The sequence below is a fragment of the Calothrix sp. NIES-2100 genome, assembly GCF_963875285.1.
Classification (GTDB): domain Bacteria; phylum Cyanobacteriota; class Cyanobacteriia; order Cyanobacteriales; family Nostocaceae; genus Aulosira.
In genome coordinates this window covers 5,684,532-5,742,202 of sequence record NZ_CAWNLA010000001.1, presented here as the reverse complement: position 1 = coordinate 5,742,202, position 57,671 = coordinate 5,684,532, and the positions used below count along the sequence as shown (strand labels likewise).

Below are 57,671 nucleotides of genomic sequence, written 5' to 3'. Positions count from 1 at the left end.
TCTTGCTGGTAGGATTACAAGGGCGTTGGATTTGGCAAACAACTATAGTAAGTTTGGCGATTTGCGCTGCAAGCTGGTTATTATTTGCTCATCCAGAAAATGATATAGACAATTTGCTCAAGCAATTTTATCAATGGGGAGTTTACTGGTTGTTACTAGGTTTGTTTGTTGAGCCTTTCCAGGGAGGAATTCATAAAGATCCTTCTACTTATAGCTATTATTTTATAACTAGTGCGATCGCAATTTTTTTATTGATTATTTTTACCATAGTAATTGATATATTTGAGCAAAAAAAATGGCTGCAATTATTAATCGATAATGGGCAGAATCCGATGATTCCTTATGTAGCGTTTGCCAATCTGCTCTGGCCAGTCTTACAACTAACTGGATTGGAAGATTGGATTATTGCCAATACGACAACGCCTGTTATGGGCGTAATTAAAGGAATTGGCACTACTTTACTAATCGCGCTGTTTACGAGTTTCTGCACTCGTCTCAAGCTCTTTTGGAAAACGTAAAATTAACTAATTACTAATTCGTAATTCGTAATACTTCTCTTCTCCCAAGGGGAGACGCTGCGCGAACGAGACGCTCCGCGAACGACTGCGCTCAGTACAAGTTCGTAATTTTTGGTGAAACACCGTTCGTCTATACGTGGAGCAAGTTTGAGTCAGGTGTAGCACCTGTCTGTAGGGGCGGGTTTATTTGGATAGTCGATACCCAACAAGGATATCTGTAAACCCGCCCCTACATTACGAATTAATTTAATTTTCTCTTGTAGAGCATGACATCGCCCACACACCCACAGAAGAAGGTTTGCAAGCGTAAACGCTGATGGTGCTGATTTACCAAGGATATTATACCGCCTCGTGTTGCTAGGTTGGCGATCGCTCAAATAATTAACACAACAAACCTGGATATGCTTGTGCATCTTGCTTTTAGCCCAAAGCAAACTACTTCAGGAGATAGAGTCGTTTCATCCATGTAACTCCCCCAAGTTAGATGAAAATATCAAGGGCAATTTTTAACCTAAAGGATGGGTTATTCAAACACATAGTTAATTACGACCAGCAGTCCCTTAGCGCTGTTTTGTCACTATCGGAAAAACAATAATTATGACTGAGCAAAATCACGTTAACGAAAACACCAAAAATGAAGCTCTAGAACCATATCGTCAAGATGCAGGCGATAAACTCACCACTAATCAAGGTGTAAAAGTTAACGATACTGACAATTCCCTCAAAGCAGGAACACGGGGGCCTTCGATCAGAGATGATTTCCACTTTCAAGAAAAGCTGACACATTTCGATCGCGAACGGATTCCGGAGCGAGTGGTTCATGCGCGGGGGTCAGGCGCTCACGGCTATTTTCAGCCCTACCAATCGATGGCAGAATTTACTAAAGCTAAATTCTTGAAAGATCCATCGATTAAAACCCCTGTGTTTGTTCGCTTCTCAACGGTGGGCGGATCGCGGGGTTCAGCTGATACAGTGCGGGATGTACGGGGATTTTCAGTTAAATTCTATACTGAAGACGGCAACTATGATATAGTTGGGAACAACATTCCCGTGTTCTTTATTCAGGATGCGATTAAGTTCCCTGACATTGTTCACGCGATCAAGCCTGAACCGGATCATGAGATGCCCCAAGCTTCCACCGCCCATCCAAGTTTTTGGGACTTCATCTCGCTGATACCCGAATCCACCCATATGATCATGTGGCTGTTGAGCGATCGCACTCTTCCGAGAACTTTGCGCATGATGCAAGGATTTGGCGTGCATACCTTCCGCTGGGTGAATGCAGAAGGTAAATCCCGCTTTGTGAAATACCATTGGAAGCCGCTTTTAGGCGTACATTCCAACGTATTTGATGAAGCACAGAAACTCGCAGGTAAAGACCCCGATTTTCATCGCCGGGATTTGTGGGACTCAATCGACATGGGCGATTATCCAGAATACGAACTCGGTGTGCAAATCATTGAAGAAGAGGACGAGCATAAATTCGATTTTGATATTTTGGATGCAACCAAACTGATTCCTGAAGAATTAGTTCCCGTCCGTCCCATTGGTAAAATGGTGTTGAACCGCAACCCGGATAATTTCTTCGCTGAAACCGAGCAAGTAGCGTTTCAACCTTCCAACGTCGTACCGGGAATTGACTTCAGCGACGATCCACTGTTGCAAGGTCGGTTATTCTCTTACCACGATACCCAACTGCATCGCTTAGGAAGCCCGAACTTTGTCCATCTGCCAATTAACCGTCCGGTTTGTCCGTTCCACAACAACCAACAAGATGGGCGGATGCAAATGGAAGTCAAAACTACCCGTGTGAACTACTCGCCCAATTCACTGGGAGAGAATCTGCCTGCGGTGAGTTCGGCAGAGGAAGGTGGGTATGTGCATTATCCAGAGCGTGTAGAAGGGCATAAAGTCCGGGAACGTAGCCCCAGCTTTAAGGAACATTTTAGTCAAGCAACCTTGTTCTGGAACAGCCTTTCGCCCATCGAGAAGGATCACTTGGTAGCGGCGGCTCATTTTGAGTTGGGTAAAGTAGGGGATCAAGGAGTGCGCGATCGCATGGTTGATCGCTTCAACCATGTGGATCATGAATTAGCCAAACGCATCGCCCAAGGTATTGGAGTTGCTGCACCGAGCGCAATTACGGTACAAAATCACGGACAAAGCTCCGAGGCTCTGAGCCAAAAGAATACAACGAAAACTGCCAAAGGTCGCAAAGTAGCAATTTTGGCAGCAAACGGAGTAGAGGCAGCTCAGATTATGTCAATCAAGCAAGCCTTGAAAGCCGCTGGTGTAGTAGCAGAAGTTGTCTCCCAGTTTAAGGGTACGATCAAGAGTGCGGATGGTAAAGAAATTGAGGTTGATAAGACCTTCTTGACCGGCGCTTCTGTGATGTTTGATGCTGTTTATGTACCCGGTGGTGCAAAAAGTATTCAAGCTTTGCAGATGAATGGCGAAGCTGTCGATTTCATCCATGAAGCCTTTAAGCACTACAAAGCGATCGCCGCCAGTGGGGAAGGCGTGGAGTTACTTAAAGCCGCTAATCTTCAAGGAGTTAGTCGGTTAGACTCCTATGTGCAAGACGATCAAGGCATTGTAACTACTCGCAGTGCTGATGCGAGTGAGATTGCTAAGTCATTTATTAATGCGATCGCTCAACATCGCCACTGGAATCGTCTTGTCCACAAAGATAAAGTCCTTGCCTAATCAATCAGCAAAATTTCGGGTGATCTGAGGAATTAAATATTCCTCAGTTACCCCAGCTTAACAAGCGTACAATTCAGGCTTCCACCATTCTCTAACAAAGTTGAGAGCGGTGGAAGCAATACTTTTTGGTTAAGGGAAAAAAGGGGAATGGGAAAGGGGAAAGAAAAAACCTTTAACCCTGACCCTTTAACCTTTTTCCCAAAACCAATTTTGAGTTCAAAACGCTTAACCTTATCTTCTTAAGTTGACACCAATGGGCACTGCCCATACGTGTCAACTTAACATGAAACCCTTGCCAAAGCTTGATTTTGAATTAAATCGCTTAACATCAAGATCCGCGTTACCCCACCCCAGTTTTGTCTAAAGCCAAAACGTCCCCGCAGAGTTTACGGGGAGGGGATTAAGGGGTGGGGTGAAAGACTTGTGGGATAAGCGTTTTAACTTAAGTTGACACCAATGGGCACTGCCATGCCCCTACCATCTGTCGCATTCTTTTTTCAAATTGGTATAACTATTTCAAAGGAGTTGATGATGCCGGGAAGATGAGGCGATCGCTTTTTGTTTTGACTCACTTTACTCAACCCATTGCCGAGGATTTACTTGATAGTAGCGTTGCAGCAACTCATATAGTGCTGGATGCTGCTGTAATAGTTCCAGTGGTTTCTCAAAAAAAGTTTCTGTGGCTACAGCAAAGAATTCTGCGGGATGAGTTGCACCATAACTATCGATAACTGCGTGAAAACCATTTTCCACATCATGACAAAGCCGCTGATATTCAGCTGTCATCACCTGCGCCCAAATTGCATAATCTGATTTCTGTGGTAAAATCGGCACACCTTCGGCTTTACCATCTTCTTGGTCTAATTGATGGGCAAATTCATGCAAAACCACATTATGTCCATCATTCCAGTGTTGAGTGTCTTCTTGCACCTGTGCCCAAGATAATATTAGTTGGTCACGACTCCATGATTCACCAAGCTTTGCTACCCGCTTTTCTGCCAGAAAATAATCTCCAGTTGCTACTGTTTCATTCACCACATAAGTACTGGGATAAATCAAAATAGAACGCAATTTGGGAAAATATTCTTCTCGCTCATTTAATAATAGTAAACAGGCGAAAGCAGCAATTGTTAATTTCATTTCTGCCGTTACCTGCAATCCTTGACAGCCGATGAATTGTTTTTCTACTAAGAATACTTGAATATGACCTTGTAGCCGTCTACGTTCATCAGTCGTCAGCCGATGATAAATAGGTAAGTTATTTGCAATAATTTCTTGCCAAAAAGGCGGAAAAGCGCGACGTTTAATTTGATTTCTGCGCTGTTTAGTAAGTAAGGGACTGATGAGAATAGCAGTAACAATCAGCCCCAGAATCAGAAAAATAATAATTGTTGCACCCATTGATTGTTGATAATCTTTAGGGATATTGGTATTTGTCATTTGTTGACGGTTCACAGTTAACAGTCAACAGCCAACAGTCAACAGTCAACGCCTTTAAACGGAATAATTTATTTTTTGATTTCCCTAATTTCATCCTTCATCCTTCAGACAATATATGCGTTAAATCGCACGAGATTATCCTGACCAAACTGCAATAAATCACCATTGAGCAAACGATATTGCACGCCAGGATTCAAAGGAGTGTTATTTAAATAAATACCATTTGTACTCATATCAATGATCATATAAGCGTTTTGCGACCAGTCCCAAAAGATGCGCGCATGACGACGCGAAATAATCCCTTCGTTAGGAAGACCAGTTAAGTCAATTTCTGGCGGAATCGTCATACTTTGACTGCGACGACCAATAAAACCGGCTTCTCCACACCAGGTAAATTCTCTACCTGTAGTGTGAATCAGTTTGAGAACTGGTATTCTTGGCGGTGGTGGGGTATAAGCAGGCTGTACGGGTGCAACGTAGGGGGGAACTCGTTGCTGATATTCTGTGGAATAATCAACAGGGGGTTGATAGTTGGGTGGATTGACTGGTGGTGGTGGCGTTGGTTGGGGTGGAATCGGTGGTGGTGGCGTTTGTTGCTGTGGAGTTGGTTGGGGTGGAATCGGTGGGGGCGAAGCCGGTCTGGTTGGTGTAGGTGTAATTACATTACCCAAGGGAGTTGAACACCAAGGACAAACCTTAGCATTGTTGGGCAAAGCCCGATTAAAATATTCACAATTGGGATTAGGGCATCTATTTGCAGGCATAGGAATTTAGATCATCAGGTATAGGTTGTAAAGCAACAAGACCTACTTTACTAAGTAAACACTGGCCCTGACGAGTAGTTAATATCTCAGCAAATGTAGACCCCGGTGGCTGGCGACTTTTGTCTTTAGGGTACACCACAAATATAGGGTATCTTAAAGGATAGCTTTGAAAAGCATTTACATCAAAAAAATAGTTGTCGTGCTGGCACAAATCATCTAATGTATTGATTTGACGATGGTCACGCCGTTGAAATAGGGGTTGACTAGCTGGCTGGTTACCATCAACTATAGCCAGAGGATAGCCTGTACACTGGTTCCAAGTTTTAGCAATAATCCCAAAACCAATAATGCCAGTATTTCTGCCTTCTTTGATTTCTCGGCGGATCTGGTTTTGGGTTTTTGTGGTATCCAATTTGTCAACCTTAGCGGCAAATAAAGCTTTGTCTTGAGGGTCATTCTGGAAAACTATTTCTTGAAATTTTTCGATGGCTTCTGGTTCGGTTGGGGCAAAAGGTTTAATATCTAAATTAGGCAGTTTAGGACTAATTTGTTGCCAATTGGTAAGTTTACCTGTATAAATTTGCCGTAATTGCTCAAGGGTAATCTGTCCTCCGAGAGCATAAGCTAGATTGTCATCTTTTTTATTAAATGCTACATACACAAGTAACCCATCTTCAGCAAATGGTCTTTTCTCTAGTTTATCTGTAATGTCACTTACTAAACTAGTAATTGCAAAGTCTTTTTTCCCGCTTTTTACTTCTTCTAGAGTTTGCTGAACATTGTTGATATCTGCGGAAGAAACTGCTTCGTAGTTGAATTCTGCTTTTACTTGTGGCTTGGGCTTGGTGAATATCTCTTCTAAACGGCTATTTCCCACTTGTTGCTGCAAAATTAAACTCCAGGTTCCATCCTGTTCTCCTGTGTAGGTAAATTTTCCTGAAGGTACGTTGTTGACTTGAGAAAATTTGTCTACAAGTCCAGACCAAGTTATATATTTGCTATTTTCTGCTGGCTGAGGACGGAAAAAATAATATAAAATTCCACCTCCTAGTAGTAAGAGCAGAGGTAAAATTGCTAGCCAAATTAATTTAGTTCCTAAAAACTTTTGTTTGGCTGGTGATTCTGGCGATGACGCTATATTACTAACTTGATTTTCTTGAGGAAGTTGCATTAAGGCAAACCGAGCCGCTTCCGCACTGGGAAAAGGATTTTCTAGCCGCAGTAAGCGCTCAATAAATCTCTTTAAATTATGATCGGTGTTCGGCCAATGTTCGTTTTCTCTAGGGTCAAGAGGTTGATGGGAATAATTTGTTGTTTTTCCTAGCCATAAATAAAAAGCAACTAATCCTAATGCTTCTAAATCTTGCTCGCGCCTGCAAGGTGCAGGTTGGGCAATATTAGGAGGAATAAAGACATTTTCCCAAATAGCTAAATCGTCAAAAAATATATATTGTTGTTGATTTTCGACTTGAATTAAGATACTATCTAAACTTAGGTTGCCGTGGGCTAATCCTTGCTGTATTTGATTTGAGGGAAACCGCAGCTTTTGGCTATGGAGAAATTCTAGGGTTTGGAGAGCCTGATGCAGGATTTCTCGCACTTGTTCTGCTGTCATTGCCCCATGTTGAGTGAGATATTGTCGTAAAGTCTGGGATGCTTCGGTTGCTTGAGTAATGAGATAACAGCGATCGCCTTTTTCATCAGCGATCGCTTCCCAAGTATGGACAAGACGAAAATTTTGGGTTTTAGTATCCGCTAAACTTACCCCTCCCACCCGCTTAAAACTTTCTTTACGTTCTAAAATCTCTTTTTCATTAAAACAACGACTGGGAAGGAGGTATTCTTTAATGATTACAGGCTGTTGATCTTGGAGTTGAATGCCTGCATATAACCGACCATTACCCCTGGCTCCTAAAAAATCATTTACCTGATAAGTACCCAAATTACCTTTAATTTCAGATCCTTGGGGTATAGTCGCTGGAAACCCACATTCCAAACAAAACCGCGCACCTTTGATTTCCTGTGCAGTTTGGAAAGGGCGATCGCAATTTAAAGCAGCATTATCAGAACAGGGATATTCCCGATAGAAATATTCAGATGAAGTCATAAGATAGACGCAGGGGAGCAGGGGAGCAGAGGGGACAGGCTTCGACTTCGCTCAGCCTTCGGGGGACAAGGGGGACAAATGACCATTGACCATTGACCATTGACCATTGACCATTGACCATTGACCATTAACTCTTTGTTTGAAGAACTTTACGCTTTTCTTAAGCCTAACTTGAGAGCAGTTACAATAGCTTGAGTCCGACTAGTAACTTTTAAATTCTCAAAAATACTAGTGAGATGGGTGGGGAAACCCCGATGGGCAGGGAAACCCACCTGTGTCAACTTAAGCGAAAAATAGCCTCTGTACAAGCGTCACCCGCCTGGGAATGAATTCCAAGGCTCATAGTCCAAGTAGGGGCGGGTTAAGCGAGATAGTCGTGAATTATTGGAGCATATCTGTGAACCCGCCCCTACTGAAGTAGACTCAAAATTTTGAGGATATTTAGTCATCTACCCTTCGGGAACACTTCGTGTACAGATGACTTTGGCTATTAGCAAGGAACTTCAGTTCCTTGCGGTAACTGGGTTTCGCGTTAAGTTGACACCTATGGGGGAAACCCCGCCCAAATGCCCAATTCCCCATGCCCAATGCCCAACTAAATTTTTACCTGTTCTCTATAAGCTTTAGGCGTTGTACCAATCAATTTGCGGAAGACATTTGTGAAGTGGCTCTGAGTTTGAAAACCTACTTGTTGGCAGATTTCCTCTATGGTTTTTTCACTGCGAGTTAATAGCTTTTTGGCTTTTTCAATTCTGCAATTGATCACATACTGATGAGGAGCAAAACCTGTTGATTGTTTGAATAGTCTGGCAAAATGATACATACTCATACTCACAACTTCAGCAATTTCAGCTAAAGTTAAATCTTGCTCTAGGTGATCTTGAATATATGAGATTGCTTGCTGCAACTTCAGCGGTGAAAGCCCCCGTGCTGGTGAGTATTGAGGAATTGTTTGCGAAGATGCAGAATAATGTTTGAGCAGGTGAATGCAGAGCGTAGCTGTTAAAGATTCAATGTAAATACGACTACCTTTGCTATCTGATTTTAGCTCTGACTGAAGTGCTAGCCCAATCTGTTGAATCAGGGGATCTGGCGCAGCAAAGTGGGGTAATAACTCCAAGCCCTGTAACTCTCCTGTCTCAAAAGCTGTACGAGTAAACAAAGCAGGTTCTAAACTGATTACTAAAAACTCTGCTTCTGATTTCCAACGCGATAGGTGATTGGTGTTTGCTGGCAGTAGTACCACATCTCCATAGCTGATTTGCTCAACCTGAAGTTTACCATTGAAAACCCGCTCTACTTTTTTGACACTTTGCTCTAGGCTAATAGTAATAATATGCTGTTGACAGTAGTGTTCGGGAGTTTCGTAACCAGGTTGTCGATGATGGTCTAAGCGAACAATATCCCAATTTGCATCGTAACTGGAAAGCAGCGGCGATCGCGGTAAAATTTTTGAACAAGCATCTTTTTGAGCAAAATCAACAGTTAAGATTTTCTCTGGCGGCATTGTTCTCATCTTAGCAAGCCTTTAGTTTAAGGTATAACGCTATACTTACTTTTGGAAATACCCTGGATTATCTTGCGATCGCCAGGTAAATTTAATTTACATACAGTAACATAATCGCATAAATTCAAACCATAACAACGACTAAGGATATAAGTAAAAATAATGAATTACTATGTAATTTACGATGGCAATTGCAATCTCTGCGTTACTTTAGTGCAATTATTGGAGAGTTTAGACCAAGGAAAGCTGTTTCGCTACAGTCCGATGCAAGATGAGCCAACACTCGCCCAATTTGGCATTACTCCCTCTGATTGCGAACAGGGAATGATTTTAATCGATGGGAATGCGCCCCAACGACGTTGGCAAGGTAGCGATGCAGCAGAAGAAATTGGTCGGTTATTGCCGCTAGGAAGTATATTTGTCGATGCTTATCGGGCATTACCTGGGGTGAAGTGGGTAGGCGATCGCTTTTACGAACAAATCCGCGATAATCGCTATACCGTCTTTGGCAAGCGTTCCAGCACCTATCAATCGTCATTTTGTGTAGATGGTAGTTGCAAAGTGTAATTTGTCAGTTGTCAGTTGTTAAGGGACATCCAATTTTTTAAATACCACCAAAATTTGTAGTGCGAGCGAGACGCTCGCAAATGTTAAAAAGCGAGCTTTCCGGCTCGCACTACGGAATATGGGTAATTTATTTTTTGTAAGTCCCTAAGAAGTCAACAGTCCCCCCTGTCCCCTTGCTGCCTTAATGATAAGTCTTTAACCTGACACGATATAATGGCTGATATTTTTATCTCCTACTCGCGTAAAGATCGGGCGTTTGTGGAGAAACTCCATACTGCATTGGCAGGAGCGAATCATGATGCATGGGTAGACTGGCAAAATATTCCCATCACCGCAGATTGGTGGGATGAGATTGAGCGTGGTATCGAAGGGGCACATACCTTTATATTTATAATTAGCCCCGACTCAGTTGTCTCTAAGGTATGCCGCCAGGAAGTTGATTATAGCGTCAAAACTAATAAGCGGTTGATACCCATTTTGTGGCGAGAGGGGTTTGAGATGCAGCAGGTGCATGAAGCGATCGCCAAGCACAACTGGGTGTTGTGTCGAGAGCAAGATAATTTCGATACCGCTTTTGAGTCGTTGCTGAAGGCGATTAACACCGATCTTAACTATGTGTATGCTCACACGCGCTTGCTTGTCCATGCTCTAGAGTGGGAAGAAAAAGCACGCAATGATAGCTTTTTGTTGCGCGGTAGCTATTTGCAAGAAGCAGAACAATGGTTACAGCAGGGAGCTAGCAAAGAACCAAAACCCAGCGAACAGCAAATTAATTACATCACCAAAAGTCGTGAAGCTGAAGATGCTCATCAAAGGTTGATTCAAGCAGGACAAAAGTCTAGGCGGATGGTGCAGATTGGTTCAGCAGTGCTGGGTGTGACAATATGTGCAGCGGCTTTAGTCGGTGCGATGACGATTCAAGCTTTGCAAGAACTGCAAGCAGCCAAAATTGCAACGCGGCTAGAACGGGAAGGAGCAAATGCTTTGCAGCAGTTTAACTCAGATCAGTTAGGTGCGCTTTTAGCAGCTGTAGATAGTGGTAAAGCGTTGCAAAAATTGGTGAAAGATCATCTTCCTATCAACCAATATCCTACCACTAGCCCACTATTTGCCTTAGGAACACTGTTGGAAAACATTCAAGAACAGAATCGCATTCGCGCAGATCAGAGCAACGTTTCTAGCGCCCGGTTTAGCCCCGATGGTAGCAAAATTGTCACAGTTGACGATCGCGGCACTGGACAGCTATGGACTGTCAGAGGGCAACTACTGGCTGAATTTAGGGGACATCAGGGAAAAGTTCTGGATGCCAACTTTAGCCCGGATGGTAAAACAATTGTGACTGGCGGTAGCGATCGCACTGCTCGCTTATGGAATCTTCAAGGACAACAACTCGCTAAATTCACCGGACACCAGGGGTTAATCTGGAGTGTAAGTTTTAGTCCTGATGGTCAACAAATAGCTACAGCTAGTGTTGATGGTACAGCTCGGTTGTGGAGCCTTAAAGGACAACAAATTGTGGAAATTAAAGCTCATCAAGGACAAGTTGCATATGTCCAGTTTAGTCCTGATGGGCAGCAACTAGTGACAGCTCTTAGCGATCGCACAGCGCGACTATGGAACCGGAAAGGACAGCAAATCGCCGAATTTAAAGGACATCAAGGTGGCATCAGCGAAGTCCGTTTTAGCCCCGATGGCAAGACTATTGTGACTGCTGCTGATGATGGTACAGCCCGGTTGTGGAACTTGCAGGGTAAAACCCTGGCGGAATTCAAAGGTCATTTAGGCGCAGTTCTGGGGGTGAGTTTTAGTCCAGATGGCAAGCAAATTGCTACTTCTGGAACAGATAGCACTATTCGTGTGTGGAATCTCTTAGGGCATCAATTGACTCAGTTTAAAGCGACACTGTGGATCAACAGTGTAAATTTCAGTCCTGATGGTCAGCAATTGATTACGGCCGGAGGGGATGGTACAGCAAGGTTGTGGAACCTCTCCCAGCGAAAGATTAGAGAATTTAAAGCAAGTCATGAGTGGATTTGGAGCCTCAATTTTTCCCCAGATGGAACGAAGATAGCTACGGCGGGATCTGATGGAGTGATTCGCCTGTGGAATCTCAAAAGAAAGCAACTCGCCGAATTTAGGGGACATCAAGGAGCAATTTGGAGCTTAAGCTTCAGCCCAGATGGGACAAAAATTCTCACAGCGGGTGATGGTACTGTCCAGTTGTGGGACATTTGGGGACAGCAAATTGTAAAATTGGGAGGTCATGGGCAAGCAATTTATCGTGCTAGCTTGAGTCCCAACGGCAGCAGCATAGTTACCGCTGGGGAAGATGGCATAATTGGGCTTTGGACGGTTTCGGGGCAACAAACTGGAAGTTTTCAAAGCAATGACGGTCAAATTTGGAGTGTTAAGTTCAGCCCTGATGGCAAAACAATTCTAACAACAGGCGATCGCGGAACATTTCATCTGTGGAATTTTTCGGGAAAGCAAATCGCAGAATTCAAAGGACATCAGGACATTGTTTTTCAAGCCAACTTTAGCCCGGATGGTCAATTCATTGTCAGCGCTGGGAAAGATGGTACGGCTCGGATTTGGAATCTTGCAGGACAACAGCTGGCTTTGCTCAGAGGGCACGAGCAGCAAGTTTTTGATGCACGGTTCAGCCTTGATGGTCAGCAAATTGCGACTGCTGGCCAAGATGGTACAGTTCGATTGTGGACTACTGATGGACAGCAAATCGCTAAAATCTTTGATGCTCGAGGTGAAGTGTGGAATGTCGCTTTTAATCCTCAAGGACAGGACATTGCGATCGCCGGCGAAGGTGGTATTGTCAAACTTATGCCCTTTGAGAATGCAGATTTAAATCAACTGTTGACACGCGGTTGTCAGTGGTTACACAACTATTTGCAGTATAATACTGATTTTAGTGAACGCGATCGCCTGCTTTGTCAAAAAGTAGAAAGTGGGAATTAGGGACTTGCTGGTTGCTTACCCCCAACCTTTAAGCGAATGCGGTAAACACCCTGACCAGCCGTGATGTAAAGAGTTTTGTAGTCTTGATTGCCCCAAGCCAAATTTGTCACAGTTTCTGGCACAATAATTTTATCCAGTAGTTGACCTGTTGGTGAAAAAATCCAGATTCCTTCTGGCCCGCTACAGTAGATATTACCTTTACTATCTATCTTCAAACCATCGGGTAAACCTTTGTCCTGGGGTTCCTTCAACTCAGCAAAAACTCTGCTGTTAGTTAAAGTGCCATCTGATTTAACATCAAAAATGCGGATATGTCTTTTTTCAGAGTCACTCACATAAAGTTTTTTCTCATCAGTTGAAAATGCAATTCCATTGGGACGTAGCATTTCTTGATTGAGTAAAGTCAGAGTTCCATTTGGTTTCCAGCGATAGATTCCATAAAAGCCAAGTTCTTCTTTTTCCTTAGTGATACCGTAGGGTGGATCAGTAAAGTAAATGCTACCATCTGACTTAACTACAACATCGTTCGGGCTATTGAGACGTTTGCCTTGGTAGCGTTCAGCTAAGACTTTGATTTGACCATTTTTTTCGGTGCGTACCAAGCGGCGGTTATGTTCAGCAGTAATTAACCGTTCTTGTTGATCAAAAGTATTACCATTGGGATTGCCAGCCGGACGACGAAACACTGAAAGTTTACCGTCGGTTGTCAATTTATAGATCGTATCTGCGGGAATATCACTGAAGAGTAAAAAGCCACTGGGATGCCAAACAGGCCCTTCTGTAAATTTTAAACCACCAACCAATTTTTCTACTTTGGCGTTAGTTTCAATAACGGGTTGTATGCTACTGGAGGTATTTCCACTGCTTTGCTGTACCCTCGAGCAGCTGAGTAACAAACTACACACTGCTATTGGGAAAATCAATTTTTTCACAATTAACAACACCTTCGCCAAAAATAAGAGCATAGTATAGCAATCCTATTTGATTTTGGGAAATTAGTAAGCTTTCAGATCCCCGACTTCTTTAAGAAGTCGGGGATCTTGTTGAAGAGAGGAGAGAAAACAGAATGCGACTGTTTTCAGTATCTTTCCTTAGGTGAATAGACAGGCTTTTGCGGTCAAAAAAATCCGCCTATGGGTGCTGGAAAATTGTTGGCTAGACCATACATGATGCTATCTGACGTGATGTTTGATAACAACCTCTTTGGCACAAAGATTATCTAACGGGAGGATACTGCGTGAAAACTGGTGCTAACTACTTGGGTAAAGGAGAGTGCGAATTTACAGTCTGGTCGCCAACATTAAATAGCGTTGCCGTGCAAATTTTAACACCACAAGAACAAATCATTCCCCTAAAACCCCAGGCAGAGGGATATTGGCAAATGAAGGTGAATGATGTATATCCTGGCACACTTTATCGCTATGTTTTGGATGGAGAAAACGCCTTTGCTGATCCTGCATCCCAATATCAACCCGAAGGAGTTCACGGGCCATCACAAGTTATCGATCATCACTTTGAGTGGACAGATGGGGACTGGACTGGTGTGCCGATAGAATCGATGATTTTCTATGAACTTCATGTTGGCACATTCACACCCGAAGGCACATTCACCGCGATTATTCCCCGCCTAGCAGATTTAAAAGAAGTAGGGATTAATGCTATTGAACTAATGCCCATCGCCCAGTTTCCCGGAGATACCCATATTGAACCGGCTCTAGCATACCGCAACTGGGGCTATGATGGAGTTTACCCGTTTGCTGTGCAAAATTCCTATGGCACTCCAGCCGATTTAAAGCAGTTAGTAAATGCTTGCCATCAACATGGTATTGCTGTAGTGCTGGATGTGGTTTATAACCACTTTGGCCCAGAAGGTAACTACATGGGTCAGTTTGCACCTTATTTTACCAAAACCTATAAAACTCCTTGGGGCAACGCGATGAATTTCGACGATGCCCATAGCCAAGGTGTGCGCCACTATTTCATCCAGAATGCGCTGTATTGGTTGGGAGATTTTCATATTGATGGATTACGGCTGGATGCGATTCAGGCGATTTATGATTTAGGCGCAAAACATTTTTTATGGGAATTAGCCGAAGCAGTTCATCACTTTTGCCAAGATGGGGGACGCAAACGCTACTTAATCGCCGAAAGTGACTTGAATAATCCCCAAATCGTTCGTCCGCCAGAATTAGGTGGCTACGGATTGGACGCCCAATGGAGTGATGACTTTCACCATGCATTGCACGCATTGTTAACAGGCGATCGCCAAGGATATTATCAAGACTTTGGAGAATGTGCCCAATTAGCCAAAGCTTATGAAGATACCTTTGTCTACGATTGGAAGTATGCACCGCATCGTAAACGATTTCATGGTATTACTTGCCGCGATCGCCCGCCATCACAATTTTCCGTCTGCATCCAGAATCACGATCAAATCGGCAATCAAATGAAAGGCGATCGCCTCTGGAATCGTGTTTCCTTTGAAGGATTAAAATTAGCAGCTGGTGCTGTGTTGCTGTCACCTCACTTACCTTTGTTATTCATGGGTGAAGAATACGGCGAAACTGCACCTTTTATGTACTTTGTCAGTCATTCCGACCCCGACCTAATTCAAGCAGTACGAGCCGGACGCAAGGAAGAATTTGCCGCTTTTCATTATGCAGAAGATCCACCAGATCCAGAATCAGCAGAAACCTTCTTACAATGTAAACTCAACTGGGAATTACGCAACGAAGGTAAGCACAAAGTATTACTCGATTGGTATCGCCAATTAATTGATTGGCGCAAAGCCCATCCCGCACTTTTAACACAAGACCGCGACTGCATTCAAGCAACTAGCGATGAAGATAAACAGCTAGTTACGGTACGCCGTTGGAATGAATCAAGTGAAGTGATATTTGTGCTGAATTTTCATCAATCTCCAGTGTCACTCACTTTGCCAATTCAGCGTCATGCTTACAAAAGATTAGACTCAGCCGATACATCATGGGCTGGCCCTGGTTCACAAGCACCTGATGATTTATCTGTAGGCCAAGAACTGCAACTACAACCCACAAGTCTTGTGCTGTATGAATTAGAACCTTAATTAACGTGAATTAGACAAACCTCACCCACCCAACCTCCCTCTCCTGCGTTCGCGCAGCGTCTCGAAGAGAGGAGAGGGAGGAGCAACAAAAATATTAGGATTTTCTCTCCCCTCTCCTGTTAGGAGAGGGGCTGGGGGTGAGGTCAAAATCCTGTGCATCATCGAACTCAGGTTAATTACTCTTTTCTCTGCGTTCTCTGCGTCTCTGCGGTTCGTTCCCAAAACTCCCCTAACTTCCAGTCAAAACAACAATATCTATGCGAATTCCCCAAGCTACTTATCGAATTCAATTTACCTCTCAATTTGGCTTTGACAAAGCGCAAGCGATCGCATCTTACCTCGCTGACTTAGGCATTTCTGATTTATACGCCTCCCCCATCTTCAAAGCCAGATCTGGGAGTACGCATGGCTACGATGTAGTCGATGCTGCTCAACTCAATCCTGAACTAGGTACTAATGAGGACTTTGAAGCTTTAGTTACAGAACTCCAATCCCTTGGTATGGGCTGGTTACAAGATATTGTACCCAATCACATGGCTTATAGTAGCGAAAACTTATACTTAATGGACGTGTTAGAACACGGCCCCGATTCCAGCTATACCGATTACTTTGATCTGAGCTGGAATGCTCCCTTTGGCGATCGCCAAGAGCGAATTCTCGCCCCCTTATTGGGAGACTTCTACGGTGTTTCTCTAGAAAAGGGAGACATTCAATTAAAATATGAACAAAACGGTTTAACTGTCAACTATTACAGTTTAAAATTGCCACTACGGTTAGAGTCTTATACTAAATTTCTGACTCATAATCTGGGAAAACTCACCCGGATTTTAGGACGCACTCATCCCGATTTCATCAAACTTTTAGGAATTCTCTACATTCTCAAAAATGTGCCCTCAGAGGTAGCTGGTAAACAGCGACAAGACCAAATCGCCTTTATCAAAGGTTTAGTTTGGGAAGTATACACCACTAACAATGATATCCGCGATTTCATTGATGAAAACCTGAAAATCTTCAATGGTGAACCAGGTAATTCTGAGAGCTTTAATTTACTAGAGGACATCCTTAACGACCAATTTTATCGTCTGGCTTTTTGGAAAGTCGGGGCGGAAGAAATGAACTACCGCCGCTTTTTTACTGTCAATGAATTAATTTCCGTGAAGGTTGAAGAACTGCGAGTATTTAATAACACCCATAGTTTAATTCACAAGTTAGTCGCAGAAGGTAAATTTACTGGACTAAGAATTGACCATATTGACGGACTTTATAACCCCCTACAGTATTTAGAACGGCTGCAAGAAAAGATGGGTGATGTTTACATCACAGTAGAAAAAATCTTGGAGCTTACTGAAGATTTACCAGCAGATTGGAAAATTCAGGGTACATCTGGATATGACTTTTTAAATTATATCAATGGCGTATTCTGCCAATCAGAAAATGAATCAGACTTTGCTAAAATTTACCAGAGCTTTATTGGCTATAAAGTAAATTATGCATCGCTTGTAAATGCCAATAAGCACCTGATTCTGGAAAAAAATTTGGCAGGTGATGTAGATAATCTGGCTACACTTTTAAAGAATATTTCCAGCAAATATCGCTATGGAAATGACTTTACATTGAATGGACTGAAACGAGCGATCGCAGAAGTTCTCACCCTATTTCCTATTTATCGTACCTACATTACTCCTGATGGGATTACAGAGAGCGATCGCGTCTACATTGAAGCAGTAATTCGCCAAGCCAAGGAACAAGCACCGCTGTTACAGCATGAAATGGACTTTATTGAAAAGTTGATGCTGCTAGAGTTTGATGACTCACTAACTCAGACAGAACGCGAACAATGGCTATATTTTGTCATGCGGATGCAGCAATATACTGGCCCTTTGATGGCGAAAGGCGTAGAAGACACTACCTTATATGTTTACAATCAGTTACTTTCGCTCAATGAAGTAGGCGGAAATCCTAGTCATTTCGGTATTTCTCTAGGCGAATTTCATAGCTTTAACCAAAAACACCAAGCAACCTGGCCGCATACAATGAATACTACCGCTACCCACGACACCAAACGCGGTGAAGATGTGCGTGCGAGGTTAAATGTGTTGTCAGAAATTCCCGATGAGTGGGAGCAACAGGTTAATAGCTGGAGTAGCTTGAATCAAAAGCAAAAAATCAATCGTCACAAGTTATCTATACCCGATAGCAATGATGAATATTTTATTTATCAAACATTAGTAGGGGCGTTTCCTTTTACTGAACAAGAAGAATCATCTTTTGTGGAAAGGGTGAAGGAATATATCATTAAATCCATTCGGGAAGCCAAAGTTCATACAGCATGGTTACGTCCTGATAGTGAATATGAAGAGGCTTGTGCTGACTTTGTAGAAAAAGTTTTAGACTCTCAGGAATTTTTAGCAGATTTTCGCGGATTTCAACAGCGAGTTGCAGAGTATGGCATATTTAACTCCCTTTCTCAAACTCTAATCAAAATTGCTGCTCCTGGCGTACCCGACTTTTACCAAGGAACAGAACTTTGGGAATTAAGTTTAGTTGATCCAGATAACCGCCGTCCCGTAGATTTTGAGCAGCGACGTAGTTATTTAAGTACGATTAAACAGCAAATTAAGACTGATATTCTCAGCTTAATTGCAGAATTACTCACCCAGAAAAATGATGGCAGAATCAAACTGTTTTTAACAGTGCAAGCCTTGAAAGCCAGAAGCAACTATGTGCAATTATTTCAAGACGGTGAATATTTACCATTAGAAATTCAGGGAACCCACGCCGATCATATCATCGCCTTTGCCAGACAAGAGGGAAATCAAACAGCGATCGCGATCGCCCCGCGCTTTCTTACTCGCCTAATTCAGCCGGGAGAATATCCCCTCGGTGAATCAGTTTGGCAAGATACCCAGCTACAATTACCTAAAGGAACTTCCGCAACTTGGAAAAATGTTCTGACTCAGCAATCTTTAGAGGCTACAGGAACATTATCTATTAGTGCAGCTTTGGCGCATTTTCCAGTTGCTTTATTGGTGAGTGATTAGCCCATTAATGATCTATCGCATTAATTTTGAGGAAAAAAAATGAACCGCGAAGAAGCGAAGTACACAAAGGAAGAGAAATGAAGAATGAGTTCACCTAGCAAAATTAATGGGACAGATTACTAGTAGTCTGTCAATTCAACTTTGACGAGTAGATAAATTCTTCAATTTCTTTCCTTCTTCCTTCGCGTACTTCGTGTCTTCGCGGTTCGTTCCTTTCCCTTCAAACTTCGCTTGACAGAGTACTAGGATAAAAAAACCACAGAGACGCAGAGAACACAGAGAAATACTTCTTTGCGTCTTTGCGACTTTGCGTGAGAAAAAAATTCTTGAGTTTATTAATTATGACAACTACATCACCATTTACCACCGCACAAATTGACGCTGTACGCACCTATATTAAAAAAACGTGGAAAACATTAACGCGATCGCACGAACATTTGTTGCAATCTGCCAAAGATACTAAGCTAGAGCATAAACCAGGAACTCCTTGGCTAGTTTACATTTCCCCCAGCGAAGATAATCCTAACATTCAGTCTGTGTTGGAGCGATCGCTTTCTAAAGAAGATATGCGCCAGATTGAAATTCGCACTCTACCACAGGAAGTTGAGGCGATTGAGGAACATGGATTGCTGTACCTTCCCGGGCCTTATGTTGTCCCTGGTGGACGCTTTAATGAAATGTATGGTTGGGACAGCTATTTTATTTTGTTAGGGCTGTTACGAGATGGCGAATGGGAACTAGCTCAAAGTCAAGTCGATCAGTTACTTTACCAAGTGCAGCATTACGGTACAATTCTCAATTCCAACCGTACTTATATGCTGTCGCGATCGCAACCCCCAGTCCTGAGTATGATGGTTTTAGCATTATTCCAGCATACCCAAGACCAAGAATGGCTGAGTTTAACTGTACCGCTGTTAGAGCAGTTTTACTATTACTGGGTAGTACCGCCCCACCTCAACCCCGCCACAGGTTTATCAAGATATTATGCCTTGGGTGATGGCCCTGCGCCAGAAGTTTTGTTCTCGGAACGGGATGAGGAAGGAAAAAGCCACTATGAACGTGTCAAAGAACACTATCAACGGTTTGAGATTGAAGATTATGATGTCAGCCTTTACTACAACCGGGAGACAGACGAATTAAGCAATCTATTTTACAAAGGCGATCGCACAATGCGCGAATCCGGCTTTGATATCAGTAATCGCTTTGGCCCTTTCAGTATCGATATTATCCACTACGCCCCTGTGTGCCTGAATAGTTTGCTTTATCAAATGGAACAAGATTTAGCACAAATTAACGATATTTTAGGCAACGAACAACTAGCGCAACAATGGCGCGATCGCGCAGATGTCCGCCGCGATCGCATGAATCAATATCTTTGGGATGAAAAACAGGGGCTATATCTGGACTATAATTTCCACAGTGGAAACCGCCGCTATTACGAATTTGCTACCACCTTTTATCCTTTGTGGATGGGAATCGCCTCCCAAGCACAAGCCAAAAGCGTTGCGTCAAATCTCTCTTTATTTGAAGCACCAGGGGGAATATTTACCAGTACTCGTGTCACCGGTAACCAGTGGGATGCGCCCTTTGGTTGGGCACCATTGACATTAATTGCTGTGCAAGGATTACACCGCTATGGCTATCATCAACAAGGCGATCGCATTGCGCGTAAATTCCTAGCTATGGTAATTAAAGAATTTGAGCGTCGCGGTAGTTTGGTGGAAAAATACGATGTCGAACGCTGTTCTGCTCAAGTTTCTGACGAAATCTGCTTTGGATACAGTTCTAACGAAGTCGGCTTTGGCTGGACTAATGGTGTTGTTCTCGAACTCCTGGCAACTTTGGCGTGATTTGGGCAAAACCTCCCCTCCTCGCTTGCGGGGAGGGGTTGGGGGTGGGGTAAAATGCTTGTGGGATAAGCCTTTGAACTTAAGTTGACACCTATGAACACTGTTGTGCCCCCCAGAGAATTATCTCTACCTTACTTGCATTGCAATCTGCTATATATTCAATGTACTAATTAAAGTAGCTCAAATATTTACTATGTAGTTATGCGCTTAATAGGTTACACGAGAGTTTCCCCAATTGAGCAGGAATACAATACTTCCTTGCCCGATCAAGAGCGCAAAATTAAAGCTTATTGCCAAGCCTTTGATTATGAATTAGTGGCGGTAGTCCGGGAAGTCACAGCCGGGACAAAGAAAGATGTAGGTACAAGACCGGAATTTAACAAAGCGCTCGATATGTTACGCCAAGACGAAGCCGATGGAATTGTGGCTTTAAAACTCGATCGTCTTGTCCGTAATGCCAAAGATGTCCTGCTCCTTGTTGACGATGTTCTTAAACCACTCAATAAAAACTTAATATTGCTGGATGTGGAGGTAGACACCAGTACTCCCACCCAAAAAATGATCCTCACAATGATGGCCGCAGTTGCACAGTTAGAAGCTGGGATGAACCGAGAACGCATCCAAGGTGAGAAACGAGCAAAATTAGAGAAAGATGCTTATGCTTACGGTTCTCCCACCTTTGCTCAGAAAACCGTTAACGGTGAAATAGTCCCCGATCAAGATGAATTGGACGCGATCGAAGCCATCCGCAGACAACACCAAAGCGGTAAGAGTTTTCAAGCGATCGCCGCTTGGATGAATCTTAATGGTTACAAAACCGAGCGCGGATCGCAATGGCAAGCAAATAGTGTCAAACGGGTGGTTGATCGCTTTAATTAATTATTTTGTTAAAGTTGTTGACGGTTGACGGTTGACTGTTGACTGTCAACCATCAACAATTAAGTAGTTCAAACTAATTAAACGTCAAATGTCATTACGAGCGGAACGTAGTGTAGCGAAGTAATCGCAAAGGATCTATTTTACCTTTTTTAAGGTTGACCTACTTAACAATAGCAATGGAATATTTTTTTACGAGTAAGTCCCTAAGAAACTTGCTAAGTTTGCAGCATCGAAATAGCTTCTCTGTACACAGATAAATCTACTTGATGAACTTCTATACCTTGTCCAATTCCTTGGAGCAGAGTAATTGTTAACTGTCCACCTAAGTGTTCGCGGAACTCGGTAAGCCCATTAAATAAGTTATGGGGATGATCTGGTTGATGTAATTGCTCTGTGAGGGCAGATACATATAAAGTGAATCCTAATCTCTTGAGTGTGGCGAGAATATTTTGCCATTCTGATTCTGTCAGCAGCCCAATTAAATAGGAATAGGTACTATCTAAAGCAATACCAATTGCTACAGCTTCACCGTGACGTAATTTGTAATTTGTAATCTGTTCTAATTTATGAGCAGCCCAATGTCCAAAATCTAAAGGACGGGATGAACCTTTTTCAAACGGATCGCCGCTTGTGGCAATATGTTCTAAGTGTAACTGAGCGCAACGATAGATAAGCTTTTCCATTGCTTTCATGTCACGATGAGCTAATTTATCGGCATCAGTTGTAATAGAATCAAAGAAATTTGCATCTTTAATTAATGCTACCTTCACCGCCTCTGCAATCCCCGATCGCCAATCGCGATCGTCAAGACTTGTGAGAAAATCAAAGTCGTTCAAGACTGCATAAGGTGGCATAAATGTGCCAAGAAAATTTTTCTTACCAAAGGCATTAATTCCGTTCTTTACTCCTACCCCCGAATCGTTTTGCCCTAATACTGTGGTCGGTACGCGTAGCAGTCGAATTCCTCGGTGAGCGGTGGCTGCGGCATATCCTACCATGTCCAAAAATGCTCCACCACCAATCGCTAAAACATAAGAGTGGCGACATAATCCACCTGCATCAATCAGCTGATGAATTTGCTCTACAAATTTTGGTTCGTTCTTAACTGATTCTCCACCCGGAATAGTAATTGGTTGCTGGCTTAAGGTAATAGCCTCTTCATAAAATTTGGCATAAATTGATATTTTCGTCAGCAATCTTTGATGATGTTTTAATAATCCTTCGTCTACAACTACTAGCAATTTTTTCGGCTTGATTTCTCCATCTACTGCAATCACCTGCGCTAGTAAAGGATTATCTAAATCAAATAACCCATTAGTGAAATGAACATCATAATTAAATTGGACGCGGACAGATTGCTGAATTGGTTGCAGGCTAACCGGACTCTTATGTGTAATCAACATTTTTAGTTTTTCAGGAATATTTTTTGACAATACAAATCAATGCATTCCTATTAAAATTCCATTAAATTCCTGAACTTATTTGCTTAGGTAGGTAACAGTTATGGATAGGCAGACCATGAACCTACGTTTGAGAATTGTTATTATGCTGTAACCAATGCAAATAAGAACCGCTATTAACTCACTTTTTAAGTAGTTTAAATAGATATTTTTCTAGTAGATGCATTCAAAAATTAGGCGAACTTTTTCTTGAGCTTTTAGCTATAAATTAAATACCATTACTGAATTGTTTGTGTAACCGTATTCTATAAAAAGTGGTTTGATAATTTAGCGTTCTAACTACATCTTTATACTATCTTTTTGTAATTGGCGAACTTCTTGGAGTTTCAATAAAGTTTTCACAAAGAAATTTTCATACATTGAGTATGCTTTTTAAAGAGTTAATATTTTTTCTAAATTTAAACTTTGCTTAACCATATATTAACAAATACTTTACCTTAAGTTTGTTACACAAAAAACTTAAGTAATTATTGTGAATTAATTCATGAGTACTGTAAAAAAGTTGTTATATTATTGGTTAGAACAGTCTGTTTCCCCAGCAGGGTTGGCTTGGCTGGAACAAAAGCAGTCACAAATTGCCAACGGCGCACCTGAGCGAGTGTTTTTTACAGCTTTCAGCGCTGTACCACGTTATTTAGGTAAAAATCATTTGCAGCTAACACCCCAAGACTTAGCAGCAGCCGAAGATCTAGTTCCAGGTTGGTTTCCTGGTGATTGGACTGTGGATCAAGCGGGTCGAACAATCTTGGTGCTGGCTTTACCCGACGATCGCACCGAGGATTATGTGCGATCGCTTGATAAAGTTTTCAGTACTGCGGATCTGGGAGAGTTGGTTGCGCTGTATCAAAGTCTACCTTTATTACCGCATCCAGAGTTACATCGCCAACGCGCTGCTGAAGGTATTCGTAGTAACATGAGTAATGTTTTTAGTGCGATCGCCCTACGTAATCCGTATCCGGCGGATTATTTAGACGATATTGCTTGGAATCAGATGGTATTGAAAGCTTTGTTTGTCGGGAGTCCTTTACATCTAATTTATGGTTTAGATCGGCGTGCCAACCCAGAATTAGCAAGGATGTTGGTAAACTATGCCCATGAACGTTGGGCGGCTAAACGCCCAGTATCACCAGAACTATGGCGACCAGTAGGAAAGTTTGCTGATAGTGCAATTGTTGCAGATTTAGCCAAAGTATTGGCAGATGGCGACATTATCGAACAACAAGCAGCCGCATTAGCTTGTTCAGAATCGTCTTTACCCGAAGCGCAAGTATTACTCTCGCGTTACCCAAAATTACAGTCAGCCATTCAACAAGGCGAACTAACTTGGAGTAATTTTAACAGCGATCGCCTAGCAGTCTGCAAATAACTGACGCGGGGACACGGGGACACGGTGACGCGGAGAGTTTTGAATTATAAGTAATTAATCGAACTTAAAATATAGCGCTTTTCATTTGTATTCAATACAAACCCCTAACCCCTAGTCCCTAACCCCTAACCCCTAACCCCTATTGTATTTATGATGTTTATCGACCCTCACATTCACATGTGTTCCCGTACTACCTACGATTACCTAATCATGCGGGAACATGGTATTGTCGCAGTTATTGAACCATCCTTCTGGTTAGGACAACTCCGCACAACTGCTGGCTCATTCAAAGACTACTTTAGCAGCCTTGTTGGCTGGGAACGCTTTCGAGCTAGTCAATTTGGTATTCAACATTACTGCACCATCGGCCTCAACCCCAAAGAAGCGAACAACGAACCCTTAGCCGCAGAAGTGATGGAATTGCTACCACTATATGCGTGTAAAGAAGGTGTTGTCGCCATTGGGGAAATTGGCTATGACGACATGACAGAAGCAGAAGATAAATACTTTTGCCAACAATTAGCGCTAGCCAAAGAACTCGACATGCTGGTATTAATTCATACACCTCATCGAAATAAAAAAGAAGGTGCTAGCCGCAGCATGGATCGCTGTATTGAATATGGACTAGATCCTGCACAAGTAATTATTGACCACAACAACGAAGAAACCGTGGCAGAAGTTTTAAACCGAGGCTTTTGGGCGGCTTTCACAATTTACCCAAAAACCAAAATGGGTAACGCCAGGATGGTAGAGATTGTCCGCCAGTACGGAAGCGTTAGCGAAGCGGGACGCGATAGCGTTCGTCGCATTATTGTTGATAGTAGCGCCGATTGGGGTGTGAGCGACCCCTTAGCAGTCCCGAAAACAGCGCAATTGATGTTAGAAAATGGCATACCCGAAAAATACGTACAAGCAGTTTGTTACGAAAACGCCCTGGCAGCTTACGGACAAACAGGGCAAATGAAAGCTTCAGACTGGCTAGATGCTCCATCTGCCGATCAGCGTCAGTTGTTCAATGGAAACTCAGTATTGCGAGGACAGGAACCAGGGATTCAGTCGGTTGCAGATTATGTACTGATTGAGTAGGGGATTGGAAGAAGACACGGAGACGCGGTGAAATGACAAATGACAAATGACAAATGACAAATGACAAATATTACAAATTTAAATTTTCAAAGCTGGCGCGGATATTTAGAGTTGATGCGCCCAGCAAACATTGTTACCGCTTGGGCTGATATTTTAGTTGGTTTTGCGGCTTCTGGCTCCGGATTTATTTTTGCGCAATTAATCAACAATTCAGCAAATTTTGCTAGTTTAACTCCATTAGCGTGGTTGTTATTAGCTACAACTGGTTTGTATGGTGGTGGTATCGTTTTTAACGATGTTTTCGATGCCGAATTAGATCGACAAGAACGCCCATCAAGAGCAATTCCTAGTGGACGGGTGTCTCGTGAGAACGCTGCTTTATTGGGAAGTATATTATTTGCGATCGCACTTTTTGCAGCTTCTCAAGTATCTTGGTTGAGTTGTGCGATCGCCATATTCATTACTTTTGCAGCCCTACTGTATGATTCTCTAGGGAAGCATCATCCCTTTTTTGGCCCTTTGAATATGGGTTTGTGCCGTGGTAGCAACTTATTATTAGGTGTCAGTGCTTTACCTGCAATAGTTTGGGAACGTTGGTATTTAGCCTTAATTCCGGTACTTTACATTGCTGCAATTACCGCAATTAGTCAAGGAGAAGTTCACGGCGGTAAAAAGATTACGGGAGTAATAGCATTAATTTTAATTGCAATAGTATTAACAGCAGTTTTAGGGTTAGGAATTTTCACAGAATATACAGTAATTGCTGCATTACCATTTGCGGCTTTATTAGCTGTGCGAGTATTACCTAATTTTATCCAAGCAGCTCGTGAACCAGTACCAGAAAAAATCCGCAATGCAGTCAAAGTTGGTGTGTTATCTCTAATTATTTTAGATGCAACCATTGCCGCTGGTTTCGCTGGTTTAACTTATGGTTTATTAGTCCTAATTTTACTGCCCATTTCCATGTCATTCGCCAAAATATTTGCTGTAACTTAAAGGTAACTTAAAGTAAGGCAGATGGTAAACGCGAGAGGTCAGATCTCCGACTTCTTTAAGAAGTCGGGGAGCTTGCAGCGAAAACATTCTCTAACCCCTAATAAGGTATTAATCTATCACATGAAAATTACCAAAAATAACAACTTCCACCTTACTTATTGCACAAATATTCATCCTGGTGAAAGTTGGGGAGAAGTCTTTGCCAATTTAGAGAAATATATTCCCGAACTCAAATCTCGTCTCTCACCCCAAAGACCATTTGGGATTGGTTTACGATTAGCAGATACAGCCGCTAAAGAACTTTTAGCAGGTAACAATTTAGCTGATTTCCAAACTTGGCTCAGTCAAAAAGATTTATACGTTTTTACCTTAAATGGCTTTCCTTACGGGGGATTTCATCGACAAATTGTCAAAGACCAAGTTTATGCACCAGATTGGTCAAATCAGGAACGTGTAGAATATACATTAAACTTAACCAAAATCTTAGCGGCTTTGTTACCTGAAGGTTTAGATGGCGGAATTTCTACATTACCTTTATCATATAAACCTTGGTGGTTAGAAGCTGAAGAAAAGAAGGATATAGTTTTCAAGAGTAGCTGTTTAAATATCGCCGCAGTTGTGGCGGAAATGATTCGTATTCATCAAGCCACAGGTAAGTTGCTGCATATTGATTTGGAACCTGAGCCTGATGGTTTAATTGAGAATACTGCTGAAGTAATTGATTTTTATCAAAATTGGTTATTGCCGATTGCAGGTAATTATTTAGGAGAAAAATTACAGATTGAACAGAGTTTAGCAGAAAGTAAATTGCTTGACCATGTACGCATTTGTTATGACACTTGCCATTTTTCAGTAGAATATGAGCAGCCTGAATCTGTGTTTGGGCGGTTGCAATCAGCGGGGATTAAAATCGGCAAGATGCAAATTAGTGCAGCAATTCAAGTAAACATTCCATCTGAGCTTGAGCAACGGAGTTTAATAGTTGAGCGCTTACAACCTTTTGCTGAATCTACTTATCTTCATCAAGTAATAGAACGTCGTAATGACGGTACGCTGTATCACTATCCTGATTTAATCAATGCATTACCGCAATTAGAACAATCGCTAGCTGAGGAATGGCGGACTCACTTTCATGTCCCTATTTTCATCCGGGATTATGAAATTTTGCAGTCTACGCAAGATGATATTGTGGCTATTTTACAATTACTTCAGCAAAATAATGCTTGCCCATATCTGGAAATTGAAACTTATACATGGGATGTATTACCATCAGCAATGAAGATAGATATGCTGACTTCTATTCAACGTGAATATGAGTGGGTATTAAATAATTTTGCTGGTAGTTAAATTTAAGATGTCATTGCGTAAAGCCTGCGGCATAGCTTCGCTTAACGCGCAGCGTCTCGTTCGCGCAGCGTCTCCCTTTGGGAGAAGAGAGAAGGAACGACGTTCGCGGAGCGTTCAAGGGAGAGTAGCAATCGCAATGACTGAGATTGCTTCTGGCAATGACGGGGAGTGTCAAGACACAAATATAATTAACAAGAGATTTGACACTCCTCGACCTAAAGGTACGAGGATTCTTGGTTCAGCGAGTCCACTTAGACTAGGCTCCTTGCGTTACCTAACCCAGAGGTGGTTCTCTCCCCAAGCTTTAACTTCCGGTATGCCCTACCGTAGTTGCATTGCTGAGGCAGTGCGCCCTTGCGGTTTCCCGACTTGAAGCAACTGCCGTGCAAAATTTGTTTTTTGTTTAATGCTGGTAGTCTAGCTCCTGTGAATCTTTTACCTACGTTCAGGTTGTGCAAAAGCACTACTAGAGCAACTTGTAGAACCCCCTAGATTCAGTTGTCAAGGTACAGCGTCTACGTGTTAGGTAGCAATCGGGTTTTTAAACAGGTTGATTACCCTCCTGTTAAAGTGATTTTACCAATAAAGTCGCCCTTCCAGGGCGAGGTTTTAGACCCAAATTTTCGATAAGTTAATGCAAAAAACTGTTGTTATCAATGTTGTCGGTTTAACACCGAGTTTAATCGGCGAAAATACACCCTTTTTATCTGCATGGGCGGCGAAAGGTCAAATTGTACCAATTACACCCGTATTACCTGCGGTAACTTGTTCTGTTCAGGCTACTTATTTAACAGGAAAATTGCCTGATGAACATGGGATTGTAGCTAATGGTTGGTATTTCCGCGATGATTGTGAAATTAAGTTTTGGCGACAGTCTAATAAATTAATCCAGTCTCCGAAAATTTGGGAAATTGCTAAATCTATTGACCCAAGTTTTACTTGTGCTAACCTTTTTTGGTGGTACAATATGTATTCTTCTGTAGACTATGCCATCACACCGCGCCCAATGTATCCCGCAGATGGCAGAAAATTACCTGATATTTATACATATCCTGCTAATATCCGGGAGGATATTCAATCAGATTTAGGTCAGTTCCCTCTGTTTAATTTTTGGGGGCCAAATACCTCAATTGTTTCTAGCCAATGGATTGCTAATTCTGCCAAGTGGATGGAGGAACGCTACAGTCCGACACTAACATTAATTTATTTACCTCATTTAGATTACTGCTTACAAAAATTTGGTCAAGATACAAAGGAAATACAAAAAGATTTACAAGAAATTGATGCTGTTTGTGGTGACTTAATTAATTATTATGAAGCAAGAAATACGCAAGTAATTATTCTCTCAGAATATGGCATTACTCCCGTTTCTAAAGCAGTAGATTTAAACCGTGTACTCAGAAAAAATGGTTTAATTGCTGTGAGAGAAGAGTTAGGATTAGAATTACTCGATCCTGGTGCTAGTATTGCTTTTGCTGTTGCAGATCATCAGGTTGCTCATGTATATGTGAATGATCCGGCTTATATTCCGAAAGTGCGGGATTTGCTGGAGACAACTGAAGGGGTAGCCCAGGTATTGGATGAAGAGGGAAAACAAACCTACCATCTTAATCATCCTCGATCTGGGGAGTTAGTAGCGATCGCACAATCTGATGCTTGGTTTACCTATTACTACTGGCTGGATGATGCCAAAGCGCCTGACTTTGCGAGAACTGTAGATATCCACCGCAAGCCAGGTTACGATCCTGTAGAGCTTTTCCTCGATCCGCAGCTGAAGTTTCCTAAACTTAAAATTGCTTCTAAGCTGTTACAGAAAAAATTAGGTTTCCGCTACCTGATGGATGTGATTCCTCTCGATGCTTCCTTAGTTCGGGGTTCTCACGGTTGTGTGACAACTTCCCCAAGCGAGGGGGCAATGTTTATCAGCCATCAAACTCATCTAGTCAATGAAGGCTTAATTCCTGCAACTGATGTTTGTTCTTTAATTCTCCAGCATTTAAAAATGTAATCTTCAGAGTTGACTATAATTTTGAGCCAAAAGATAAAATGAACGATCGCATCTCCTACTTACTCTGGAAATGCGATCGCTGATTTTGTAGAGCGCGTTAACCGAAAGTACAGCACCAACCCCAAAAGAAGCGATCGCACTTGGGTACATTCCCCAGCTACAATTATCATAATCTTTACTCACCCGATGGGTAGAATCTTCATGGTGCAAGACCAGTTTTTACAAAATAATTGGCATGTCTTAGCACATTCGCAAGACTTGCAACCTGGAACTGTTCTACAAAAGCGTCTACTAGGTGAAGATTTAGTCCTTTGGCACAATGGGGAAAAAATTCTTGCTTGGCGGGACTTTTGCCCTCACCGGGGAGCGCAACTTTCACTCGGATGGGTGGAGAATGATACACTGGTTTGTCCTTACCACGGCTTAGCTTTTAACACCGAAGGTAAATGTGTGCGAGTTCCGGCTAGCCCAGACCAGCCGCCCCCCGCAAAAGCTTGTATCCAAACTTACCATATTCAAGAATGCTACAATCTGCTGTGGGTTTGTCTAGGAACACCGCAATATAATATACCTACATATCCAGATTGGGAAGACTCCTCCTGTCGCCAAATTTTCTGCGGCCCCTACCAGTTCAAGTCCAGCCCTCTACGTGTCGTTGAAAACCTCATCGATCCAGCCCACTTCGCCTTTGTGCATAAAGGAGTATTTGCCGACTCCAGCCATGCGGAAGTAACCCATTGTGATTTAGAATTGCATCCAGATAATCTGAGTTTCAAATTCGGTGTGTGGGAAGTAATTACAAGGTCGGGACAACCCTCAGCACCGATGTCATTTGTGACGACTCAGTATCACCTTTATCATCCCCTAATTGGATACTTCCAACGACGGGCACAAGATGATAGTCTCATGAGTCTATTTTTTATGGTTACTCCCATCGATGAGGAAGAGTGCGTTCTCTGGTTCTGGCTGCTGGAAAACTATCTTCATCACATTCCAGAGCCAGCCTTTGTTGCTAGGCAAGACCAGATTATCAGTCAAGACATTACCATTGTAGAATCCCAGCGACCACGACGTCTGCCTTTAGACTTGCAAGCAGAGATACATTTGCCAAGCGATCGCTATTCTGTAGCTTACCGCAAATGGCTTAAACAACAGGGTGTCACCTTTGGTAGTATCTAGTGCGATCGCCTGCTGTGTGCTTGGCGTGTCCTAATTTTGCCTTAAATAAATTGGTAGTGGGAGCATCTTGCTCCTTAATCTCACAAAAAATCTCACAAAAGCGCAATTTTGACTGAACTAGCCACAATTGCGATCGTTGGTTAACAAAGGGAACCCTTTCATTAACACTAAAGGAACTCCAAAAAATAAATTATGCCACATTGTAGGGGCGGGGTGACCCCGCCCCTACGAGTTGCGGGTTTTGTAAGTTAATGATTAGAATATTTTTTCATTGCAAAGGAAATACATAGTTATACCATTTCACTAAAAGTGTGATACATATAATGGCAGGTAAATTACTCATGAAAAACAGTGTGTAGGGTGCTCAAATTAGAGATAAAAGAAACAATTGCTGAACTTCAAGAGCTATTGAGACAGCAAAAAACTGGATACGGAAAAGAAAGAATACAGGCATTGTACTTACTCAAGACACGACAAGTAGAAACGGTGCAGCACTTAGCAGTAGTGCTAGGCAGAGGACGAATGACTGTGCAGAGGTGGCTAAAACGCTATAGAGAAGGCGGGTTAAGCACCTTGCTCGAACTGGGTAAAAGTCCAGGAAGACCAAAAACTATTCCCCCGGAGGTGCGATCGCTAATCAAAAAAGAACTGTCTGCGCCTGAAGGGTTTAAAAGCTATCAGGAAGTCCAGACATGGCTTTTAGCGTCTGAAGGAATCAAAGCATCTTATAAAGTTGTGCATGAAGTTGTGCGTTACAAACTAAAAGCAAAATTAAAAGCACCGCGTCCACGTAGCATCAAACAACACAAGGGCATAGAAGAAGACTTTAAAAAAAACTTCCTTCCTGGCTAGAGTTAATAAAAAAGTACTTAATATCACCGTTAGAACAACATCGTAAAGTACGTTATTGGTGTGGAGATGAAAGTAGGTTTGGTCTTCAAACGATAACGGGAAAATTGATAACACTGACCGGAGTCAAACCAGTTGGTTTGACGCAGTGGAAGCGAGATAACTTTTACATCTATGGAGTTGTAGAACCATTAACTGGCAATAACTTTGCTCTATAATTTTCACACTTGGATACAGTATGTTTTGAAATGTTTTTAGAAAAGTTTGCCGCCTTGTATCCAGAAGAAATACATATCATCCAAGTTGATAATGGAGCGTTTCATTTCAGCAAATATTTACGAGTTCCGTCCAATGTAATTCTCTTGTTCCAACCTCCCCATACACCAGAAGTAAATCCCATTGAAAGACTATGGAAAGAAATCAAGAAGACTTTGAAATGGGAATGTTTTCAAAACTTAGATGAATTGCGAGAAGCTGTGTGGAAACAGCTAAATAAATTGACAGCTTCTCAAGTTAAATCTATTACAGGGTGGGATTTTATTTTATCGGCTTTATTTGTATCAGGCTTTTCGTGAAATGGTATTAATCGGTACAGTGACAATATCTAAATTAATAAAGTAATCGTTACCTTGAGAATTAATCAGCATTTTAATTGCTCCTCTAATTTTGCCAACGTTTAGTTTTTGAACTCCATGCTGAGTTACACGTTCAGGTTTTGGGTTTTATGCAGTGGTTGGAAAAAATCAAACAGCAAAAATTTGCTGCTCATGGTTGGAAATCAAAGCCAAAGCAGCAAAACCGGGTAATAACTGGCTGGAGTAAGCAAACCAGACTGCGATCGCATTTGTGGTAGGTGTTGCGCGATCGCTTTTCTTGTGGGAGACACAGCGCCAACGTCAAAGCAAGAGCGATCGCTTTCGTCAAGCTATCGTCACGCAGTTAAAATCAAACACAGACGCAAAAGCCGCTGCTACAGAGACGGTTTAACAGGCTACTTCTTACCAATTGCAGATTAATTGCACCTTAAAGCTCTAACCACAGAGAGTGGTTTAACAAGACTATTTAAAACATACTAGAATAAATTTTGATCTTTCACTAATTTCTTGGCTGGTGTAATCCTAAAAGCCGATCAACTGAGTCAATTTGTTTACTAATATTGTTTAATATATTTAATGGAGTTATCCGCGTTACCTTTATCATCAGTAAAGTTCAATAGTACACACCAATTGTAGATTAATTGCACATTTCTGCACATCTCTACTGACTTAACTCCAGAATTAAATGTTCTGACAAGTTTGAAGTATTACATATTCGTTTATTTAGGAAATCATATGAAAAAATTGATTAGAGGCTTGCGCGACTTTAAAAGTAGTTATTTTACTGCTAATGAAGAACTATTTGAGCAACTTTCTCATGGTCAAAAGCCTCGAGTATTATTTATTACTTGTTCGGATTCGCGTATCGATCCAAACTTGATTACACAAGCTGGGTTGGGAGAATTATTTGTTATCCGCAATGCAGGCAACATTATTCCCCCATTTAGTGCTACTAATGGCGGTGAAGGAGCAACAATTGAATACGCTATTCAAGCATTAGATATTCAACAGATTATTGTTTGTGGTCACTCACATTGTGGTGCCATGAAAGGGTTAATGAAGTTAGACAAATTACGGGTAGAAATGCCGCTTGTACATGACTGGCTCAAGTATGCAGAAGCCACCCGCAAGCTAGTGAAAGAAAACTACAGCCACTACGAAGGGGAAGAACTTTTAGAAATAATTATTGCTGAAAACGTACTTACCCAAATCGAAAATTTACGGACTTATCCGGTGATTCGCTCTAAACTCTACCAAGGAAAACTTAGTATTTATGCTTGGATTTATCAAATTGAGGCAGGAGAAGTTTTAGGATACGATCCACAAAAGCACGCCTATGTCTTGCTGCAAAATGAGCTTCCCCCATCAGAGATAAATGAGAAGTTAATTAGCCCATCTTTAACTAGCAATGTGGAAATAAATTCAAGTATAATTCAACAACAGGCGTATAAATTACCTCAGGAAATCCCGAGTTTGGAATACGAATGGTTCCCAATGACAGTACTATCTCCAGAGCAGATGGAGCGAATTTATCGAGGCTCAATCACAAAGTAAAAATGTAAAGCCTAGGTAAATTTTTTGTTTTTTTAGGGCGTTCAATCAGGCTTTCTGTCAAATCAACAATTAGTACTTCTAACTGATAATTGAAACTAGCCAATTTTTTCATACCGGGAAGTGTGAAAGTTTCACAATTAAAGCTAGTTTTTATTTGATTATCTGCCGCGATGCCTACGGCGAGCTTTGCTAACGCACTCGGTTGAGTTGACTTACCCATAAATAGCCTTTTAAACTAAGTAAGTCGGTGGAAAAAAACCAAACTATGTTACGAAACGTAAATTGGCTTGAAACCCTTACCAATGACAAATGACAAATGACAGTCCTCGCCAGTTATGTTTAATTGCACCGCCCTACTTATTAGCTAAAAGCGCGAAAGCGAAATTAGCCATATTCCGTAGTGCGAGCCGAAAAGCTCGCTTTTCCCGGATTTCTCACGAGATTTTTTCTTCTCCGTGTCTTGTGCCGTAGGGGCGGGTTAAGCCAGATAGTCGTAAATTACGAAAGCATATCTGTGAACCCGCCCCTACTTTTTGTGAGAAATGCGGGTTTTGAATCCCAGCGAGCGAGACGTTTGTCCTTTGGACGCGCTCTCGCGTTCGCACTACAAATTTTGGTGGTATTTAAAAAATTGGATGTCCCTAATTGCTTGGACATCATCTAACTCAGAATTTCCCAGTTCTCAGGTTTTCAACTCTACATCCTTGGCTTGAGAATCCTTTGATGCCTCAGTGATATTTTCCTGCCATTTTCGTGGGGCACTTTCACGGCGAATATTGCGCCAAATTTGTGTTGCTGCCAGTGTCCCATCAGCCACAGCGATGGAGACTTGATTTAGCCCCTGTTTGAGATCTCCCAAGGCAAAAATCCGAGGATGGCTGGTTTGGCACATATTATTCGTCACCAAATTTTCCCCATCATATTCTAATCCGGCAATACTTTTCAGATATTTGTTGTGGTAAATCGAACCCATATTAACTAAGCCTGTAGTGGCTTTAACGATGGTGCCATCGGCTAATCTCACGCCGCTTAGTTGATGATTTTTACCTAAAAATTCCGCGATCGCTTGTTCATAGAGAGGATAGCCATGTTCTGCCAATTTCTGTTTCATGGCATCGCTGACTTGTAACCCATTGGTCAAGACAGAAATGTAGGGTGTAAACCAGTTTAATACAAAAGCCGCGTTAATTTGTGCTTCTGTTTTCACAAGCAAGACGGCTTTTTGATCCCACATATCGAACCCATCACAAATCATGCAGACATGCAGTGTATATCCGGCATAATCAAAGACATTTTTCATATTGTTGAGTTCTGGCAGAACATCAATGACTCCGGATGCCGCAATGACATATTTACTACGAAACGTTACGCCTGTGGTATCGGATTTACCAACTTTGATATGTACGGCAAAGGTTTCACCTTCATCCGTCACTTCTTCTACAAAGCCTCGCAGCACATCAGCGCCCCAACTGATAGCTTGTTGGGTTGCGTGCTGAATAATATTGCGCCCAGGCGTATCGGGATCAAAGCCGACATAGTTACGTAAATCTTGCATCCAGAAGGAACGACCTTTTCCTTTTTCTACCACCAGACACTTCAAATTATATCGGGCTAAATAAATCGCTGCTGATAGCCCACCCATTCCACCGCCTACGACGATCGCGTCATAGATAGTATCTTGTCGGGTTTCCAGATTTTTACTTGAAAGTTTCATAACATTCTGCTCGCAACTTCTATAACGCTATCCTTTCTAAGGCGTTTCTGATTGAAGTATAAAAAACTCCGATCCGTGGGTCGAGTTTTTCATGATTGCGTGTTCTGGATTGTCGTCATAGACAGGACACCCCGCCCCAACAAATGTATCACTGCACATCTCCAAAATATTGAGTATAATTCATGACTATACTTTTTGGGATCAGAGGATTGATTTATGGATAAGTCAATTGTTCAATTGGTTGACGGTTTACCATCTGACAATATTACTGTCAAGGTCTTGAAGGCTCTCGATTATGTGGCTCCAGGTGAGTGGAACAACTTGCTTGGGTTTGATCAGAGTATCCGTATAATTACTGGTGAAACTGATGCTAAAGTTATTCAGAAAATTAGCGATCGCGCTGTCTCTCTCTATAACGACCCCCAAAACGGCTACCAAACAGCTATCAAACTTTATCAAACTATCGATAAAGCCGACACAGCTATGGCTACTGCGGCTTTAGCTAATAAAATAGGTGAAAAAATCGGCTTTCTCTCTTTTTTAAGTAATATCACTCCCAAAGCAGATACAACTCAAACTATAGATTTAGTTTTAAAAATTGCTGTCGAAGTCATCGCTTTCTCCAAACTCAATGGTATTCCTAGTCCGAATCCCCAAGCATTTGCTAATACTTTGAATGAAAATTATCAAGGTGCATCCTTAACCCGGATGATTGCTTTAGTTTGTCTAGATGGACTTTTACCTTTAGGGCCTGATTTCCTCAGCAAGATTCACAACATAATTAGTGGTGCTGATGCCAGCATAGTAGCTCAAAATCCTGTCTTCTTAGCAGTTAACAATTTTTTACCTGGTAATAACCCTGGTGAGAAATTTGGGTTTATTACTCAAGCTTTTAACTCTGTGCAAGGGTGGATGAATAACTTAGTAGCTAAGACAGGCGTGACACCCCAATCAATTTTTAATCATTTAGGTAATTTCATCCAGATGGCTGATGATAACTTAGATTTCGTCGCCGCATTCTTGGATCAAACCACCAATTACTACGAACATACAGGAATTCAAACAGTAGCGCGTGCCTTGATTTTGCGATCGCACTCTTTAGTTAAAGCCGAACTTCAACAACAGTCGCCACAGCTTCCCCAAGATACCGCATCGGCTGCAAAGTCTGGTACTAGTGAGTATGCAGTCAGCAAAACCATAGAAGTCTGGGATGAAGACGAAGAAGATTGGTATCAAGCCACAATCGAGAAAGTCGAAAATGACCAATTCTTTGTGAATTACCTGGGCTATGGTTCATCATACAACGAATGGGTAGGCGAAGATGAAATTCGCATTCGCGAACATGGCGCAGCCGATAATAATGGATTTGCAATCAATCAAAAAGTCAAAGTTTGGGATGAAGACAACGATGATTGGTATTCCGCAAAAATTCAGAAAATCCAAGGTCAGCAATATTATGTGCATTACCTCGATTACGATTCAACCTATGACGAGTGGGTAGATTTGGAAGAGATTCGCTAAGTAAGTCAACATAATTAATTGTTAACTGTTGACCGTTGACCGTTGACGGTTAACAGTTAACAGTCAACAGTCAACGACTTTAACAGAATAATTTATTTTTTGGAGTTTCCTAAAACAACAGAGCTTTCCTTACCATTGTTGTTTGCATCATTCAAAGCTGTAACTGTATTCTCTGATGCAGGTTGAGAGTTCTGAGAACGGGGTGATGAACTCTTGCGTGGCTTACCTCCAGCCTGCATATATTCCAAACTATCTCTGCCATAATTAGTTGCCACACTCATTAACATCTTTTCTGAATAGCGGTTTAATTCTTCTTCAATTTGAGAGATACGAATTGCCTTTTCATCTAGGGTAGAGATTAAATTATTGTAGCTTGATAGCTCGTTTTGCAAACTTTGAATACGGCTGTCGTATTCTGTCACATTTAATCCCTTACCAAAGTCTAGTGTCGGGTTAATCCATCGCATTCCGGCAATTCGCCGTAGAGCTTTTTCGAGAGTAGGTGAATTGCGTTTTAGTCTTGCCATATACCCTCCTGAAGGAAATCAGAGAATTACTGCGTATACTCTAGCCAATGCCACAATCAACTTCTCTGAGAAAGAATTCGGAAAAATTAAAAGCAAAATGACATTGTTTTTAGTTGTTTATACTGAAATTAATTTTTAAAATTTTAAAAATGCTACTTTAAAAAGCCAGTATTTTCAGAGAGGCAATGTCTGGTGACAAGAAGCAATTGATTTTAGCTCAAACAGATAAGTAGCTCAACCTAATTAAACGTCAAATGTCATTACGAGCGGAACGTAGTGTAGCGAAGTAATCGCTGAGAATCTATTTTACCTTTTTTAAGGTTGACCTACTTACTTCAGAGTCGTGTTGAGGTACTTCAGAGTCGTGTTGGAGTACTTCAGAGTCGTGTTGGAGTACTTCAGAGTCGTGTTGGAGTACTTCAGAGTCGTGTTGAGGTACTTCAGAGTCGTGTTGGAGTACTTCAGAGTCGTGTTGGAGTACTTCAGAGTCGTGTTGGAGTACTTCAGAGTCGTGTTGGAGTACTTCAGAGTCGTGTTGAGGTATTCAATTATGAGTTTCCCTAGGTTAACCTGACTTAGGGCGATCGCACAGCACAGTTGCGTAAAATTAGAGAAACTGCGCTAGCTCAGCTTAAGGAAGTTATGCTGCTCAAAGTGTGATCGCCAGTAGGTAGGGGCACGGCATCATCAATCTTCTGGTACATACAATAATCTTACTGCTGCCGTGCCCCTACGAGGAGATGCTGTGCCATGATTTACAGATTAATTGCCGTAATTGAGAATATTTTGCTAGTATTTGGCTAATAGTTCAGCGATTTCGCTAATGACCGAGCAAGAACTGCTACAGGTAATTGAACAAGCAGCAATAAAGGGTGTGACAGAACTTGACCTCTCTGGTAACAGGTTAACAGCTTTACCACCTGAGATTGGACAACTGGTCAACTTGCGATCGCTTAACCTCTGGGGTAATCGACTCAGGAGTCTGCCTGGAGAATTGGGGCAATTGGTCAACTTGCAATCTCTCAACCTCTACAATAATCGACTTAGGAGTCTGCCTGGGGAATTTGGACAACTGGTTAACTTGCAATCCCTCAACCTCTACAATAATCAACTCAGGAGTCTGCCTGGAGAATTTGTCCAACTGGTCAACTTGCAAACCCTCGACCTGGACAGAAATGAACTCAGCAGTCTGCCTGGAGAATTTGTCCAACTGGTCAACTTGCAAACCCTCGACCTGGGCAGAAATGAACTCAGCAGTCTGCCTAGGGAATTTGTCCAACTGGTCAACTTGCAAACCCTCGACTTGGGGAGTAATCAACTCAGCACTCTGCCTGAGGAATTTGGCCAACTGGTCAACTTGCAAACCCTCGACTTGGGGAGTAATCAACTCAGCACTCTGCCTGGGGAATTTGTCCAACTGGTCAACTTGCAAACCCTCGACCTGAGCGATAATCAACTCAGCACTCTGCCTGGGGAAATTGGACAACTGGTCAACTTGCAAACCCTCTACCTGGGGAGTAATCAACTCAGCACTCTGCCTGAGGAAATTGGACAACTGGTCAACTTGCAAATCCTCTACCTGGGCAAAAATCAACTCAGCACTCTGCCTGGGGAAATTGGCCAACTGGTCAACTTGCAAGCGCTTGACCTCAGCTTTAATCAACTCAGCAGTCTGCCTGGGGAAATTGGACAACTGGTCAACTTGCGATTGCTTAACCTCTGGGGTAATCAACTCAGCAGTCTGCCTGGGGAAATTGGACAACTGGTCAACTTGCAAACCCTCGACCTCGAAGGCAACGAATTAATCACACTTCCGCCAGAAATCCGAAGAAATGGATTAAGAGCAATTCTTAACTTTTATAAGCAACAACTTGAACAAGAAAGTGAAGATCTTTACGAAGCAAAATTCTTGATTGTTGGTGAAGGAGGAGCAGGTAAAACCTCTTTAGCTAATAAAATTCAAAACGAAACTTACGAACTCCAGCCTGATGAAAAATCAACCGAAGGCATTGAGGTATTCCGGTGGGACTTTAGACAGCCTAATGGCAAAGATTTTCGCGTTAACATCTGGGACTTTGGCGGTCAAGAAATCTACCATCAAACCCATCAGTTTTTCCTCACCAAACGTTCTGTCTATGCTTTAGTTGCTGATACTCGCAAAGAAAACACTGACTTTTACTGGTGGCTTAAGGTCGTTGAACTCTTAAGTGACAATAGCCCAGTTCTGATTATTAAAAATGAAAAACAAGACCGTCAATGCGAAGTTAATGAGCGCGAATTGCGGGGAGAATTTACTAATCTAGAGAAAGTTCTCGCAACTAACTTAGCTACCAATCGCGGTTTACCAGAAATTAAACAAGCTATTCAAGACTACATCAGCAAACTTAAGCATGTTGGTACACCTCTGCCAAAACTCTGGGTAAAAGTCCGTTCTGCGTTAGAAAATGACTCTCGCAACTACATTGAATCGCACGAATACGAGAAGCTTTGCCGAGATCATAAACTAACTGACCGTAAAGATATGCTGGTGCTGAGTGGCTATCTGCACGACCTCGGCGTTTGCCTACACTTTCAAGACGATTCTACGCTTAAAAACTATGTCATCCTCAAACCAGAATGGGGAACTACTGCTGTTTACAAAGTGTTAGATAATGAAAACGTCGTGAAAAATCTAGGATGTTTTACCCAGGATAATCTCAAAGATATCTGGAAAGACGATGAATATGCGGATATGCGAGATGAACTGTTGCAACTGATGATGCGGTTCAAACTTTGCTACCCAATTCCTAATAATCCCAGCAATTATATTGCACCGCAACTACTCGATATCAACCAACCAGATTACACTTGGGAGAAATCTAATAATCTCATTTTGCGCTACAAATACGAATTCATGCCTAAGGGTATCATCACTCGCTTCATTGTAGAAACACACCCTTGGATTGAACAACAAAAACTCGTTTGGCGAAGCGGTGTTGTTCTAAACAAAGACCAAACTCGTGCTGAAGTCATTGAAAATTATAATTTAAAAGAAATCAAAATACGTGTAACAGGAAACCGCAAGAAAGAATTGCTAGCAGTCGTCACCCACGAACTTGAAAAAATCCACAAGTCTTTTGAGCGTTTGCAGTATAACACCCTTGTTCCCTGTAACTGCCAAAGCTGCGAAGGAAGCACAACACCTTATTCCTACCCATTGGAAAATTTATATAAGCGCTTGAAAGCTGGGCGATATCAAATTCAGTGCGAGAACAGCTATCAAATGGTCGATGTCCGCAGCCTGATTGATGATGTTAATTTACAACCTCTTGAAGCAAATAGCAAACCCAATGTCCAAGTTGATCAGTTACAACGGGAACTTGACAACCAGAGAAAAGAATTATTAACTAATCCAGAGGAAAAACGCAGAATGAATCGTTCTTTACAAACGGAAGTTGACAAAGAAATCTTTATTTCCTATGCCTGGGGTGGAGAGAGTGAGGAGTTTGTGAACCATCTTGATCAAACATTGCAGGCAAAAGGCATCAAAATCATCCGCGATAAACGCAACCTTGGCTACAAGGGACTGATTCAAGCCTTCATGGAAAGGATTGGACGCGGTAAATGCGTTATTGCTGTGATTAGTGATAAATATTTGAAATCTCCCAACTGCATGTTTGAATTAGTGCAAGTTGCGAAAAATGGAGAATTTTATGACCGCATTTTTCCTATAGTATTAGCCGATGCCCAAATTTATAAAGGTACTGAAAGAATTAAATATATCAAGCATTGGGAAAATGAAATTCAAGCGTTAGATAACGCAATGAAAGAAGTTGGAGCAGCTAATTTACAGGGAATTCGTGAAGAAATTGATCAGTACACTGATATTCGCAACACGATTGCTGGACTTACCAATCTTCTCAAAGATATGAATACTCTGACTCCCGATATTCATCAGCAATCGGAGTTTGAAGAATTAATCAATGGGATTGAATACCGTTTAAATCAGGATACCATTTCTCAACATCCTGGCTCAGAAAAAGAACTTAAACCTCACACTGCACACTCGCAGAAGGAACTAGCACAGGCGACAAATAAACCATCTGTGCAAGAACCCTCAAACAAAAATCAACCTAACATTAATTACCACGATTTCCAAATATTAGTTACATCAGACCGCAAAATTCGCGCTTCCTCAGAACAAGGCGACGAACGGGGCGAGTTGCGCTTGGAGATGAACGATATTGAATTGGCGTTGGAACTAATTGAGTCTCGAAAAACAAACGCCAAGTTGCTTAAAAGGCTAGGAAGCCAACTCTACCAAGCGCTTTTCCCGACAAAGATTCACGGACGATTACAAGCGACAATCGCAGGCGCACAGGCTAATAATTACGAGGTACGTTTACGTCTAGTGTTTGATTCCCCCGAATTAGCCGCCCTACCTTGGGAATTTCTCTATGATGAGGCTACTAACACTTTCTTAGGAAATAACACCCAAACTGTACTCTCGCGTTATGTTGACGTTCCCCTGCAAAAGCGCGACATCAAAGCCGCTAGTCTACCGCTGAAAGTCCTGCTAGTCATCTCCAGTCCAAGTAACTTAGCTAAATTAGATGTGGCTGGGGAAGAAAACCTGATCCGTGATGCACTGCAAAAACACATAGATGCAGGCAAAATTGAGTTAGATGTGCTACCAGACGCAACCATCCGCAACATCAATCAAAAGCTGCGCGAAAAGCCTTACAATGTTTTTCACTTTATCGGTCACGGTAAATTTGAGAACAATAAGGGCTATATTGCCCTGGTAGATACTGATGGCAAATATAAATTATTAGATGATGAGGGTTTCGGCAATTTCTTCTTAGGCAACAGCAGCTTAGGGTTAGCCGTGCTAAATTCCTGTCAAGGTGCGGTTGTGTCTGATAACCAAGCATTTGCAGGTATAGCACCTAACCTAGTGCGTCGGGGAATTCCCGCAGTAGTTGCTATGCAATATGAAGTCCTCGACACCACCGCCAAGCTGTTTGCTGATGAATTTTACCGCACTCTCGCCCTGGGCTGGCCTGTAGACGCAGCGATGCAAACCACCCGCAACGCGATTTCGATGGAAGTCGGCTTAAATAAACCTGATTTTGCAACACCAGTGCTATATATGCGCGCTAAGGATGGAATTATTTTGAGTGGGTTGTCAAGGTAGTATTTGTAGCATCGCTTAGGGCAGTGCCTAGTGGGATTTTTAAAGTGCGATCGCATCGCATGGCATGATTTATAATTGCAACTCAAGGAAGGCGATCGCAACACAGCAGGTAAAAATTGATTTAGTCTTCTTATCTGACTACCGTCACAGGAGTTCCAACACGCACCTGTTGGAATAATTGCTGAACATCCTGGTTATACATGCGAATACAACCGTGTGAGGCTGCTTGACCAACTGATTCAGGATTGGGAGTACCGTGAAATCCCACCCAGTTTTTTCCGTTTGTCCAAAATCCAATCCAGTAATGACCGAGAGGATTTTCCGGGTCTCCTCCGGGGATAGATTTACCTGTAAACGGGTGTATCCAAGTAGGATCTTTCAACATTTGTCTTACTTGAAAATTGCCAGTTGGAGTTTCCCAGCCTTGGCGACCTACTGCGATGGGATAACTTTTAATTCGTGTTTTTCCTTGGTAGACACTTACTTGTCGGCGGCTAACGCTGATTACTAAATGAGTAGGTTGAGTTAATGAATTATTACGATTTATGGCTCTTTGAATAATTGAATATTCTCGAAGTTTAGAGGTTAGCTCTGGCTCGGCAGCTAAAGACATTTTTGGAGTAAAATATAATCCTAAAATATATATTAAAAGAGCGAGAAAACCCGTTTTCATCGACATAGTTATCAATTAATATTTTCCTAAGCGTTATTTACAGCCTATTACAGATAAATGAATTACACGGGTAGGGGCACGGCATTGCCGTGCCCTTACGATAATCTCTACCTCACTGTTTTAGTATTCACTAAGAGGTTGTTTGAAAAGTTGTGGGCTGTATCTTAGCACTAAGTAGGTCGGCGCAATTAAAGACAACTGGCGAGGTCTGTCATTTGTCATTTGTCATTGGTCATTGGTAAGGGTTTCAAGCATGTTTACATTGCGCAACATAGTTTGGTTTCTTCCCGCCGACTTACTTAATCGATCCCCCCTAGCCCCCCTTAAAAAGGGGGGAAAACTTCTTAAAGTCCCCCTTTTTAAAGGGGATTTAGGAGGATCTAAAACTTTTTGCTACCAACGACAGGACTTTTCAAACATCCTCTAACAGCGGAAAATTTACCACAGCGCCCGCACACCGCCACTGGAATCACTTCCGTTTGTTGTGTTGTTAACACCTGTATTATCCTGGGAGCCAGTGGGATTAGTATTTTGTCCGCCGGGAGTTCCGGTATTATCGATATTTTGTCCGCCGGGAGTTCCGGTATTATCGATATTTTGTCCGCCGGGAGTTCCGGTATTATCGATATTTTGCCCACCGGGAGTTCCGGTATTATCGATATTTTGTCCGCCGGGAGTTCCGGTATTATTGATATTTTGTCCGCGAGAACCCCCAAGATTGTTCATATCTTGTCCGCTAGAGCTTTCAGGATTATTAATATCTTGTCCGCTAGTACTTCCAGGATTATTAATATCTTGTCCGCTAGTACTGTCGGTATTAGATTGAGCGAATAATCTGCCAGTTTTCAGCCCTTCAGCAATTGTTGTGGTATTAGATTTAGAATTTGATAGCGCCGATGCGGGTAAGCTTAGTAAAGCAATGCTACCGGCAACTCCCACGAGGCTAGCAACTTTGTAAGCTAAATTATGTTTTCTGTTCATTTTTCTCTCCTGATTTGGAAAAGCAAAGACTGTCAGCCGTTAATTAATTAGCTGAATTTGATTGAAAATAGTGCCACTCCCAACATCTAAATTTATTTGTAATTTTGTTAGAAGTGTTTTGATTGCTGTTTTTATTTCCTTTTAAAGGTATCGCTATTAAATTTATGACTCGTCTATCTAAAGGCGAAGATTAATTTTTATCAAGTGGTGCTAAAGGCATACTGTTTTGATAACTGAAAACTTCATTAAATTGACAGCAATCCTGCAAAAGTTAAGTAGCATATCTAGCTAATGGCAGAAGATTTTAAGTAAGAGTGTTCCACAAAATAAATGATCCAAAACCCTTCATTGCAAGCGAAGCGTTCGGAAACACTTCGTGAACGCTTCGCTCGCAATGACAACTGGGCATTTTTTTACTTGGAGTACTCTAAGTATTCTCAAATGCTTTATGTGCCTAAAAATCGATAGATGCTTGCTATTTACTGTCTGTAATATTTCAAAGCGATCGCGCCCTAGGGCAAACCCATAGACCCGGTGGGGTAAAATGCCTGTAAGATAAGCGTTTGCACTTAAGTTGACACCAATGAACGCAGTGTGTATTTTAATCAAAGTGCGTTAGCGGAGCTTAACGAAGTTATCGCATCATTTATAATTGCCACTCAAGAAAAACGATGTCTCCGACAACTCCTTTGGGGAACGCCACATTTAAAGATCCTTCGCTGCATCCAGCTTAATATTGATAACGACAAGCGCGCCGATGATAAACTCGGCTACAGTTCAATTTAGATAAAAATAAACACAATAGCTACCGTGAATCTAAAAGCGATGTCAGAAACTCTAAGTGTAATAAATATAACAATTCCACCTACCCAAGCGGAACTACCATATAATGACGGAATGCCGATGGAAAGCCAAAGGCATATAGTACAGATGGAATTATTAATTGATGTCATAGAAACTTGGCTACAACCATCGTCAGATGGATACGCAGGCGGGAATATGTCTGTCTACTTCAGCTTGGCACAGCTAAAAAACCAAGATTTCCGAGGCCCAGATTTTTTTGTTGTCTTGGGAGTTCCTAAAGGACAACGTCGCAGTTGGGTTGTTTGGGAAGAAGGTAAAGCCCCTGATATCGTGATTGAATTGCTGTCTCCAGCTACCATCACCACAGATAAAACAGAGAAAAAGCTGATTTATCAAAATCAGCTGCGTGTCCCGGAATATTTCTGGTACGATCCGTTAAACCCTGATGATTTGGCTGGTTTTTCTCTTAGTAGCGGCGTTTACCAACCAATCGTACCGAATACGGAAAATCAATTAGTAAGTCAAGTATTAGGTTTAGCCTTGCAACGTTGGCAAGGTACTTACAAAGGTGCGAATACAACTTGGTTGCGTTGGGCGACTTTGGCGGGAGAATTGCTACCAACAGCAGAAGAAAAAGCACGCCAAGAAGCACAAAAAGAACGCCAACGGGCAGAAAAAGAACGCCAACGGGCTGAAAGGGCAGAATTGCAGTTACAGCGAACAGCAAGAAATTTACTGCTATCAGGAATGTCAGCGGAACAGGTAGCTAGTATTACAGGTTTGACAGAGTTGGAAATTGAAGCACTGAAGGGTTAGGGGCAGAGGGGCAGAGGGGGACAAGGGGGACAAGGGAGATAAATACAAAATGCCCAATGCCCAATGCCCAATGCCCTATCAAAACAGTGCGGGAGGTTGAGAACGCCTGCGATTTATCGAGGGGATGAAAACCGACTCGACGGGTTTTAACCCGGTGTTTCCTATTGTTGTCGCACCCCTACAAAGCATGATATAATTTTGTAGCAGGTGATACAGTGTTAACCCTAACTTACGAATACAAAGCCAATCCTACAAACGAGCAAATCAAATTAATTGAAGACACACTTGATGTTTGTCGCCAAGTGTGGAACTTTGCTTTACGGGAACGCAAGGATTGGCTCAACTCCCGTAAGTCTCCCATTAATGCTTGTTCAATCACTTCTGAGTACATTATTCCAGCAGATGCGCCATACCCAAACTACAACACCCAAGCCAAGTCTTTGACCCAAGCCAAAAAGCAATATCCGAAGCTCAAAACTGTTAACGCCCAAGTGCTACAACAAGTATTGAGAAAACTGGAAACTGCATTCATCGACATGAAACGTAAAGGGATGGGTTTTCCCCGTTTCAAGAATCGATACAGAATGCGTTCTTATGTTTACCCTCAACTTGGCGAAGGTCAAATATTAAAAAGCAATCAAATTAAGTTGCCTCAAATTGGGTGGGTAGAGTATGTAAAGTCACGGGAAATACCCGATGGTTTTGTGGTCAAACAAGTTCGTGTTGTTCGCAAAGCTTCTGGATATTTCTTGATGTTTACCCTGGAATGTAATGTTGATGTTCCTAGTCCCGTTGCTTTTGGTAATCCAAGGGGGATTGATTTAGGTTTAGATAAATTTGCGGCCACCTCCGATGGTGAACTGATTGAACGTCCTAGATTTCTTCAGATGCTACACCGTAAGCTGAAATTGCTACAACGTAGGCTGAAGAAAAAACACAAAGGTTCTAACAATCGTCACAAATTAAATCGGAAGATTGCAAGACTACATCAACGCATGGATGATACTCGCAAAGATTGGCACTTTAAGTTAGCGCATAAACTTTGTGATGACGCAGGAATGATTTTTGTTGAGGATATTGATTTCCGTGTGTGGGCAAAAGGGATGTTTTGCAAACATACTCGTGACGCTGGATTTGGGCAGTTTGTCTCAATCCTTCAATGGGTGTGCTGGAAGCGAGGGGTGTACTTCGCCAAAGTGGACAAAGATTACACATCCCAAGTTTGCCCTCAATGCGATACTCACACTGGAAAAAAAGAATTAAAGGATAGGGTACATTCTTGTCCTGAGTGTGGCTACACAACACACAGAGATGTAGCCGCCGCACAAGTGATCCGTAACAGAGGGGTCAACGCGCTGGGACGCAGCGTGGATCAAATTGCCTGTGGAGACGGTCTGACGGGGACTGGTAACAGTCTAGTTAAGAGTCCTAGAAACAGGAAGAAGGGTGGAGAGGCACGGCAACAGAGCCTGCCTCGTAACATCCTTTGAGAATCCCTGTGGCTTTTAGCCCAGGGAGTGCGTCAATTCAAATGCCGTTGTAACAGCCCAATTACTATTTCTGGCATTTCGAGATGAGGTAATATTCCTGTGTCGGCGATCGCATAAAATTGTTGAATTGCTCCAGGATTTAAATTGGCTAACCTTCTTCCCAATTTAATGCTGGTAAATTGTGCCTTCTCTCCCCAGAAAAACACCGTGGGAGTTTTGAGTTGCTGAATATATAAACTTAAATCAAAATAAAGGTTGCCCCGCAAAAATGCCAAGCCTGCAAACTTCGCATTAGGCTGTTGTGCAGAGGTTAAATAAGCTTGCACCATTTCTTTTGAAACTCGTTCTGATTTAGCAAACAGAAAACTTTGGAGAAAGTTACCCACAGCAAATTCATTTTCTGCACCTATGGCATAAATTAAATTATCCAACAATGGTGTATTAATCAGTGGCAATGGTAATCTTCGTCCTGCGCCTTGTCCAAAGTCATCAAAACCAGAGGGACAGACTAAAAATAAACCTGCGAATAAATCTGGTTGGGTAATAGCCAAGCGAATAGTGAAAGCCGCTGTTAAGGACGAAGCGACAACTGTTACAGGATGACGACAAGTTTTACGGATAAATTCAGCGATCGCACTCAGATAATCTCTAATTTGATAATCCCACACTGGATGAGCAGATTCTCCCCAACCAATTAAGTCTGGGGCTAATATGCGGTAACTGGGAGCAAATGCCGGATATACTTTAGACCATTCGTATGCTGATGCGCCGCCACCAAAGTTGTGCAGAAACAGTAAAGGGGGTAACTCTTCAGTGTCAGCAATCGACCAGGGTGCAGTCGTTTGGGTATAGTAAACCATTGCCCCCAATGAGGTATGAATAACTTTGTGCCCAAAGCCAGGAGGTTGGAACTGAAGCATAAAATTAAGTATGAAGTATAAAGTGTGAAGTATGAAGTAAGCAAGTCGGTAATTACACTAAACTATCTTACGAAACGTAAATACACTTGAAACTGCTACGCATTTACAAGCCGGGGAACTCAGACAATCCCCGGTTGCACAAATGAAAAATGACAATTTTATCTTTCATCTTTGGCGGTAATTTGAACAAGTTGCTGGAGGTTATCACCACGGATATGATAAGCTGCCCCAAAACCGACGACAAAACGACCTTCGCTGGGAGTTAACTGGAAAATCCGAAAGTCATTTAAGCTACGCAACATCTCAATAATTTCCCCAAAACGCTGTTGAAAATGTGCAACAATTTGATTCCATTGGTCAGTGTCGCGTTCAATTAAATTTGCTTGACAATCAAAACTTAAACGGCGACGAGCAAAAATTTGATTAGCCTGAGCCTCATCTTCGATAAATAAAACACAAACATGAGGATTGGTATAAATATTTTTGGTGTGGGTCGAAAGACCGCTGACGTAAATATAAATATTTTGGGAACTATCCATCACAAAAGGAGCATAACTAGCATTAGGTATTCCCTCGGCGTTAACTGTGCTAATGATTACACTTTCAAATTGTTGAGTAAACTTTTCGTACTCAGCTTGAACTTTTTCCAGTTGGCTCATAAGGAAATTCCCATTACACGAGTAGCAATTCCTTAAGTATCCTAACCTTGTTTACTTGCTGCGCGTGTTAGGCAAGAGTTAAGAGACCATAGTCAAGAGTCAATAGTCAAGAGTCCATAGTCCACAGCTAAACCACATCTATAGAAATCAAATATGAATTCTATATTTTGAGAACCATAGTTTTAAAAGTAGTGGGAGCATCTTGCTAAGAGCTCTTCGTAGCGGGCTTTGAGTCCCGCACTACTCCAGGTTTCAAAATGGACGAGGTTGAGAATTTTCTCACCAATGACTAATTACCAATAACCATTAACCAGAAACTAGCAGCATTTTTGCAAAAATGGACACACTTACCGCTAATTAAACGTCAACACACGAGGCGATAGTATGAGCAAGTTATATTACCTGCTTGTTTGGTAAAGGGTAATTTCATACTAGCCTGCGGCAAGCCGCTCCGCGTCTACATACTGAGCGCCTTCAGTTGACCTTCAGTCACTTTTGGGATTGATATTTTACCTAAATCGAGGAGGAAAAATCTTGATACCTAAAAATAATTTAATACATGTATTAATAGAAAATACACGTAAAGTATTACAAAATTCTGCCATTAGAAAAGATTTTGAGATTAACAAATTTAAAAATAGCACTAAGGGCGTTTCCGTGATTAAGTCTTGTCTACTATTACTCAGTGTCGGCAGCATAGTAATTTTTCCCGCTTTGGTAATTTCGCCAGAAACAGCATTCAGTGGTGAAACTGTACAAACAACTTCTTGGCAAGATGTGTTGAATATCAATAACTTATTTCAGCGAAGACGCAAGCGTACAGCTGCACGCGGTAATTTTTGCCCGATTTCGCCCGGTGTACAGGGGGAAGTAACACAAATTTGGAGCGATCGCCCTTTATTTATTTGGCAAGGTGAAATCCAAACAATCGGTGTGCGTACCCGTGGTAGCGATACAGATAATTTGTGGAGTCAAGCGGTAGAGGCCAAGCAGAGTACAACTTATAGCGGCGAAAAACTGCAACCAGGTAAAACCTATGAGTGGACAATGTATCGTGGTGAGAATCCAGTTATGTTTATGTCATTTCAATTGATGGAAGCGCAACAGAGCGATCGCATCACCAGAGAATTGCAAACTCTCGAAACCCAATTGCAAACCAAAGGTGCAAACAAAGAAGCGATCGCCTTAGCAAAAGCCAAGTATTTAGCCGAGCGCCAGCTGTGGTCAGATGTCTTACAACAAGTTTACTCTGTACCAGAACCCTCTGATGAGTTGAAGCTGATTCGCCAAAATATCAGCAAACAATTATGTACAGCGCCTACAGCAAATAATTACGAATTATTAATTAAAAATTAACCTCACAATACCTTCGCCAAAAGCCGACACCTGATAAGGGTGCGGCTAGATAAACTCAACCTGTTACCTTAGACTGTCAGGATTGCAGCCTCCGGAAGCAGGCTTTGTACTTGTAGCGCCAGGACTACTTCTGCGGGTGTAACTGAGATTTTTGCATAACTTCTTACCCCTTCATAAATATATACTTATGAGCGAGCAAATCAACTTGCTGCGCTGGAATATAGTAATTTAGGAGATGCAACCATGAAAGGGTTGAAATTAGCAGTTGCAATCTTGTCATTAGGAACATTAGCGATCGCTTCCCAAGCTGAAGCCAAAAGTTTATTCAATAGCCAACAAACACAGTCAGCACAAATCACAGCACAAGTTCCCAACTCACCGCCGGAAAATAACAGTAAAGCGGCAAATTTCCTGAAACGGGGGATTGAACGCTTCCAATCAAAAGACTATTCAGGGGCTATCGAAGACTTTAACCAAGCCCTGAAGCTTGAACCCAAAAATGTTTCTGCCTATGTAGGGCGCGGTGCTGCCAAGATGTTGTTAGAACAATTTCAAGCTGCTAAGACAGATTTTGACGCAGCACTCCAAATTACGCCCGATATTCCCTATGCCCATTATTTTCGGGGTTTTACCAATTATGCCTTAAAAGACAAACCGGCCGCGATCGCTGACTTACGCAAAGCATCCATACTGTTTCAAAAAGAAGGAAACCAGGAATTAGCCCAAAAAGCCGACAGCGCCGCCAAGGAAATGGAAGCTAATTAAAGCTTTGCACAATCGAATAAATGATGTAAAAACCGGGTTGTGCAAAGCTTTGTTTGTAATCCCGGTTTCTTTTTTGCTCAAGCACAAGCCGAATTTTTGCATATGCTCGAAACCCTCACAGATATATCCGATTGAGTATGCACCACCACCGAAAATGCTTGTGCGGCTTGCTTCATTTACAATCATCCGTGAAGCACAATAAAAAAGATTGGGGATTGTTTCTCCTTAATTAGTACACATATTTCTCAAGCCAGAAGTTTTTGTTCACAACTTGATCCAATATATAACCTCAGACATCCACCTATTTATTGATAGTGAGAAACTCTCTCTAGAGAAAGAGCTTTTTAGGACTTTTATTCACTAAATTGAGGTTAGTAAATGCAAAGTTTAAATTCCCACAATAGCTATGACTAACGAACCTAAAGAGCAAATTAATCAACCAGTAAGTAAGGATTGGCATAGTAAAGACGAGCCAAACGTCAAAGAACGCAACTTAACAGCCAATCCGGGAGATAGAATTGCTGACGAACCCCAGTCAGTTGAAGAGAAAGCTCAGCAAGTAGCGGTTGATTCACCAGACATTACTGGCGATCACATTACAGTCCCCACTTACTTCGTTGTCGATGAACCCAATGGGGAAAAGAAAGCACTCCACCATGTTAAAGACGCTGAAGAAATTTCTGATGTAATTCGACAAGCAAGAGTTGACGAAAACGGTAATCGGATTTGGGATTAAACCGAAATATGTAAAGCTTTGTAGGAGGTAAAGGGGAAAGGTTAAATGGTAAAAGTTTTCCCCTTCCCCCTTCCCATTCCCCTTTTTCCTCTTAACCGAAAAGTATTGGGTGTAACCGTAATCTTGATCTGTAAATAGCCAATCAACATCTCCTGATTTCCTGGCAATATATTCGTCAAGGCTAGCGGCGATGAATAACCGTATTTTTCGCATAATCTTTTAATTTCCTGTAAATAAATAGCTCAGAAATAGCGCAGAAATATTTATATCAAATAAAGGATAAAGATTCCCATATAACTACGCATAACAAATTAAGAATTACGCATGGCAATCACATAATCATCTATATTTTTCAACCGCGTAATGACTTATTTCAAAAAAAATTATTACACTGACAATCTGATCCATAAAATCACTGTTTGACACGGAACTTGCCATAAAAGCAAAAACCGCCTCAAGTTTACTTGAGAGCGGTTTTGAGGGAGTAGTTTTATATGGGGGCTTCATAGTTGTGTGCCCCAGTTTCGGTATAAATGGTTCTGTATATAAGGGTATACAGATTGCTTTGGACTCGTTCCGGAAAAATCTCAATCTTGATGAAAAAATCTCTGATTTAGACGCACTTTAGTTGACACAGTGGACATCAATGCCGCATCTGTAAGGCATTTTGACAAATTCCAAGTAAAAAAATATTCCATTGCTATTGTTGTACGGGCGGGTTTAACCGACATATCTGTTAGGAGTGTGAATATCTCACAGAACCCGCCCCTACAGACGGTTGACGGTTGACGGTTCACAGTTAACAGTCAACAGTAGGGGCGGGTTCACCGAGATTCGGGTTAAAAGAGCGAAGATATCTGTAAACCCGCCCGTACGACTTTAACGGCATAATTTTTTGGAGTTCCCTTACCCTTTTCCCCAATTGCCCAGAAATTTATCGCTAGAGTGATGCTTAGGGGTACATTAGCACTTAAGCTAGTACGGGTGAACTATTGTGAGTAGAGAATGTCTGATTTAATTTTATTTTGGCATCGTCGGGATTTACGAATTGCTGATAATACAGGACTAGCGATCGCCCGCCAACAAAGTCCTAAAATAGTGGGAGTATTTTGCCTCGATCCGAATATTCTCGAACGGGATGATGTTGCACCTGTGAGAGTAACTTATATGATTGGCTGTTTACAAGCATTACAACAGCGATATGCTCAAGTAGGTAGCCAACTGTTAATCCTGCGAGATAATCCTGTACAAGCAATTCCCGCTTTAGCAGCGGCGTTGAATGCCAAAGCTGTATTTTGGAACTGGGATGTAGAACCTTACTCTCAAGAACGCGATCGCACTATAATTGATGCACTTCAAGAAAAAAGCATTGCATTTTTAGACCACAACTGGGATCAAATCCTGCATACACCAGCAGAAATTTTTACAGGTGGCAATACTGCTTACACTGTTTACACCCCCTTCTGGAAGAATTGGAGTAGTAAACTCAAAGCGAAACCAGTAGAAACTCTCCACGATGTCGAAGGTTTAACGCCCGATGAACAAGAAATTGCCCAGCAAACAGGCGCAATATCGCTACCAAGCGCCAAAGATTTAGGATTTATTTGGGATGGAGACTTAATTCTTCCCCCAGGAGAAGCCGCAGCGCAAGAACGGCTAGAGGGATTTACTGCAACTGCTATCAATGAATATCAAGAACAACGCAACTTTCCCGCAGTTGATGGCACATCCCAACTAAGTGCAGCTTTAAAATTTGGTGCTATTGGTATTCGCACAGTTTGGCAAGCTACCCTAGAAGCACTAGAAAATAGCCGCAGCGAAGAAACCGAAGCCAATATCCGCACATGGCAACAAGAACTAGCATGGCGAGAATTTTATCAACATGCAATGTATCACTTCCCAGAATTAGCCCAAGGCGCTTACCGCAACACTTTCAAAAACTTCCCTTGGGATAACAACGACGAACATTTTCAAGCATGGTGCGAAGGTAGAACAGGCTACCCCATTGTTGATGCAGCCATGCGGCAAATGAATGAAAGCGGCTGGATGCATAACCGTTGTCGAATGATTGTTGCCAGTTTCCTCACTAAAGACTTATTAATAAGTCCTCAATTGGGAGAAAAATATTTTATGCAAAAGCTAATTGATGGTGATTTATCTGCCAATAACGGTGGTTGGCAATGGAGTGCTTCTAGTGGAATGGACCCCAAACCATTGCGAATTTTTAACCCAGCTAGCCAAGCACAAAAATTCGATGCAGATGCCGAATATATCCGCCAATGGTTACCAGAATTGCGTTCTCTAGATACCGAATATTTAGTAACTGGTAAAATCACACCTTTGGAACGTCGCGCTGTTGGCTATCCCGACCCAATTGTGGATCATAATAAACGGCAACGACAGTTTAAACTGCGTTATGAACAGCAAAAAGAGGTGTTGAGATAAGGATATACTTAAGTAAGTCGGCGTTAAAAATTGTCGTTATGAAAAGGCAGAGGGCACACTTCGACTTTTCTACAAGACGCTACGTTAACGCTCAGTGAGCAGATGTCAGAAGGGAAGAGATTTTGAGGAAACTTTACTTTTAGTTACATACTACTCTCCGAGAAGCCGCTCCGCGTCTACAGTTTTTTTGCGCCTCTTTACTTAAGCTAAGACGATGTTTGTCAAGTTTTGCATGATACTTACAGCAGTTTTCATTGCTTTACCCCTACAAAATTGTCTATTTACCAAAAATCGTTAATTTTCACCGACTATTTTTGAGTTGATAGGAAAGACAAACCATGACTGAAACTAAGCCGAATCATATAGTGCGTCGAGGAAGATTATTTCCGGAAATCAAATGGACCCAAGAACAGAAAATTCAATGGCAAAGTACACTAGAAGCACATTACCAACGGTGCAAAATAATTTTTGATCGCGTCCAGCCAGAGTTGCTAAAAACTCACTATAACTGGTTTATAGCAGTAGAAGCAGATAGTGGAGATTATTTTATTGATAAAGATGAAGAAATAGTTACCCACATGTGCATTCAAAAACATCCAAATGCTATCCCTTTTATTTTTGTGATCAACGAAACAGGGGTAACAGGGAGAATATGATTGAAGGACATTTTGGCAGTGATGGTGAGCTTTTTTTTGAAAGTGAGTTGATTGCCGCTGACGGATTAGAACTACCAGTAACTGCCATGCTGGATACTGGATTTACAGAATTACTTGCAGTTAATTCCCAGGATCTAGAAGGGCTAGGTTGGAACTTTTTACGCGAACGACAATTACGAACAGCACAGGGGATAACAATTTTTAGAATTTATTTAGGAAAAATCCGCTTAGATCAACAGGAGTTTGAAATTCCTGTCTATGCTGGTGAAGAAATTACAGAAGTTTTACTTGGTAGTCAATGGTTAAAAACAATGCGATTATTTGCAGATATGGCTTCAGGCGTTTTGACTTTGGGCAGAATTTGAAAAAACTTACATTTGGAGATTCCCCGATTATATTACTTTGCTGGATCACGATAATCTCCTATCTTTAGCTTGTCTGGAACTAGCTTCTAAAAAATCAGTAAAAACTTGAGTGAACTTATGTATTCCCTCACTACCGCCTGCAATTAAACCACCTGTTAACAATGCATCTAAACAGCGAAAAATAATTATTTGAATTGGATTATTGGCATCAAGTATAATTAGCGGTTCAATCGAGCGAATACCAATGGCACTAATTAATAAACCGCATAAAAGAGATGTCCATAAAGCTATGATTCTTGTATTAGACTTATAAGCTAAACGCTCACGTTCTAGGGTATTTAAATTATTAATTGTATTATTTAGTTCATCAATATACGGTTGTATTTGCTGAAATGAGTCTACAGGAGTTTGATTAAAATCTTGGATAAGTTGCTGTTCTAGAGTAGTTCCTGCTGATGGATTAACTATGATCGGATTGGCTGACAAATAAGGTATCTGATTTTGTTGTTGATCTGCTATAATTTTTCGTCTTTCAGCAATCAGAGCAGTTTGTTGTTGAATACTAACTTCTAACTGTTCGGTGGTTGGGCCTCGCCAAGTAGTAATAAAAACTTCTAAGGAACGCTCCAATAATAGTGAAATAAAAAATGGTAACGTAAGTAACTGCATAAGATTATCAAATCCAAAGGGTCTTAACTCTAAAGGACGTTGGGATAACCAAGCAGTAAAAGTTACCAATAAAAAACTAACAACTATTAAGAAAATAAATAATGGAGATTCCAGAGAAATTTTTAGCAACATTCCTATATTCCTGCTCTGTTCCACAATATCTAACACAGAGAGAAATGTAGAACAGCAGGATGAAATGGGGATTGTTGACTGTTGACGGTTGACTGTTGACGGTTGACTGTTGACTGTTGACTAACTGAGTTAGATTCCTGCGCCATCGAGAAAGTCTTCAATTACGCGATCGCTATCAAAATTACTACTTTCAATTACTTCATCATCTATCTGAATTGGTGACACATTGGACTCAGTATGTAACTGTTCTAGCTGTTTCTCTAAAGCTTTAACTCGTTCAAATAAAGCCCGAATTGCTTCCGCTTCTACGTCCCGGACTTTACCATGACCTAAAACATCGCTATTTACGTTGTTCTGACGAGTTATCCTTCCGGGAATACCCACAACAGTAGTATCGCTGGGTACATCTCGCAATACTACCGAACCGGCTCCGACACGGACGCGATCGCCAATTTGAATATTTCCCAAAACCTTGGCACCGGCTCCCACTACTACATGGCTACCTATTGTCGGATGGCGTTTCCCAGTTTCTTTACCAGTACCACCAAGGGTAACGCCTTGATAAATTAAGGCATAGTCACCGACGATCGCCGTCTCGCCAATTACTACTCCCATACCGTGATCGATAAATACTCCCTTACCAATCACTGCGCCTGGGTGAATTTCAATCCCAGTGAAAAACCGACTCAGATGGGAAATAAATCTCGGTAGAAAGGGAATCCCCGTTTTATGCAGCCTGTGCGCTAGTCGATGAAAGAGCAAGGCTTGCAGCCCAGGATAACAAAACAATACCTCTAGCCAGTTACGAGCTGCTGGGTCGCGCTCATAAATTGTTCGCAAGTCAGTTAGTAACATACATCAGTTGGGTGAAAACGTCGTTGATGGGCGAGGCTCTGAAATTTCTACAAAAGATTCAAACTATTTATCAGAATTTTATAAGATAATCTACGGTAAGTCGATAGCTTTTATGTTTATTTAGCAGCCAAAGTTAGGGTTTGATGTCTAAATACCAGCCGCAAGGCTTCTACTCATCAAAATTTAGCTGCATAAAATACGATAAACCAATCGACACCACGTAGTATAGTGAGTACAGACTTGAATAGCCAAACTTACGCTCTTTTGGATCTGTCATCCAAAGTTGAATACGCACTGCTAGCACTTTTAGAGTTAGCCAGCAACCACAGCAAAAAAGTCCCTCTAACAATGAGCGAGATTACTGCTAAACAACCCATACCGGAGCGCTATTTGGAACAAATTTTGACCAATCTGCGGCGTGCTGGTGTGGTGCAGAGTCAACGCGGCTCTAAAGGAGGTTTTGTGTTAGTGCGTGAACCGTGGCAAATTACCTTATTGGAGATTGTGACTGTGGTGGAAGGTGAACGCAAAGA

Annotated in this window: 45 protein-coding genes (2 of these 45 cut by a window edge); 30 read left to right on the top strand and 15 right to left on the bottom strand. The window is 41.9% G+C overall.

Annotated features, from left to right (window positions below; translation table 11 throughout):
* A protein-coding gene (locus tag AACU32_RS23355; protein ID WP_339378200.1) for a DUF5009 domain-containing protein crosses the window boundary here: on the top strand, positions 1-518 show its final stretch. The gene continues 967 nt to the left of window position 1, outside the view; only the last 518 of its 1,485 coding nucleotides appear in the window; the start codon falls outside the window, past its left edge; the stop codon is at positions 516-518.
* Between the two features lie 597 nt (positions 519-1,115).
* Complete coding sequence (locus tag AACU32_RS23350) at positions 1,116-3,224, top strand: catalase (RefSeq protein WP_096603615.1); 2,109 nt, start codon at positions 1,116-1,118, stop codon at positions 3,222-3,224.
* A gap of 573 nt (positions 3,225-3,797) precedes the next feature.
* Here the strand turns inward: AACU32_RS23350 and AACU32_RS23345 are convergent.
* The 4 genes from AACU32_RS23345 to AACU32_RS23330 all read right to left on the bottom strand — a co-directional run bounded on the left by AACU32_RS23345 (position 3,798) and on the right by AACU32_RS23330 (position 9,051).
* A complete protein-coding gene (locus AACU32_RS23345) occupies positions 3,798-4,625 on the bottom strand; it encodes a zinc-dependent peptidase (protein ID WP_096608136.1) in 828 nt (275 codons plus the stop codon).
* A gap of 143 nt (positions 4,626-4,768) precedes the next feature.
* Positions 4,769-5,428 carry an FHA domain-containing protein gene (locus tag AACU32_RS23340; RefSeq protein WP_096603614.1) on the bottom strand — a complete coding sequence of 220 codons (660 nt, stop codon included), beginning with the start codon at positions 5,426-5,428 and terminating at the stop codon, positions 4,769-4,771.
* Positions 5,415-7,535 carry a substrate-binding domain-containing protein gene (locus tag AACU32_RS23335; RefSeq protein ID WP_096603613.1) on the bottom strand — a complete coding sequence of 707 codons (2,121 nt, stop codon included), beginning with the start codon at positions 7,533-7,535 and terminating at the stop codon, positions 5,415-5,417. The genes AACU32_RS23340 and AACU32_RS23335 overlap by 14 nt, the downstream gene beginning before the upstream one ends.
* 595 nt (positions 7,536-8,130) lie before the next feature.
* Positions 8,131-9,051: a helix-turn-helix domain-containing protein gene (locus tag AACU32_RS23330; RefSeq protein ID WP_445223189.1), complete on the bottom strand. Its 921-nt coding sequence runs from the start codon at positions 9,049-9,051 to the stop codon at positions 8,131-8,133.
* A gap of 153 nt (positions 9,052-9,204) precedes the next feature.
* Here AACU32_RS23330 and AACU32_RS23325 point away from each other — a divergent pair, with 153 nt between their 5' ends.
* Together AACU32_RS23325 and AACU32_RS23320 are read left to right on the top strand one after the other, a co-directional pair.
* Positions 9,205-9,609 (top strand): thiol-disulfide oxidoreductase DCC family protein, encoded by a 405-nt coding sequence (locus tag AACU32_RS23325; protein WP_096603611.1) that lies wholly within the window; start codon positions 9,205-9,207, stop codon positions 9,607-9,609.
* Positions 9,610-9,822: 213 nt separating this feature from the next.
* Positions 9,823-12,582, top strand: coding sequence for a toll/interleukin-1 receptor domain-containing protein (locus tag AACU32_RS23320; RefSeq protein ID WP_096603609.1), 2,760 nt, complete (start codon positions 9,823-9,825; stop codon positions 12,580-12,582).
* Here the strand turns inward: AACU32_RS23320 and AACU32_RS23315 are convergent.
* The gene (locus tag AACU32_RS23315; RefSeq protein WP_096603608.1) at positions 12,579-13,547 is read right to left on the bottom strand and encodes an SMP-30/gluconolactonase/LRE family protein; all 969 of its coding nucleotides are present in this window, start codon (positions 13,545-13,547) and stop codon (positions 12,579-12,581) included. The genes AACU32_RS23320 and AACU32_RS23315 overlap by 4 nt on opposite strands.
* 272 nt (positions 13,548-13,819) lie before the next feature.
* On the opposite strand from AACU32_RS23315, the gene treZ reads away from it, so the two are divergent.
* The 4 genes from treZ (at position 13,820) to AACU32_RS23295 (ending at position 21,437) form a co-directional block, all read left to right on the top strand.
* Positions 13,820-15,667 carry a malto-oligosyltrehalose trehalohydrolase gene (gene treZ / locus AACU32_RS23310; RefSeq protein ID WP_096603606.1) on the top strand — a complete coding sequence of 616 codons (1,848 nt, stop codon included), beginning with the start codon at positions 13,820-13,822 and terminating at the stop codon, positions 15,665-15,667.
* 257 nt (positions 15,668-15,924) lie between these two features.
* Entirely contained in the window at positions 15,925-18,708 is a 2,784-nt protein-coding gene (gene treY / locus AACU32_RS23305; protein ID WP_096603605.1) for a malto-oligosyltrehalose synthase, read from the top strand.
* A 341-nt stretch (positions 18,709-19,049) separates the two neighbouring features.
* Positions 19,050-20,558, top strand: a complete 1,509-nt coding sequence (locus tag AACU32_RS23300; protein ID WP_096603603.1) for a trehalase family glycosidase — start codon at positions 19,050-19,052, stop codon at positions 20,556-20,558.
* Positions 20,559-20,759: 201 nt separating this feature from the next.
* Complete coding sequence (locus AACU32_RS23295) at positions 20,760-21,437, top strand: recombinase family protein (protein ID WP_096603602.1); 678 nt, start codon at positions 20,760-20,762, stop codon at positions 21,435-21,437.
* Between the two features lie 215 nt (positions 21,438-21,652).
* Here AACU32_RS23295 and AACU32_RS23290 read toward each other — a convergent pair whose 3' ends face one another.
* A complete protein-coding gene (locus AACU32_RS23290) occupies positions 21,653-22,840 on the bottom strand; it encodes a 3-dehydroquinate synthase (protein ID WP_096603600.1) in 1,188 nt (395 codons plus the stop codon).
* Between the two features lie 541 nt (positions 22,841-23,381).
* Between AACU32_RS23290 and AACU32_RS23285 the strand changes: the two genes are divergently transcribed.
* The 11 genes from AACU32_RS23285 (at position 23,382) to AACU32_RS23235 (ending at position 33,878) form a co-directional block, all read left to right on the top strand.
* On the top strand, positions 23,382-24,263 hold the full coding sequence (locus AACU32_RS23285; RefSeq protein ID WP_096603599.1) for an EboA family metabolite traffic protein: 882 nt from the start codon (positions 23,382-23,384) through the stop codon (positions 24,261-24,263).
* Positions 24,264-24,413: 150 nt separating this feature from the next.
* Positions 24,414-25,349 (top strand): TatD family hydrolase, encoded by a 936-nt coding sequence (locus AACU32_RS23280; RefSeq protein WP_096603597.1) that lies wholly within the window; start codon positions 24,414-24,416, stop codon positions 25,347-25,349.
* Positions 25,350-25,409: 60 nt separating this feature from the next.
* Complete coding sequence (gene eboC, locus AACU32_RS23275; RefSeq protein WP_096603596.1) at positions 25,410-26,345, top strand: UbiA-like protein EboC; 936 nt, start codon at positions 25,410-25,412, stop codon at positions 26,343-26,345.
* A 120-nt stretch (positions 26,346-26,465) separates the two neighbouring features.
* Positions 26,466-27,692: a metabolite traffic protein EboE gene (eboE, locus tag AACU32_RS23270; protein WP_096603594.1), complete on the top strand. Its 1,227-nt coding sequence runs from the start codon at positions 26,466-26,468 to the stop codon at positions 27,690-27,692.
* A 634-nt stretch (positions 27,693-28,326) separates the two neighbouring features.
* On the top strand, positions 28,327-29,700 hold the full coding sequence (locus AACU32_RS23265; protein ID WP_096603593.1) for an alkaline phosphatase family protein: 1,374 nt from the start codon (positions 28,327-28,329) through the stop codon (positions 29,698-29,700).
* A 201-nt stretch (positions 29,701-29,901) separates the two neighbouring features.
* Positions 29,902-30,879, top strand: coding sequence for an aromatic ring-hydroxylating dioxygenase subunit alpha (locus AACU32_RS23260; RefSeq protein WP_096603591.1), 978 nt, complete (start codon positions 29,902-29,904; stop codon positions 30,877-30,879).
* A 351-nt stretch (positions 30,880-31,230) separates the two neighbouring features.
* Complete coding sequence (locus AACU32_RS23255) at positions 31,231-31,731, top strand: helix-turn-helix domain-containing protein (protein ID WP_096603590.1); 501 nt, start codon at positions 31,231-31,233, stop codon at positions 31,729-31,731.
* Between the two features lie 245 nt (positions 31,732-31,976).
* On the top strand, positions 31,977-32,303 hold the full coding sequence (locus AACU32_RS23250; protein ID WP_096603588.1) for a transposase: 327 nt from the start codon (positions 31,977-31,979) through the stop codon (positions 32,301-32,303).
* 149 nt (positions 32,304-32,452) lie between these two features.
* Positions 32,453-32,581, top strand: coding sequence for a hypothetical protein (locus tag AACU32_RS23245; protein WP_339378199.1), 129 nt, complete (start codon positions 32,453-32,455; stop codon positions 32,579-32,581).
* Positions 32,575-32,715: a hypothetical protein gene (locus AACU32_RS23240; RefSeq protein WP_339378198.1), complete on the top strand. Its 141-nt coding sequence runs from the start codon at positions 32,575-32,577 to the stop codon at positions 32,713-32,715. The genes AACU32_RS23245 and AACU32_RS23240 overlap by 7 nt, the downstream gene beginning before the upstream one ends.
* Positions 32,716-33,059: 344 nt before the next feature.
* On the top strand, positions 33,060-33,878 hold the full coding sequence (locus AACU32_RS23235) for a carbonic anhydrase (protein ID WP_096603586.1): 819 nt from the start codon (positions 33,060-33,062) through the stop codon (positions 33,876-33,878).
* On the opposite strand, the gene AACU32_RS23230 is transcribed toward AACU32_RS23235, so the two are convergent.
* Positions 33,868-34,098, bottom strand: a complete 231-nt coding sequence (locus tag AACU32_RS23230) for a hypothetical protein (RefSeq protein WP_096603585.1) — start codon at positions 34,096-34,098, stop codon at positions 33,868-33,870. The two genes, AACU32_RS23235 and AACU32_RS23230, sit on opposite strands and share 11 nt — an antisense overlap.
* 462 nt (positions 34,099-34,560) lie before the next feature.
* The gene (locus tag AACU32_RS23225) at positions 34,561-35,592 is read right to left on the bottom strand and encodes an NAD(P)/FAD-dependent oxidoreductase (protein ID WP_096603583.1); all 1,032 of its coding nucleotides are present in this window, start codon (positions 35,590-35,592) and stop codon (positions 34,561-34,563) included.
* Between the two features lie 216 nt (positions 35,593-35,808).
* Between AACU32_RS23225 and AACU32_RS23220 the strand changes: the two genes are divergently transcribed.
* Positions 35,809-37,113 carry an agenet domain-containing protein gene (locus AACU32_RS23220; RefSeq protein ID WP_096603582.1) on the top strand — a complete coding sequence of 435 codons (1,305 nt, stop codon included), beginning with the start codon at positions 35,809-35,811 and terminating at the stop codon, positions 37,111-37,113.
* Positions 37,114-37,205: 92 nt separating this feature from the next.
* Here AACU32_RS23220 and AACU32_RS23215 read toward each other — a convergent pair whose 3' ends face one another.
* On the bottom strand, positions 37,206-37,640 hold the full coding sequence (locus AACU32_RS23215; protein ID WP_096603580.1) for a hypothetical protein: 435 nt from the start codon (positions 37,638-37,640) through the stop codon (positions 37,206-37,208).
* A gap of 823 nt (positions 37,641-38,463) precedes the next feature.
* On the opposite strand from AACU32_RS23215, the gene AACU32_RS23210 reads away from it, so the two are divergent.
* Positions 38,464-42,816, top strand: a complete 4,353-nt coding sequence (locus AACU32_RS23210) for a leucine-rich repeat domain-containing protein (RefSeq protein WP_339378197.1) — start codon at positions 38,464-38,466, stop codon at positions 42,814-42,816.
* A gap of 130 nt (positions 42,817-42,946) precedes the next feature.
* On the opposite strand, the gene AACU32_RS23205 is transcribed toward AACU32_RS23210, so the two are convergent.
* Complete coding sequence (locus AACU32_RS23205; protein WP_096603577.1) at positions 42,947-43,495, bottom strand: L,D-transpeptidase; 549 nt, start codon at positions 43,493-43,495, stop codon at positions 42,947-42,949.
* Positions 43,496-43,927: 432 nt separating this feature from the next.
* Positions 43,928-44,470, bottom strand: coding sequence for a hypothetical protein (locus AACU32_RS23200; RefSeq protein WP_096603576.1), 543 nt, complete (start codon positions 44,468-44,470; stop codon positions 43,928-43,930).
* 825 nt (positions 44,471-45,295) lie between these two features.
* Between AACU32_RS23200 and AACU32_RS23195 the strand changes: the two genes are divergently transcribed.
* The gene (locus tag AACU32_RS23195) at positions 45,296-46,090 is read left to right on the top strand and encodes a Uma2 family endonuclease (protein WP_096603574.1); all 795 of its coding nucleotides are present in this window, start codon (positions 45,296-45,298) and stop codon (positions 46,088-46,090) included.
* Positions 46,091-46,305: 215 nt separating this feature from the next.
* A complete protein-coding gene (locus AACU32_RS23190) occupies positions 46,306-47,580 on the top strand; it encodes an RNA-guided endonuclease InsQ/TnpB family protein (RefSeq protein ID WP_096603573.1) in 1,275 nt (424 codons plus the stop codon).
* A 32-nt stretch (positions 47,581-47,612) separates the two neighbouring features.
* On the opposite strand, the gene AACU32_RS23185 is transcribed toward AACU32_RS23190, so the two are convergent.
* Positions 47,613-48,500, bottom strand: coding sequence for an alpha/beta fold hydrolase (locus AACU32_RS23185; protein WP_096603571.1), 888 nt, complete (start codon positions 48,498-48,500; stop codon positions 47,613-47,615).
* A gap of 158 nt (positions 48,501-48,658) precedes the next feature.
* Positions 48,659-49,159 (bottom strand): HugZ family pyridoxamine 5'-phosphate oxidase, encoded by a 501-nt coding sequence (locus AACU32_RS23180; RefSeq protein WP_096603570.1) that lies wholly within the window; start codon positions 49,157-49,159, stop codon positions 48,659-48,661.
* Between the two features lie 534 nt (positions 49,160-49,693).
* On the opposite strand from AACU32_RS23180, the gene AACU32_RS23175 reads away from it, so the two are divergent.
* The 6 genes from AACU32_RS23175 to AACU32_RS23150 all read left to right on the top strand — a co-directional run bounded on the left by AACU32_RS23175 (position 49,694) and on the right by AACU32_RS23150 (position 55,482).
* Positions 49,694-50,515: a hypothetical protein gene (locus tag AACU32_RS23175; protein ID WP_096603568.1), complete on the top strand. Its 822-nt coding sequence runs from the start codon at positions 49,694-49,696 to the stop codon at positions 50,513-50,515.
* 243 nt (positions 50,516-50,758) lie between these two features.
* Positions 50,759-51,280 (top strand): tetratricopeptide repeat protein, encoded by a 522-nt coding sequence (locus AACU32_RS23170; protein WP_096603567.1) that lies wholly within the window; start codon positions 50,759-50,761, stop codon positions 51,278-51,280.
* 406 nt (positions 51,281-51,686) lie between these two features.
* The gene (locus tag AACU32_RS23165) at positions 51,687-52,016 is read left to right on the top strand and encodes a hypothetical protein (protein WP_096603565.1); all 330 of its coding nucleotides are present in this window, start codon (positions 51,687-51,689) and stop codon (positions 52,014-52,016) included.
* 1,005 nt (positions 52,017-53,021) lie between these two features.
* Positions 53,022-54,461 (top strand): deoxyribodipyrimidine photo-lyase, 8-HDF type, encoded by a 1,440-nt coding sequence (locus AACU32_RS23160; protein ID WP_096603564.1) that lies wholly within the window; start codon positions 53,022-53,024, stop codon positions 54,459-54,461.
* A 338-nt stretch (positions 54,462-54,799) separates the two neighbouring features.
* On the top strand, positions 54,800-55,117 hold the full coding sequence (locus AACU32_RS23155) for a hypothetical protein (RefSeq protein WP_096603562.1): 318 nt from the start codon (positions 54,800-54,802) through the stop codon (positions 55,115-55,117).
* Positions 55,114-55,482: an aspartyl protease gene (locus AACU32_RS23150; RefSeq protein WP_096603561.1), complete on the top strand. Its 369-nt coding sequence runs from the start codon at positions 55,114-55,116 to the stop codon at positions 55,480-55,482. The genes AACU32_RS23155 and AACU32_RS23150 overlap by 4 nt, the downstream gene beginning before the upstream one ends.
* A gap of 45 nt (positions 55,483-55,527) precedes the next feature.
* On the opposite strand, the gene AACU32_RS23145 is transcribed toward AACU32_RS23150, so the two are convergent.
* Positions 55,528-56,283 (bottom strand): hypothetical protein, encoded by a 756-nt coding sequence (locus AACU32_RS23145; RefSeq protein WP_096603559.1) that lies wholly within the window; start codon positions 56,281-56,283, stop codon positions 55,528-55,530.
* 129 nt (positions 56,284-56,412) lie between these two features.
* A complete protein-coding gene (cysE, locus tag AACU32_RS23140) occupies positions 56,413-57,138 on the bottom strand; it encodes a serine O-acetyltransferase (RefSeq protein WP_096603558.1) in 726 nt (241 codons plus the stop codon).
* A 228-nt stretch (positions 57,139-57,366) separates the two neighbouring features.
* Here cysE and AACU32_RS23135 point away from each other — a divergent pair, with 228 nt between their 5' ends.
* Positions 57,367-57,671 carry the 5' portion of an RrF2 family transcriptional regulator gene (locus AACU32_RS23135; protein WP_339378196.1) on the top strand. 163 nt of this gene lie beyond the right edge of the window, so 305 of the gene's 468 nt are visible here — the first part of the coding sequence; it begins with the start codon at positions 57,367-57,369; its stop codon lies beyond the right edge, outside the window.

Coding starts and splice junctions, on each gene's coding strand:
- AACU32_RS23325 (WP_096603611.1), top strand. CDS start 9,205: ATGAATTACTATGTAATTTACGATGGCAATTGCAATCTCTGCGTTACT.
- AACU32_RS23280 (WP_096603597.1), top strand. CDS start 24,414: ATGATGTTTATCGACCCTCACATTCACATGTGTTCCCGTACTACCTAC.
- treY (WP_096603605.1), top strand. CDS start 15,925: ATGCGAATTCCCCAAGCTACTTATCGAATTCAATTTACCTCTCAATTT.
- AACU32_RS23295 (WP_096603602.1), top strand. CDS start 20,760: ATGCGCTTAATAGGTTACACGAGAGTTTCCCCAATTGAGCAGGAATAC.
- AACU32_RS23160 (WP_096603564.1), top strand. CDS start 53,022: ATGTCTGATTTAATTTTATTTTGGCATCGTCGGGATTTACGAATTGCT.
- AACU32_RS23200 (WP_096603576.1), bottom strand. CDS start 44,470: ATGAACAGAAAACATAATTTAGCTTACAAAGTTGCTAGCCTCGTGGGA.
- AACU32_RS23145 (WP_096603559.1), bottom strand. CDS start 56,283: ATGTTGCTAAAAATTTCTCTGGAATCTCCATTATTTATTTTCTTAATA.
- AACU32_RS23185 (WP_096603571.1), bottom strand. CDS start 48,500: ATGCTTCAGTTCCAACCTCCTGGCTTTGGGCACAAAGTTATTCATACC.
- AACU32_RS23290 (WP_096603600.1), bottom strand. CDS start 22,840: ATGTTGATTACACATAAGAGTCCGGTTAGCCTGCAACCAATTCAGCAA.
- AACU32_RS23210 (WP_339378197.1), top strand. CDS start 38,464: ATGACCGAGCAAGAACTGCTACAGGTAATTGAACAAGCAGCAATAAAG.
- AACU32_RS23220 (WP_096603582.1), top strand. CDS start 35,809: ATGGATAAGTCAATTGTTCAATTGGTTGACGGTTTACCATCTGACAAT.
- AACU32_RS23345 (WP_096608136.1), bottom strand. CDS start 4,625: ATGGGTGCAACAATTATTATTTTTCTGATTCTGGGGCTGATTGTTACT.
- AACU32_RS23235 (WP_096603586.1), top strand. CDS start 33,060: ATGAAAAAATTGATTAGAGGCTTGCGCGACTTTAAAAGTAGTTATTTT.
- AACU32_RS23245 (WP_339378199.1), top strand. CDS start 32,453: ATGCAGTGGTTGGAAAAAATCAAACAGCAAAAATTTGCTGCTCATGGT.
- AACU32_RS23225 (WP_096603583.1), bottom strand. CDS start 35,592: ATGAAACTTTCAAGTAAAAATCTGGAAACCCGACAAGATACTATCTAT.
- AACU32_RS23180 (WP_096603570.1), bottom strand. CDS start 49,159: ATGAGCCAACTGGAAAAAGTTCAAGCTGAGTACGAAAAGTTTACTCAA.
- eboC (WP_096603596.1), top strand. CDS start 25,410: ATGACAAATATTACAAATTTAAATTTTCAAAGCTGGCGCGGATATTTA.
- AACU32_RS23260 (WP_096603591.1), top strand. CDS start 29,902: ATGGTGCAAGACCAGTTTTTACAAAATAATTGGCATGTCTTAGCACAT.
- AACU32_RS23315 (WP_096603608.1), bottom strand. CDS start 13,547: ATGCTCTTATTTTTGGCGAAGGTGTTGTTAATTGTGAAAAAATTGATT.
- AACU32_RS23150 (WP_096603561.1), top strand. CDS start 55,114: ATGATTGAAGGACATTTTGGCAGTGATGGTGAGCTTTTTTTTGAAAGT.
- AACU32_RS23195 (WP_096603574.1), top strand. CDS start 45,296: ATGTCAGAAACTCTAAGTGTAATAAATATAACAATTCCACCTACCCAA.
- AACU32_RS23250 (WP_096603588.1), top strand. CDS start 31,977: ATGTTTTTAGAAAAGTTTGCCGCCTTGTATCCAGAAGAAATACATATC.
- AACU32_RS23230 (WP_096603585.1), bottom strand. CDS start 34,098: ATGGGTAAGTCAACTCAACCGAGTGCGTTAGCAAAGCTCGCCGTAGGC.
- AACU32_RS23330 (WP_445223189.1), bottom strand. CDS start 9,051: ATGAGAACAATGCCGCCAGAGAAAATCTTAACTGTTGATTTTGCTCAA.
- AACU32_RS23320 (WP_096603609.1), top strand. CDS start 9,823: ATGGCTGATATTTTTATCTCCTACTCGCGTAAAGATCGGGCGTTTGTG.
- AACU32_RS23155 (WP_096603562.1), top strand. CDS start 54,800: ATGACTGAAACTAAGCCGAATCATATAGTGCGTCGAGGAAGATTATTT.
- AACU32_RS23300 (WP_096603603.1), top strand. CDS start 19,050: ATGACAACTACATCACCATTTACCACCGCACAAATTGACGCTGTACGC.
- AACU32_RS23170 (WP_096603567.1), top strand. CDS start 50,759: ATGAAAGGGTTGAAATTAGCAGTTGCAATCTTGTCATTAGGAACATTA.
- eboE (WP_096603594.1), top strand. CDS start 26,466: ATGAAAATTACCAAAAATAACAACTTCCACCTTACTTATTGCACAAAT.
- cysE (WP_096603558.1), bottom strand. CDS start 57,138: ATGTTACTAACTGACTTGCGAACAATTTATGAGCGCGACCCAGCAGCT.
- AACU32_RS23350 (WP_096603615.1), top strand. CDS start 1,116: ATGACTGAGCAAAATCACGTTAACGAAAACACCAAAAATGAAGCTCTA.
- AACU32_RS23165 (WP_096603565.1), top strand. CDS start 51,687: ATGACTAACGAACCTAAAGAGCAAATTAATCAACCAGTAAGTAAGGAT.
- AACU32_RS23340 (WP_096603614.1), bottom strand. CDS start 5,428: ATGCCTGCAAATAGATGCCCTAATCCCAATTGTGAATATTTTAATCGG.
- AACU32_RS23285 (WP_096603599.1), top strand. CDS start 23,382: ATGAGTACTGTAAAAAAGTTGTTATATTATTGGTTAGAACAGTCTGTT.
- AACU32_RS23265 (WP_096603593.1), top strand. CDS start 28,327: ATGCAAAAAACTGTTGTTATCAATGTTGTCGGTTTAACACCGAGTTTA.
- AACU32_RS23205 (WP_096603577.1), bottom strand. CDS start 43,495: ATGTCGATGAAAACGGGTTTTCTCGCTCTTTTAATATATATTTTAGGA.
- AACU32_RS23335 (WP_096603613.1), bottom strand. CDS start 7,535: ATGACTTCATCTGAATATTTCTATCGGGAATATCCCTGTTCTGATAAT.
- AACU32_RS23215 (WP_096603580.1), bottom strand. CDS start 37,640: ATGGCAAGACTAAAACGCAATTCACCTACTCTCGAAAAAGCTCTACGG.